This window comes from Streptomyces sp. NPDC051104, assembly GCF_040682835.1.
Classification (GTDB): Bacteria; Actinomycetota; Actinomycetes; order Streptomycetales; family Streptomycetaceae; genus Streptomyces; species Streptomyces cynarae.
Map to the genome: position 1 here is coordinate 1 of NZ_JBFBBS010000043.1, position 50,425 is coordinate 50,425.

Annotated in this window: 52 protein-coding genes and 5 pseudogenes; 36 read left to right on the top strand and 21 right to left on the bottom strand. The window is 72.0% G+C overall.

What is annotated here, in order from left to right:
* Together AB0N14_RS33670 and AB0N14_RS33675 are read left to right on the top strand one after the other, a co-directional pair.
* Positions 1-881, top strand: an 881-nt coding sequence (locus AB0N14_RS33670) for an alpha amylase C-terminal domain-containing protein (RefSeq protein WP_366029499.1), incomplete at its 5' end; no start/stop codon positions are given.
* Between the two features lie 193 nt (positions 882-1,074).
* Positions 1,075-1,869 (top strand): SigB/SigF/SigG family RNA polymerase sigma factor, encoded by a 795-nt coding sequence (locus AB0N14_RS33675; protein ID WP_263228348.1) that lies wholly within the window; start codon positions 1,075-1,077, stop codon positions 1,867-1,869.
* A 203-nt stretch (positions 1,870-2,072) separates the two neighbouring features.
* Here AB0N14_RS33675 and AB0N14_RS33680 read toward each other — a convergent pair whose 3' ends face one another.
* Positions 2,073-2,426, bottom strand: coding sequence for an ANTAR domain-containing protein (locus tag AB0N14_RS33680; protein ID WP_366029500.1), 354 nt, complete (start codon positions 2,424-2,426; stop codon positions 2,073-2,075).
* Between the two features lie 139 nt (positions 2,427-2,565).
* On the opposite strand from AB0N14_RS33680, the gene AB0N14_RS33685 reads away from it, so the two are divergent.
* From AB0N14_RS33685 to AB0N14_RS33710, 6 genes are all read left to right on the top strand, one after another.
* Positions 2,566-3,231, top strand: a complete 666-nt coding sequence (locus AB0N14_RS33685) for a UdgX family uracil-DNA binding protein (protein WP_366029501.1) — start codon at positions 2,566-2,568, stop codon at positions 3,229-3,231.
* 85 nt (positions 3,232-3,316) lie between these two features.
* On the top strand, positions 3,317-3,526 hold the full coding sequence (locus AB0N14_RS33690) for a hypothetical protein (protein WP_366029502.1): 210 nt from the start codon (positions 3,317-3,319) through the stop codon (positions 3,524-3,526).
* Positions 3,527-3,555: 29 nt separating this feature from the next.
* Positions 3,556-5,016, top strand: coding sequence for an aminotransferase class I/II-fold pyridoxal phosphate-dependent enzyme (locus AB0N14_RS33695; protein ID WP_366029503.1), 1,461 nt, complete (start codon positions 3,556-3,558; stop codon positions 5,014-5,016).
* A 191-nt stretch (positions 5,017-5,207) separates the two neighbouring features.
* The gene (locus AB0N14_RS33700) at positions 5,208-5,888 is read left to right on the top strand and encodes an ABC transporter permease (RefSeq protein WP_366029504.1); all 681 of its coding nucleotides are present in this window, start codon (positions 5,208-5,210) and stop codon (positions 5,886-5,888) included.
* Positions 5,885-6,556 carry an ABC transporter permease gene (locus AB0N14_RS33705; protein ID WP_366029505.1) on the top strand — a complete coding sequence of 224 codons (672 nt, stop codon included), beginning with the start codon at positions 5,885-5,887 and terminating at the stop codon, positions 6,554-6,556. The genes AB0N14_RS33700 and AB0N14_RS33705 overlap by 4 nt, the downstream gene beginning before the upstream one ends.
* Positions 6,553-7,488 (top strand): ABC transporter substrate-binding protein, encoded by a 936-nt coding sequence (locus AB0N14_RS33710; RefSeq protein WP_366029506.1) that lies wholly within the window; start codon positions 6,553-6,555, stop codon positions 7,486-7,488. Before AB0N14_RS33705 ends, AB0N14_RS33710 begins: the two co-directional genes overlap by 4 nt.
* Positions 7,489-7,647: 159 nt before the next feature.
* Here AB0N14_RS33710 and AB0N14_RS33715 read toward each other — a convergent pair whose 3' ends face one another.
* Complete coding sequence (locus AB0N14_RS33715) at positions 7,648-8,103, bottom strand: MarR family transcriptional regulator (protein ID WP_366029507.1); 456 nt, start codon at positions 8,101-8,103, stop codon at positions 7,648-7,650.
* A 68-nt stretch (positions 8,104-8,171) separates the two neighbouring features.
* On the opposite strand from AB0N14_RS33715, the gene AB0N14_RS33720 reads away from it, so the two are divergent.
* Positions 8,172-8,636, top strand: coding sequence for a hypothetical protein (locus AB0N14_RS33720; protein WP_366029508.1), 465 nt, complete (start codon positions 8,172-8,174; stop codon positions 8,634-8,636).
* On the top strand, positions 8,633-10,237 hold the full coding sequence (locus tag AB0N14_RS33725; protein WP_366029509.1) for a multicopper oxidase domain-containing protein: 1,605 nt from the start codon (positions 8,633-8,635) through the stop codon (positions 10,235-10,237). The genes AB0N14_RS33720 and AB0N14_RS33725 overlap by 4 nt, the downstream gene beginning before the upstream one ends.
* Here the strand turns inward: AB0N14_RS33725 and AB0N14_RS33730 are convergent.
* The 7 genes from AB0N14_RS33730 to rhaI all read right to left on the bottom strand — a co-directional run bounded on the left by AB0N14_RS33730 (position 10,227) and on the right by rhaI (position 19,136).
* Complete coding sequence (locus AB0N14_RS33730) at positions 10,227-11,336, bottom strand: ATP-binding cassette domain-containing protein (protein WP_366029510.1); 1,110 nt, start codon at positions 11,334-11,336, stop codon at positions 10,227-10,229. The two genes, AB0N14_RS33725 and AB0N14_RS33730, sit on opposite strands and share 11 nt — an antisense overlap.
* A 22-nt stretch (positions 11,337-11,358) precedes the next feature.
* Positions 11,359-12,000 (bottom strand): lactate utilization protein C, encoded by a 642-nt coding sequence (locus AB0N14_RS33735; RefSeq protein ID WP_366029511.1) that lies wholly within the window; start codon positions 11,998-12,000, stop codon positions 11,359-11,361.
* On the bottom strand, positions 11,997-13,481 hold the full coding sequence (locus AB0N14_RS33740; RefSeq protein WP_366029512.1) for a LutB/LldF family L-lactate oxidation iron-sulfur protein: 1,485 nt from the start codon (positions 13,479-13,481) through the stop codon (positions 11,997-11,999). Before AB0N14_RS33740 ends, AB0N14_RS33735 begins: the two co-directional genes overlap by 4 nt.
* Positions 13,478-14,233, bottom strand: a complete 756-nt coding sequence (locus tag AB0N14_RS33745) for a (Fe-S)-binding protein (RefSeq protein ID WP_366029513.1) — start codon at positions 14,231-14,233, stop codon at positions 13,478-13,480. Before AB0N14_RS33745 ends, AB0N14_RS33740 begins: the two co-directional genes overlap by 4 nt.
* A gap of 71 nt (positions 14,234-14,304) precedes the next feature.
* Positions 14,305-15,741, bottom strand: coding sequence for a rhamnulokinase family protein (locus tag AB0N14_RS33750; protein ID WP_366029549.1), 1,437 nt, complete (start codon positions 15,739-15,741; stop codon positions 14,305-14,307).
* A gap of 5 nt (positions 15,742-15,746) precedes the next feature.
* The gene (locus AB0N14_RS33755; protein ID WP_366029514.1) at positions 15,747-17,786 is read right to left on the bottom strand and encodes a bifunctional aldolase/short-chain dehydrogenase; all 2,040 of its coding nucleotides are present in this window, start codon (positions 17,784-17,786) and stop codon (positions 15,747-15,749) included.
* 189 nt (positions 17,787-17,975) lie between these two features.
* On the bottom strand, positions 17,976-19,136 hold the full coding sequence (rhaI, locus tag AB0N14_RS33760) for an L-rhamnose isomerase (protein WP_366029515.1): 1,161 nt from the start codon (positions 19,134-19,136) through the stop codon (positions 17,976-17,978).
* Positions 19,137-19,394: 258 nt separating this feature from the next.
* On the opposite strand from rhaI, the gene AB0N14_RS33765 reads away from it, so the two are divergent.
* The 8 genes and pseudogenes from AB0N14_RS33765 to AB0N14_RS33800 all read left to right on the top strand — a co-directional run bounded on the left by AB0N14_RS33765 (position 19,395) and on the right by AB0N14_RS33800 (position 27,569).
* Positions 19,395-20,912 carry a sugar ABC transporter ATP-binding protein gene (locus AB0N14_RS33765; RefSeq protein ID WP_366029516.1) on the top strand — a complete coding sequence of 506 codons (1,518 nt, stop codon included), beginning with the start codon at positions 19,395-19,397 and terminating at the stop codon, positions 20,910-20,912.
* Positions 20,909-21,979, top strand: a complete 1,071-nt coding sequence (locus AB0N14_RS33770) for an ABC transporter permease (RefSeq protein ID WP_366029517.1) — start codon at positions 20,909-20,911, stop codon at positions 21,977-21,979. The genes AB0N14_RS33765 and AB0N14_RS33770 overlap by 4 nt, the downstream gene beginning before the upstream one ends.
* Positions 21,972-22,946, top strand: a complete 975-nt coding sequence (locus AB0N14_RS33775; RefSeq protein WP_366029518.1) for an ABC transporter permease — start codon at positions 21,972-21,974, stop codon at positions 22,944-22,946. Before AB0N14_RS33770 ends, AB0N14_RS33775 begins: the two co-directional genes overlap by 8 nt.
* Before the next feature lie 175 nt (positions 22,947-23,121).
* On the top strand, positions 23,122-24,204 hold the full coding sequence (rhaS, locus tag AB0N14_RS33780; RefSeq protein ID WP_366029519.1) for a rhamnose ABC transporter substrate-binding protein: 1,083 nt from the start codon (positions 23,122-23,124) through the stop codon (positions 24,202-24,204).
* An 18-nt stretch (positions 24,205-24,222) separates the two neighbouring features.
* Positions 24,223-24,333 (top strand): annotated as a pseudogene (locus tag AB0N14_RS33785) (L-rhamnose mutarotase); the annotation flags it as partial.
* A 9-nt stretch (positions 24,334-24,342) separates the two neighbouring features.
* A pseudogene (locus AB0N14_RS33790) lies at positions 24,343-25,020 on the top strand (BNR-4 repeat-containing protein); the annotation flags it as partial.
* 79 nt (positions 25,021-25,099) lie between these two features.
* A complete protein-coding gene (locus AB0N14_RS33795; RefSeq protein ID WP_366029520.1) occupies positions 25,100-26,134 on the top strand; it encodes a LacI family DNA-binding transcriptional regulator in 1,035 nt (344 codons plus the stop codon).
* A gap of 133 nt (positions 26,135-26,267) precedes the next feature.
* Positions 26,268-27,569, top strand: a complete 1,302-nt coding sequence (locus tag AB0N14_RS33800; protein WP_366029521.1) for an alpha/beta fold hydrolase — start codon at positions 26,268-26,270, stop codon at positions 27,567-27,569.
* A 29-nt stretch (positions 27,570-27,598) separates the two neighbouring features.
* On the opposite strand, the gene AB0N14_RS33805 is transcribed toward AB0N14_RS33800, so the two are convergent.
* Positions 27,599-28,822, bottom strand: a complete 1,224-nt coding sequence (locus AB0N14_RS33805) for an amidohydrolase family protein (RefSeq protein ID WP_366029522.1) — start codon at positions 28,820-28,822, stop codon at positions 27,599-27,601.
* Between the two features lie 35 nt (positions 28,823-28,857).
* Positions 28,858-29,181, bottom strand: a complete 324-nt coding sequence (locus AB0N14_RS33810; protein ID WP_366029523.1) for a hypothetical protein — start codon at positions 29,179-29,181, stop codon at positions 28,858-28,860.
* A gap of 91 nt (positions 29,182-29,272) precedes the next feature.
* Between AB0N14_RS33810 and AB0N14_RS33815 the strand changes: the two genes are divergently transcribed.
* Positions 29,273-29,491, top strand: coding sequence for a hypothetical protein (locus AB0N14_RS33815; protein WP_366029525.1), 219 nt, complete (start codon positions 29,273-29,275; stop codon positions 29,489-29,491).
* 34 nt (positions 29,492-29,525) lie between these two features.
* Positions 29,526-30,269 (top strand): PIG-L deacetylase family protein, encoded by a 744-nt coding sequence (locus AB0N14_RS33820; RefSeq protein WP_366029526.1) that lies wholly within the window; start codon positions 29,526-29,528, stop codon positions 30,267-30,269.
* A gap of 62 nt (positions 30,270-30,331) precedes the next feature.
* On the opposite strand, the gene AB0N14_RS33825 is transcribed toward AB0N14_RS33820, so the two are convergent.
* Positions 30,332-30,535 carry a DUF5999 family protein gene (locus tag AB0N14_RS33825; RefSeq protein ID WP_366029527.1) on the bottom strand — a complete coding sequence of 68 codons (204 nt, stop codon included), beginning with the start codon at positions 30,533-30,535 and terminating at the stop codon, positions 30,332-30,334.
* Between the two features lie 235 nt (positions 30,536-30,770).
* Here AB0N14_RS33825 and AB0N14_RS33830 point away from each other — a divergent pair, with 235 nt between their 5' ends.
* Positions 30,771-31,601 (top strand): pentapeptide repeat-containing protein, encoded by an 831-nt coding sequence (locus AB0N14_RS33830; RefSeq protein ID WP_366029528.1) that lies wholly within the window; start codon positions 30,771-30,773, stop codon positions 31,599-31,601.
* Between the two features lie 84 nt (positions 31,602-31,685).
* A pseudogene (locus AB0N14_RS33835) lies at positions 31,686-32,407 on the top strand (DUF2470 domain-containing protein).
* Positions 32,408-32,609: 202 nt separating this feature from the next.
* Here the strand turns inward: AB0N14_RS33835 and AB0N14_RS33840 are convergent.
* From AB0N14_RS33840 to AB0N14_RS33850, 3 genes are all read right to left on the bottom strand, one after another.
* Complete coding sequence (locus AB0N14_RS33840) at positions 32,610-33,668, bottom strand: hypothetical protein (protein WP_366029529.1); 1,059 nt, start codon at positions 33,666-33,668, stop codon at positions 32,610-32,612.
* Between the two features lie 34 nt (positions 33,669-33,702).
* A complete protein-coding gene (locus AB0N14_RS33845; protein WP_366029530.1) occupies positions 33,703-34,980 on the bottom strand; it encodes an FUSC family protein in 1,278 nt (425 codons plus the stop codon).
* A gap of 85 nt (positions 34,981-35,065) precedes the next feature.
* Entirely contained in the window at positions 35,066-35,560 is a 495-nt protein-coding gene (locus tag AB0N14_RS33850) for an FBP domain-containing protein (protein ID WP_366029531.1), read from the bottom strand.
* Positions 35,561-35,647: 87 nt separating this feature from the next.
* Here AB0N14_RS33850 and AB0N14_RS33855 point away from each other — a divergent pair.
* Positions 35,648-35,968: pseudogene (locus AB0N14_RS33855) on the top strand (DUF3626 domain-containing protein); the annotation flags it as partial.
* 243 nt (positions 35,969-36,211) lie between these two features.
* Positions 36,212-36,724 (top strand): GNAT family protein, encoded by a 513-nt coding sequence (locus tag AB0N14_RS33860; protein WP_366029532.1) that lies wholly within the window; start codon positions 36,212-36,214, stop codon positions 36,722-36,724.
* A gap of 22 nt (positions 36,725-36,746) precedes the next feature.
* Here the strand turns inward: AB0N14_RS33860 and AB0N14_RS33865 are convergent, their stop codons facing one another.
* Positions 36,747-37,025, bottom strand: coding sequence for a hypothetical protein (locus tag AB0N14_RS33865; RefSeq protein ID WP_366029533.1), 279 nt, complete (start codon positions 37,023-37,025; stop codon positions 36,747-36,749).
* Between the two features lie 202 nt (positions 37,026-37,227).
* On the opposite strand from AB0N14_RS33865, the gene AB0N14_RS33870 reads away from it, so the two are divergent.
* The 4 genes and pseudogenes from AB0N14_RS33870 to AB0N14_RS33885 all read left to right on the top strand — a co-directional run bounded on the left by AB0N14_RS33870 (position 37,228) and on the right by AB0N14_RS33885 (position 39,156).
* Positions 37,228-37,380 (top strand): hypothetical protein, encoded by a 153-nt coding sequence (locus AB0N14_RS33870; RefSeq protein WP_366029534.1) that lies wholly within the window; start codon positions 37,228-37,230, stop codon positions 37,378-37,380.
* A gap of 102 nt (positions 37,381-37,482) precedes the next feature.
* On the top strand, positions 37,483-37,686 hold the full coding sequence (locus tag AB0N14_RS33875; protein WP_366029550.1) for a hypothetical protein: 204 nt from the start codon (positions 37,483-37,485) through the stop codon (positions 37,684-37,686).
* Positions 37,629-38,682 (top strand): annotated as a pseudogene (locus tag AB0N14_RS33880) (reductase); the annotation flags it as partial. The gene AB0N14_RS33875 and the pseudogene AB0N14_RS33880, both read left to right, overlap by 58 nt.
* Positions 38,683-38,922: 240 nt before the next feature.
* Positions 38,923-39,156 carry a hypothetical protein gene (locus AB0N14_RS33885; RefSeq protein WP_366029535.1) on the top strand — a complete coding sequence of 78 codons (234 nt, stop codon included), beginning with the start codon at positions 38,923-38,925 and terminating at the stop codon, positions 39,154-39,156.
* Positions 39,157-39,268: 112 nt separating this feature from the next.
* On the opposite strand, the gene AB0N14_RS33890 is transcribed toward AB0N14_RS33885, so the two are convergent.
* From AB0N14_RS33890 to AB0N14_RS33900, 3 genes are all read right to left on the bottom strand, one after another.
* Positions 39,269-40,237 carry an SDR family NAD(P)-dependent oxidoreductase gene (locus AB0N14_RS33890; RefSeq protein WP_366029536.1) on the bottom strand — a complete coding sequence of 323 codons (969 nt, stop codon included), beginning with the start codon at positions 40,235-40,237 and terminating at the stop codon, positions 39,269-39,271.
* A 401-nt stretch (positions 40,238-40,638) separates the two neighbouring features.
* Positions 40,639-41,301: an HAD family hydrolase gene (locus AB0N14_RS33895; RefSeq protein ID WP_366029537.1), complete on the bottom strand. Its 663-nt coding sequence runs from the start codon at positions 41,299-41,301 to the stop codon at positions 40,639-40,641.
* A gap of 18 nt (positions 41,302-41,319) precedes the next feature.
* On the bottom strand, positions 41,320-42,381 hold the full coding sequence (locus tag AB0N14_RS33900; protein WP_366029538.1) for a PHP domain-containing protein: 1,062 nt from the start codon (positions 42,379-42,381) through the stop codon (positions 41,320-41,322).
* 97 nt (positions 42,382-42,478) lie between these two features.
* Between AB0N14_RS33900 and AB0N14_RS33905 the strand changes: the two genes are divergently transcribed.
* Positions 42,479-42,715 carry a hypothetical protein gene (locus AB0N14_RS33905; protein WP_366029539.1) on the top strand — a complete coding sequence of 79 codons (237 nt, stop codon included), beginning with the start codon at positions 42,479-42,481 and terminating at the stop codon, positions 42,713-42,715.
* A 45-nt stretch (positions 42,716-42,760) separates the two neighbouring features.
* Here AB0N14_RS33905 and AB0N14_RS33910 read toward each other — a convergent pair whose 3' ends face one another.
* Entirely contained in the window at positions 42,761-43,309 is a 549-nt protein-coding gene (locus AB0N14_RS33910; protein ID WP_366029540.1) for a VanZ family protein, read from the bottom strand.
* A gap of 254 nt (positions 43,310-43,563) precedes the next feature.
* Between AB0N14_RS33910 and AB0N14_RS33915 the strand changes: the two genes are divergently transcribed.
* Genes AB0N14_RS33915 through AB0N14_RS33940 form a run of 6 tightly spaced genes read left to right on the top strand, consistent with a single transcriptional unit; the run spans position 43,564 to position 47,289 of the window.
* Entirely contained in the window at positions 43,564-43,746 is a 183-nt protein-coding gene (locus AB0N14_RS33915) for a hypothetical protein (RefSeq protein WP_366029541.1), read from the top strand.
* The gene (locus AB0N14_RS33920; RefSeq protein WP_200423065.1) at positions 43,743-44,192 is read left to right on the top strand and encodes an MrpF/PhaF family protein; all 450 of its coding nucleotides are present in this window, start codon (positions 43,743-43,745) and stop codon (positions 44,190-44,192) included. The genes AB0N14_RS33915 and AB0N14_RS33920 overlap by 4 nt, the downstream gene beginning before the upstream one ends.
* On the top strand, positions 44,185-44,448 hold the full coding sequence (locus tag AB0N14_RS33925) for a hydrogenase subunit MbhD domain-containing protein (RefSeq protein WP_366029542.1): 264 nt from the start codon (positions 44,185-44,187) through the stop codon (positions 44,446-44,448). Before AB0N14_RS33920 ends, AB0N14_RS33925 begins: the two co-directional genes overlap by 8 nt.
* Positions 44,445-45,188, top strand: coding sequence for an MnhB domain-containing protein (locus AB0N14_RS33930; protein ID WP_366029544.1), 744 nt, complete (start codon positions 44,445-44,447; stop codon positions 45,186-45,188). The genes AB0N14_RS33925 and AB0N14_RS33930 overlap by 4 nt, the downstream gene beginning before the upstream one ends.
* On the top strand, positions 45,185-45,532 hold the full coding sequence (locus AB0N14_RS33935) for a sodium:proton antiporter (RefSeq protein WP_366029545.1): 348 nt from the start codon (positions 45,185-45,187) through the stop codon (positions 45,530-45,532). Before AB0N14_RS33930 ends, AB0N14_RS33935 begins: the two co-directional genes overlap by 4 nt.
* Positions 45,532-47,289 (top strand): complex I subunit 5 family protein, encoded by a 1,758-nt coding sequence (locus AB0N14_RS33940; RefSeq protein ID WP_366029546.1) that lies wholly within the window; start codon positions 45,532-45,534, stop codon positions 47,287-47,289. The genes AB0N14_RS33935 and AB0N14_RS33940 overlap by 1 nt, the downstream gene beginning before the upstream one ends.
* 23 nt (positions 47,290-47,312) lie before the next feature.
* On the opposite strand, the gene AB0N14_RS33945 is transcribed toward AB0N14_RS33940, so the two are convergent.
* Positions 47,313-47,993 (bottom strand): DUF4230 domain-containing protein, encoded by a 681-nt coding sequence (locus AB0N14_RS33945; protein ID WP_366029547.1) that lies wholly within the window; start codon positions 47,991-47,993, stop codon positions 47,313-47,315.
* A gap of 198 nt (positions 47,994-48,191) precedes the next feature.
* Between AB0N14_RS33945 and AB0N14_RS33950 the strand changes: the two genes are divergently transcribed.
* Complete coding sequence (locus AB0N14_RS33950) at positions 48,192-50,300, top strand: DUF1996 domain-containing protein (RefSeq protein ID WP_366029548.1); 2,109 nt, start codon at positions 48,192-48,194, stop codon at positions 50,298-50,300.
* The last annotated feature ends 125 nt before the right edge of the window (positions 50,301-50,425 follow it).

The window sequence follows — 50,425 nt, forward strand, 5'->3', positions numbered from 1 at the left end:
TCGCGTTCCTGCAGGAGATGAACGCCACCGTCTACCGCCGCTGCCCGGGCGTGGTGACGATCGCGGAGGAGTCCACCGCCTGGGACGGCGTCACCAGACCCACCGATCAGGGCGGCCTCGGCTTCGGCCTGAAGTGGAACATGGGCTGGATGCACGACTCCCTCGTCTATGTGTCCAAGGACCCGATCCACCGCAGGTACCACCACAACGAGATGACGTTCTCGATGGTGTACGCCTACAGCGAGAACTACGTCCTGCCGATCTCGCACGACGAGGTGGTGCACGGAAAGCAGGCCCTGGTTTCCAAGATGCCGGGGGACTGGTGGCAGCGGCGCGCCAACCACCGCGCCTACCTGGGCTTCATGTGGGCGCACCCGGGCAAGCAACTCCTCTTCATGGGACAGGAGTTCGCGCAGGGCGGCGAGTGGTCACAGGCCCAAGGCCTCGACTGGTGGCTGCTGGATCCGGAGTACGGGGCGGCACCCGACCACCGGGGCGTGCGGGACCTGGTCCGCGACCTCAACACCGTGTACCGCGGCACGCCGGCGCTGTGGCAGCGCGACACCGACCCGTCCGGGTTCCGCTGGGTCGTCTCGGACGCCGCCGACGACAACGTGTTCGCGTTCCTGCGCCACGACGCGGACGGCAGACCCCTGCTGGCCGTGTCGAACTTCTCGCCGGTCGTCCGCCACGACTACCGCCTGGGCGTCCCGGGCGACGTCCCCGCCTGGCAGGAGGTGCTGAACACGGACGCGGCGGCGTACGGTGGCAGCGACGTCCGTAACCCGGATCCCCTCGCCCCCGAACAGGGTCCCGGACACGGCGTCCGTCTGACCCTTCCGCCCCTGGCCACCGTATGGCTGCTTCCCGCAGTCGGGTGAGCGCCGACCGTCACTCTGTCCGAGAAATTGTTTGTCGTCCAGAAAGTCGGGAATGGGCTGATTAGTGCTTCGGACAGGAGGCACGTCCGTGGGAGCTGGCTCACCAGCCCCGGGTGTGTTCCCCGTGCTGCTCCGTGAGTGCGCCCTCCCATGGTGACTGTCCAATCAGCCCCTCGAGGGAGTTGAAAAGCACATGCGCATCACGGTCAAGGCCAAGCAACACCCGCACGACGACGCCCCTGACACCACCGACGCCTTCGCACAGCTGCGGGGGCTGCCAGACGGCCCCGAGCGGCAGGCGCTGCGCGATGAGATCGTCCGGTCGTGGCTGCCGATGGCCGAGCGCATCGCCCGGCGCTACAGAGGCAGGGGCGAGTCCGTCGAGGATCTGTGCCAGGTGGCCGCCCTCGGGCTGGTCAAGGCGGTCGACCGCTATGAGCCGGCGCGCGGCTACGCGTTCGAGAGTTATGCCATTCCCACCATCACCGGTGAGATCAAGCGACACTTCCGGGACCACATGTGGGTCCTGCACGTACCGCGGCGTGTTCAGGACCTGCGCAACCGGGTGCGGGCGGCCGTCAAGGAGATCGGACAGGAGACCCCGGGGCACGGCCCGACCGTCGCCGAGATCGCCGAGCACGCGCACCTCAGCGAGGACGACGTGCGGGTGGGACTGGAAGCCATGGACAGCTTCACCGCGCTCTCCCTGGACGCGGAGGTCGCCGGCAGCGACGACGGCTACGCGCTCGGCGACGCCCTCGGCGACTCCGACGCCGGCTACGACCTGATCGTCGACCGGGAGGCCGTCAAGCCGTGTCTGCGCTCCCTGCCCGAGCGCGAGCGCACCATCCTCTATCTGCGCTACTTCCGGGGGATGACCCAGAGCCGCATCGCGAGCCAGCTCGGCATCTCCCAGATGCACGTCTCGCGCCTGCTGAGCGGATGCTGTGCGCGTGTGCGCGAGGAAGCCCTTTCCGACAGCGCCTGATGCCCGGACCCGGCCGATCCGCCCTGCCGTCCGCCGCGGCATCGGTTCGCATCGCATCCGGCCGCCCGAGCCGCTTGTCGACCGGACGGCCGTTTGCGGTGGGCTCACTGCCGAACCCTCCCGGGAACGGTTGGCCAGTGCGCCGACACCTTCCGGACTATCCGCGAGAGGGTGTTTGAAACACGACGCCGGCACACGCGGCGTCAGTGCTGCGGCGGGCCCTCCGGCAACTGCGTGGGGCCGTAGCGGTCGAGCGTGTCCTCCAGAAGGACGCGCAGGTCGTCCGGCAGATCCCCGGCGCGGCCCCAGATCAGTATCATCTCCGCGACATTGCGCAGTTTGATGTTCGCGTGCTGCGAGACCTCCCGGAGCACCTCCCACCCCTGGCCGGGCGTCACATGGCCGAGGGCGACGAGCATGCCGATGGCCTGGTCCACCGTCGCGTGCGAGGTGACGGCCTCCTTCAGCTGGCAGATCTCCTCCTCCAGCTGGAAGATCCGTTCCGCTTGGGAGGTGGTGTCCGGCTTGTGCTCTCCCCGACGGGCTCTCGAGGTCATCGTCCCCTCCGGGGTGCTGTGGTCTTCGCCGATGTCGGGCTTCCTCCATCGTCCCCACCGCGCCAGGGGTGTGCGAGCCGGGAGAAGGGGTACTGCGGGGACCGGGTCAGGACCGTGGGCCGGGGAGGTGAAGAAAGTCATGAGCCGTTCCGAGGACGCCCGGGCGAGTGCGTACGACGCGACCCCGTTCCTGCCGGACGGCGGCGACCTCGCCGCATACCGGCGGGCCGCCGCCGACTGCCACGGCTGCCCCCTGTACGAGAACGCCACCCAGACCGTGTTCGGCCGGGGGGACACCTCGGCGCGGGTCGTGCTGGTCGGCGAGCAGCCGGGCGACCAGGAGGACCGGCAGGGCGAACCCTTCGTGGGCCCGGCCGGACGCCTGCTGGACAAGGCGCTGACCGAGGCCGGCATCGACCGCGGCGCCGCGTACGTCACCAACGCGGTCAAGCACTTCAAGTTCACCGTCGTCCCCGAACGCGGCAAGCGGCGCATCCACAAGGCGCCCAGCCTCCGCGAGATGAGCGCCTGCAAGCCCTGGTTGCGCGCCGAACTGGACCTGATCCGGCCCGACGTCGTGGTGGCCCTGGGCGCGACCGCCGCCAAGTCCCTGCTGGGCGGCTCCTTCCGGGTGAGCAAGGACCGCGGGAGCCTGCTCCCGCTGCCCGGCTCCGAGGACGAGCGGTACGTCGTCGCGACGGTGCATCCCTCGGCGATCCTGCGCGCCGACGACCGGGAGGCGGCGTACGCCGGGCTCGTGTCCGACCTGAAGGTGGCGGCGCGGGCGCTGGACGGGCGCGCCTGACCTGAAGGCGGCGGCGCGGGCGCTGAACGTGTGAGCGGCGGCTCCGGTGCGCCTGATCCAGAGATCCGCGGGTACCCGGCCCGCCATGAACACGATCCTGTCGCGCCTGCCGTGGCGCAAGAAGCCGACCCGTACCGCCACCGAGGAGGTTCTGGAGGAGGTGAAGGAGCAGGGCCACGAGGACGACACCGACACCGGCGGGGGCACCGGGGGCGGCGCGGGTGACCCGATCACCCCGAGCCTCCAGGCCAACCGGAAGACCGCCGGGGGACGCCCCTCCGACCGAGAGCCGTGACCGACCGCTCGACGAAGGAGGGAACACCCGTGGACCAGACCCGAGTGCCGATTCTCGAAGCCCTGCGCCGCTACCACGAGCGCGGGGAGCTCGCTTTCACCCCGCCCGGGCACAAACAGGCCCGCGGCGCCGACCCGGAAGCCAGAGAGCTGCTGAGCGACGTCTTCCGCTCCGATGTGCTCGCCTCGGGCGGTCTCGACGATCGCCGCATGACCGGTGACGTCCTGGTGCGGGCCGAGGAGCTGATGGCGGACGCCGTCCACGCCGAGCACACCTTCTTCACCACCTGCGGCAGCTCGCTGTCCGTGAAGGCCGCGATGCTCGCGGTGGCGGGCCCGCACGAGCAGCTCGTCGTGGGCCGCGACGCCCACAAGTCGGTGGTCTCCGGACTGATCCTGGCCGGCATCGAGCCCGTCTGGGTCGACCCCCGGTGGGACGAGCGGCAGCGCTTCGCGCACGCACCCTCACCGGAGGCCTTCGCCGAGGCCCTCGACCGCCATCCCGAGGCGCGCGGCGCCCTGGTCACCAGCCCGACCCCGTACGGCGGCTGCGCGGACCTGGCCGCGATCGCCGAGGTCTGCCACGCGCGCGGAGTGCCGCTCATCGTCGATGAGGCGTGGGGCGCGCACCTGCCCTTCCACCCGGATCTGCCGTCCTGGGCGATGGACGCCGGCGCGGACGTCTGCGTGACCAGCATCCACAAGATGGGCAGCGGCTTCGAACAGGGCTCTGTCTTCCATCTGCAGGGGTCTTTGATCGATCCCACGACCCTGAAGTCACGTGCGGACCTGTTGGGCACCACCAGCCCCTCCGTCCTCATCTTCGCCGGACTCGACGCCTGGCGCCGCCAGATGGCCCTGCGCGGCAAGGACCTGCTGGACGACGCCCTGCACCTGGCCGAGCAGGTCCGGGCCGCCGTCGAGGAGATCCCGGGCCTGGAGGTCCTCGGGCGCGACGACCTGGTGGGCCCGGGCCTGTCCGCGGACTACGACCCGCTGCCCGTCACGATCGACGTCAGCGGCCTCGGCACGAGCGGCTACCGCGCCGCCGACTGGCTGCGCGCCGAACACCACATCGACATGCACCTCTCCGACCACCGCCGGATCAGCGCGCAGCTCACCTTCGCCGACTCGCCCGACACCACCCGGCCCCTGCTCCAGGCCCTGCGCGACCTTGCCGGGCACGCCGATGAGCTGGCGGCCGGTCTGCCGCACCCCGAGGTGCCGACGGGAGCCGAGATGCGCCTCGAACAGGTGCGCCTGCCGCGTGACGCCTACTTCGGGCCCAAGGAGTCCGTGCCCCTGGAGCAGGCGGCAGGCCGGATCTCCGCCGAGATGATCACGCCCTATCCGCCGGGCATCCCGGCCGTCCTGCCGGGCGAACGCCTCACCGAGCCGGTGCTGCGCTACCTGCGGACGGGCCTGGAGTCGGGCATGAACCTCCCCGACGCCGACGACCCCCAGCTGCACACCATCAGCGTGAGCCGCTGAGCCGTCCCGCACGCGCACGAGGGGCGGCCCCGCCATGGGGCCGCCCCTCGGGTCGTACGCACCTCACGCGGGCCACGGTTCCGCCCGCCCCGCACGGACAACGCCGCCGTCGCCACCGCGGTGCGGACGGCGACACCCCGACGGGCCACCACAACGAGCGCGGCCCCTCGCCCGCCCGGTCCCATGGACGTGTGACCACGGCCCCGGACGACTGCCTCGCCCGCAACGAGTGGATCTGCGGCGCCTACCTGCGCACCCGCCGCCACATCCTCCTCGACGCGGTGCTCCAGCACCTGCAGCTGGTCACGGCCTCCGTCGTCATCGGCCTGCTCGTCGCGGTCCCGCTCGCGGTCCTGGCGCGCCGCATGCGCCGGGCCGCCGCACCCGTCCTCGGCGTCACCACGGTCCTCTACACGATTCCGTCGCTGGCCATGTTCTCGCTGCTCCTGCCCCTGTACGGGCTGTCGGCGACCCTGGTCGTCACCGGGCTCGTCCTGTACTCGCTCACCCTGCTCGTCCGGAACATCCTCGCCGGGCTGCGCGCCGTCCCCGAGGAGACCCGGCAGGCCGCCCTCGGCATGGGCTACGGACCGATCCGGCTGCTGCTCACCGTGGAACTCCCGCTCGCCCTGCCCGCTGCCATGGCCGGCCTGCGCATCGCCACCGTCTCCGCGGTGTCCCTGGTCACGGTCGGGGCGATCGTCGGCTTCGGCGGTCTCGGCAACCTCATCTACGCGGGCATGAACACCTACTTCAAGGCACAGGTGCTGACCGCGTCCGTGCTGTGCGTGCTGATCGCGGTGGCCGCCGACGTGCTGCTGCTCGCTGTGCAACGGCTCGCCACCCCCTGGGCGAGGGCGAGAAGCCGATGAGGACCCTCGGCGACACCTGGAACTGGCTCACCGACCCGGCGCACTGGGCGGGCGACGACGGCATCGGGCACCGGCTGCAGCAGCACCTCGTCCTGACCGCCGTCTGTCTCCTCATCAGCTGCCTGATCGCACTGCCCGTCGCCCTCGTCCTGGGTCACCTCGGCAAGGGCGGCGCACTCGCCGTCAACCTCTCCAACGTCGGCCGCGCCGTCCCCACCTTCGCCGTGCTGGTGCTCCTGCTGCTCACCCCGATCGGCGCTTGGGGCGACGGCCCCACCGTCGTCGCTCTCGTGCTGTTCGCGGTGCCGCCGCTGCTGACCAACGCGTACGTCGGCATGCGGGGGGTCGACCCCGACGTGGTACGAGCGGCGCGGGGGATGGGCATGACCGGCCGGCAGCTGCTCCTTCGCGTGGAACTGCCGTTGTCGCTCCCCATGGTGATGGGCGGGGTGCGCATCGCCGCCGTCCAGCTCGTCGCCACCGCCACGATCGCCGCGCTGGCCGGCGGCGGCGGACTCGGCCGCATCATCACCGCGGGCTTCAACCTGGCCAGTACGCCGCAGGTCGTCGCCGGGGCCGTCCTGGTGGCCGCGTTCGCACTGGTGGTCGAGGGGATCTTCGAGACCGTCGAGCGGCTGACGCCGCGCCGGGCGGGGGACCGGCGATGAGACGGTACGCGGCGCTCGCGTCCGTCCTGCTGGTCGCCGGCTGTACGACGGGCCCCTCCCTGGAGACCCGGAGCCGGGTCACCGCGCCGCCCGGCGACAGCAGGCACCTGACCGTCGGCTCGGCCGGCTTCACCGAGAGCGACCTCCTCGCCCACATGTACGCCCTGCTGCTGAACCGGGCCGGCTACACGACCTCCCTCATCACGGTCGCCAACCGCGAACTGTACGAACCGGCGCTGGAGTCCGGGCAGATCGACGTGATCCCGGAGTACGCGGCCACCTTCGCGGACTGGCTCCAGGCGAGGACCCACGGCGCCGGGGCCGCGCCCGTCGGCTCGCCGGACCTCGCCGCCACCATGAGCGCGCTGCGGAGACTGACCGCGCCCCGCGGACTGACGGTGCTCGACCCGGGCCGCGCGGTCGACCGGAACGCCTTCGCGGTGACCCGCGCCTACGCGCGCGACCACCACCTGAGGACCCTGAGCGACCTCGGCCGCTCCGGCCTGAAGGTGCGGCTCGCGGCCGGGGACGAATGCGTGCGCCGGCCGTACTGCGCACCGGGGTTGAGGAAGACCTACGGCATCGACATCACCGGTGTCGACCCCAAGGGTGTCGGCACCACGCAGGCCAAGCGGGCCGTCCGGGACGGGCGGGACCAGATGGTGCTGACCACCACGACGGACGCCACCCTCGACGCGTTCGGGCTCGTCCTGCTCGCCGACGACAGACAGCTGCAGAACGCGGACTACGTCGTCCCGGTCGTCAACCGCGCCCGGGCGGGCGGCGTCCGTGTCACCAACGCCCTGGGCGCTCTCAACTCGGTCCTGACGACAGAAGACCTGGCGTCCCTGAACCAGCGGGTGGACAGCTGGCGGCGGCTGCCGCAGGACGTGGCCCGCGCCTACCTCAAGGACAAGGGGCTCCTTGAGTGACGCCGCGGGTGGGCCTCCTGTCCGCCCCGGAAGCCGATGAGCGACACCCAGTACGCCCGCCGCGCCCAGCAGGACGACACGACGCCCGACCGGGCGCCTCCTGTGGCTGTCGGGTCATGCCCTCCGGTGTCCGCCGCCCGGTTGTGACGCGCACACGCCCTACGTTTCGGGCGCTCTGCCGAAGCGTTCCAATAGTGCGCACAGCAGTTCCTGGTCGTCCTCCTCCAGGCAGTCCAGGAGCCGGGCGCCCACCTCGTCGGCGATCCGCGAGGCCTCGGCGAACAGGGCCCTGCCCTGTTCGGTCAGCTCCACCGCGTGGGCGCGCCGGTCGGCGGGCGAGGGCCGCCGCACGGCCAGACCACGGGCCTCCAGATCGTCGACCGTGCGCACCATCGAGGACTTGTCGCTGCCGGTGAGGTCGATGAGCCGGCGCTGGCTGAGCGCCCCGTGCCTGGCGAGGTTGAGCAGCACCCCGTAGTGCCGGCCCTCGATGCCGAGCGGACGCAGCGCCTCGGCGAACGTCCGTGCGGCCCGTCGCTGGGCGAGACGGAGCAGGGGGCCGATGCGGGCGGGACCGGCACCGGGCGCGGAGGAGGCGGAGCGGGGGGCGTTCATGGCCGCTCAGCATAGGGCAGGTCGAGATTGGTTCCCAAGAGATAGTCTCGTCTGGCACTATCTCATTCATGCCCAATCGGATCGTTCCTTCCCCGCGCCCGGTGGCGGATCCGCCCGCACCCGCCGACGGTGGCCGCCACTCGGTGCGGCCCTGGACCCTCGTGCTCTTCCGGACCGTGGTCACCTGCGAGGCCGTCCTGGCCGTCGGGCAGGCGGTACTGGCCGGGAGCTTCCTGTCCGGTCACTACGGAGCCCTCGACCTGCACGCCCTCAACGCGACCGCCACCGGGCTCACCGCCGTGGCCCAGATCGTGGCCTCGGTGCTGCTGTGGCGGCCCGGTGGCGGGCCCGGCTGGCCGGCCCTGGCGGGCGTCGCGCTGTTCGGGGCGGAGGCGGGGCAGATCGCCATGGGGTACGCGCGGGTGCTCGCCGTTCATGTCCCGCTGGGCGTGGCGATCATCGCCTGCACCTTGCTGATGCTGGTCCGGGCCTGGCGCCCGGACCGTTCCCGCCGTGCGGAGCGGCGCGCATGACCGGGGGCATCGGCCGCCGCCGACTGCTCACCGCGGCGGCCCTCGGCGGCGGCGCGCTCACCGTCGGCGGATGGGCCATGGCCTCGGGCTCGCTGACGCCCGGTCAGCCGGGGCTGCTGCTGCGCAGCCAGGCCCCCCTGCCGCCGCCGTACGCGGTGCCGCTGCCCGTGCCGTCCGTGCTCGCGCCGGTCCGCTCCGACGGCACGACGGACGTGTACGAGATCACCCAGCGGACGGCGCGCCTGCGCATCCTGCCCGGTCTGGACACCACCGCCTGGACCTACGGCGGCACCTTCCCCGGGCCCACGCTGGTCTCGCGCTCGGGGCGCCGCACGGTGGTGCGGCACCGCAACGAACTGCCGCATCCGACCGTCGTCCACCTGCACGGCGGCCACACCCCGTACGGCAGCGACGGCTACCCGACCGCGCTGATCCTGCCGCGCGGCGGCACGGCGTCCGGGGCGGGCGGCATGGCGGCGATGCCGGGGATGGCGGGGATGCCGGGCTTGGACCGGACGGCCGGTTCCCAGGACGGTGCCGCGGTCCTGCGGACGTACACGTATCCGATGGAGCAACGGGCCGCCACCCTCTGGTACCACGACCACCGCATGGGCTTCACCGGCCCGAACGTCTGGCACGGCCTCGCCGGGTTCCACCTCGTCCACGACGACGAGGAAGAGGCGCTGCCGCTGCCCAGCGGCGACCGCGACATCCCCCTGATGATCACCGACCGGTCCTTCGCGGCCGACGGCTCCTTCCGGTACCCGGCCCTGGACGCGGCACAGCACACGCCAGGCGTCAGTGCGCGCTACATGGACGGCGTCCTGGGCGACGTCATCCTCGTCAACGGGGCACCCTGGCCGGTGCTTCCGACCCGGCGGCTGCGCTACCGGCTGCGCCTGCTCAACGCCTCCAACGCCCGCCGCTACCGCCTGGCGCTCGACCCTCCGCCCCCGGGTGGCGGCGGTCTGGTGCAGATCGGCGGCGACGGTGGCCTGCTTCGGACGCCGCTCGCGCACGACACGCTGGACATCGCCCCGGCCGAACGCTTCGACGTGATCGTCGACTTCTCCCGCTACCGGCCCGGCACCCGCGTACGGCTGGTCAACCAGCTGGGCAGCGGGAGCACGGCGGCCGTGATGCGGTTCGACGTCTCCACCGGCCGGCCACCGGCCGACGACTCACGCATACCGGCACGGCTGTCCGCGATACCCACGCCGCGTCCAGACCGGGCCACGGCGGTGCGGACGTTCCACTTCCAGCGGCGCGCCGGATCCACCGGCTGGACCATCAACGGCCGCCCCTACGAGCCCGGCAGGCCCCTGGCCACCGTCCGGCTCGGCACCACCGAGGTGTGGCGGTTCGTCACCGACTTCCACCACCCCGTCCATCTCCATCTCGACCACTTCCGGGTGACCGCCCGCAACGGCCGCTCACCAGGGCCGTACGACGCGGGCTGGAAGGACACGGTCGACCTGCGCCCCGCCGAATCCGTGGAGATCGTCACCCACTTCACCGACTACCCGGGCCGCTACATGCTGCACTGCCACAACCTGGAACACGAGGACATGGCGATGATGGCCGACTTCGTCACGGAGTGAACGCGTCCGCCGAGCGGCGCAGCGTCTCGTGCAGTCCGGCCGGGGTGAGGACACCGAGGAAACACCCCCCGTCCAGGACCGCCACCCACCCGGCGTCGTGCCGGAGCATCACCTCGAACGCCTGCTTGAGTGAAGAGCCCACCGGCACCCAGCAGTCCATCCGGTGGGCGTGGTCGCGGACGAGGCCGCCGCCGGCGAGTTCCTCGGTGCCGACCCAGCCGTGCAGATGACCCTCAGGGTCGAGGACGACCGCCCGGAGTGCGCCCTCGGCGCGCAACCGGGCCTCGGCGCGCCGGGCGGGCTCGTCGAGGCGTGCGACCGGCGGCTGTTCGAGGCCGCCCGGCTGGACCTCCGTCACCGACAGGCGCTTCAGCCCACGGTCCGCGCCCACGAACGCGGCGACATACGGCGTGGCCGGCCTGCCCAGCACCGCCCCCGGCGTGTCGAACTGCTCGACGCGCCCCTGCCCGTACACCGCCATCCGGTCGCCCAGCCGCACCGCTTCCTCGATGTCGTGCGTGACCAGCAGCACCGTCTTGCGCACCGCCGCCTGCATCCGCAGGAACTCGTCCTGCAACTGCTCCCGCACCACCGGGTCGACCGCCCCGAACGGCTCGTCCATCAGCAGCACGGGCGGATCCGCGGCGAGCGCCCGCGCCACCCCCACCCGCTGCCGTTGACCGCCCGACAACTGGTCGGGATAGCGCGGCCCGTACGTCCTGGGGTCCAGGCCCACCAGCTCCAGCAGCTCGGCGGCCCGCGCCCGCGCCTTCGCCCTCTTCCAGCCCAGCAGCAGCGGGACGGTCGCCGTGTTGTCGAGCACGGTGCGATGCGGGAACAGCCCCACCTGCTGGATTACGTAGCCGATCCGGCGCCGCAATCGCACCGGATCGACGCCCGCGATGTCGTCACCGCCCACGAGCACCCGCCCGGAGGTCGGTTCCACCAGCCGGTTGACCAGCATCATCGTGGTCGTCTTGCCGCAGCCGGACGGCCCGACGAGCGTGACCAGTTCACCCTCGGCGACCTCGAAGGACAGGTCGCGCACGGCGGTCGTGCCGTCCGGATACCGCTTGGTGACCTGCTCGAACCGGATCATTCCCTCACGCTAACCGTGCCGGTCACTCACCGCTCACCAGCACCACCTCCAGGGTGCGCGGACCGTGCACCCCCTCGACCCGGTCCAGTTCGATGTCGCTCGTCGCGGACGGCCCGGAGATCCACGTCAGCGGGCGCGTCGGGTCGAGCCGTTCCAGGGCCTGGGGGACGGAGGAGACCACCTGGTCGGGGACGCGCACCACACAGATGTGGTGGTCGGGGACCAGGGTGATACGGCGGCGGCCCTGGTCCGGTGCGCCGTCCAGCACGATGGTGCCGGTCTCGGCGATGGCGACGGCGCATCCGGTGACCACGCTGTCGACGCGGTCCAGCTCGTGCGGGGTGCTCTCCGCCCGGTCGGGGACCTGCTCCACGCCCGTCAGCCAGTGCGACGGCAGTCCGGGCGGCACCAGGACGGTGCGCGCGCCGTGCGCGGCGAGCAGACCGGCCAGCACCGACGGCAGCGCGGCGGCATCGGTGCGGTGCACGATCGCCCGGTAGTCCGCCAGGTTCTCCGCCAGCAGATCGACCGCCTCCTCGACGGTGCGCTCGCCGTGCTGCCGCAGATAGTCCCGCGAAACGGCCTGATCGTACGCCGTGTCGTCCTTCGGTACGTCCGCCAGCGCGCGCCGCACCCGGCCCAGGATCTGCTCTCTGGTGTTCACTTTCCGTCGCCTCCGTCCTTGCCGCCCCGGGTCCGCTGCCACCAGTCGCGGAACGGCTCCGCCGGCACCTGCGGCAGGTCCCGGCTCGCGCTCCACGCCCGGCCCGGGCCCGGCAGCGTCCGGGGAAGGAAGCGGCGCGACCGCGACGCCAGCCGCTGACCCGTCCGCAGCGCCCCGGGGTGGCCGAACGTCCAGCGTGCCGCCCGCATCGCCGCCCGTTCGGCGGCATGTCCCTTCGCGGGCCTCAGCACGACCTTGTTGCCGCCCCGTGTCACCGGCCCGCCCTGCACGACCCGTTCCCGCAGGTGCACCAGCACCTCGGGAATGTCGATGGCGACCGGGCACACCTCGTAGCAGGCGCCGCACAGCGAGGACGCGTACGGCAGCGAGGCGTCGATCTCGCTCTGCGTGCCCCTCAGCTGGGGACTGAGGATCGCGCCGATGGGGCCCGGGTACACCGAGCCGTAGGCGTGTCCACCCGCCCGCTCGTACACCGGGCAGACGTTGAGACACGCCGAGCAGCGGATGCAGCGCAGCGCCTGGCGGCCCACCTGGTCGGCGAGCGTGTCGGCGCGCCCGTTGTCGAGCAGGACCAGGTGGAAGGTCTTCGGTCCGTCCTCGTCGGTCGTGCCGGTCCACGTGCTGGTGTACGGGTTCATGCGTTCGGCCGTGGAGGAGCGCGGCAGGGTCTGCAGGAACACCTCCAGGTCCCGCCAGGTCGGCACGATCTTCTCGATGCCGACGACCGAGATCAGCGTCTCGGGGAGGGTGACGCACATCCGACCGTTGCCCTCGGACTCCACCACGACCAGCGTGCCGGTCTCCGCGACCAGGAAGTTCGCGCCGGAGATCCCGACCTTGGCGCGCAGGAACTTCTCCCGCAGGTGCAGCCGGGCCGCCTCGGCGAGTTCGGCGGGCGTGTCGGTCAGCCCCTCGGGCGCAGGGCGGCCCCATTCGGCCATCTCCGAGCGGAAGATGTCCCGGATCTCGCCGCGGTTGCGGTGGATCGCCGGGACGAGAATGTGGGAGGGCCGGTCCTTGCCCAACTGGACGATCAGCTCGGCGAGATCGGTCTCGTAGGCGCGGATGCCCTCCGCCTCCAGGGCCTCGTTGAGGCCGATCTCCTGGGTGGCCATGGACTTGACCTTGACCACTTCGGACTCGCCGGTCGCCCTGACCAGTTCGGCCACGATCCGGTTGGCCTCGTCCGCGTCGGCGGCCCAGTGCACCACGCCGCCCGCCGCGGTGACCGACTCCTCCAACTGGAGCAGATACCGGTCGAGATGGCGCAGCGTGTGGTCCTTGATCTGCCGGCCCGCCTCCCGCAGTGCCGCCCAGTCGGACACCTCCGCGACCGCCTTGGCGCGCTTGGCGCGGATGGTGTGGGTGGCGTGGCGCAGATTGCCGCGCAGGGTCCGGTCGCGCACCGCCTCGTGCGCCGCCGCCGGGAAGGCGGGCATACCGAGATACGTTCCGCTCATACCAGCGGCTCCTCTTCCGTGCTCGCCAGGATCTCCGCGATGTGCACCGGCCGCATCCCGACCCTCATGCGCGCCATCGTCCCGCCGATGTGCATCAGGCAGGAGTTGTCGGCCGCGCACAGCACCGCCGCGCCCGTCGACTCGGCGTTGCGCACCTTGTCGACGCCCATCGCCGCCGAGACATCGGGGTTCTTCAGGGCGAAGGTGCCGCCGAAGCCGCAGCACTCCTCGGCCCCCGGCAGCTCGACCAACTCCAGCCCCTTCACCGCCTGGAGCAGCCGCCCGGGACGGTCGCCGAGGGCCAGGCCCCGCAGACCGTGGCAGGTCGGGTGGTAGGTCACCTTGTGCGGGTAGTACGCGCCGACATCGGTCACTCCCAGCACGTCCACCAGGAATTCCGTCAGCTCGTATGTCTTCGGGACCACGGGCGCCAGCGTGTCCGCGAGGGTGTCCCCGCGGCCCTCCGCCCGTGCCCGCTCGCCCATCCGCGGATACAGCTCCCGCACCATCGCCCCACAGGACCCCGACGGCGTCACGATCGCCTCATAGTCCCGGAAGACATCGGAGAACTTCACGGCGAGCGGCTCGGCCTCATGCCGGTATCCGGTGTTGTAGTGGGCCTGCCCGCAGCACGTCTGCGCCATCGGGAAGTCGACCTCGACGCCCAGTCTGGTCAGCAGTTTCACCACCGCGCGGCCGGTGTCCGGATAGAGCGTGTCGTTGACGCAGGTCAGGAACAGGGCGACACGCATCGCGGCTCCTCGGGTCGATCATCGGATGAGTGCAGGGTAGTCGGCGGGCGCGGCCTGCGGGAGACCCCGGCTCAGGGCGTGGCGAGCCGGGACTCCGCCGCGCGCCACATGGCCGTGTCGCCGCGCGGTTCGTACCGTGTGAGCGGCTGGGTGGCGGCGAGCAGCCGGCGCATCTCGGCCCGGTCGCCGGCGAGCCCGTGGGCGCGGGCCTGGACGAGTACGTTCCCGAGGGCCGCCGCCTCCGTCGGACCGGCCACCACCGGCAGCCCGCAGGCGTCTGCGGTGAGCTGGCACAGCAGGGCGTTGCGGGTGCCGCCCCCGACGATGTGCACCACGTCCACCGGGTGGTCGGCGAGCCGCTGGGCCTCGGACACGGCCCGGCGGTGGGCGAGCGCGAGGGAGTCGAGGATGCACCGCGTGACCTCGGCGGGGGAGTCCGGCACCGGCTGCCCCGAGGCCCGGCACGCCTCGGCGATGCGCGCCGGCATCCGCCGGGGCGCCAGGAACGCCGCATCGCCCGCGTCCACCACGGACCGCAGCGCCGGGACCTCGGCGGCGGCCGACAGCAGTCCGGGCAGGTCCGGGTCGCCCCATTCCCGTACGCACTCCTGGAGCAGCCACAGTCCCATGATGTTCCGCAGATAGCGGATCGTGCCGTCCAGGCCGAGCTCGTTGGTGAAGTTGGCGGCCCGGCTCCCCTCGGTCAGCACGGGCGCCTGGAGCTCAAGGCCGGCCAGCGACCACGTGCCGGTGCAGATGTAGGCGAACCGCTCACCTGCGGCCGGTACGGCGGCCACCGCGGACGCCGTGTCGTGCGAACCCACGGTGGTCACCGGCACGGGACCCTTCAGACCCGTCTCGTCCAGCACCTCGGGCCGCAGCACACCGGCCGGGTCGCCGGGCCGGCGCAGCGGTGCGAACAGGCTCAGGTCGATGTCCAGCCGGGCCGCGACGCCGTACGCCCAGTCGCGCGTGCGGGGGTCGATGAGCTGGGTGGTGGAGGCGTTGGTCAGCTCGGTGCCCTGCTCGCCCGTCAGCCAGTACGTCAGCAGGTCCGGGATGAGCAACAGGCGCTCGCCCTGGGCGAGTTGGGCGGTGGAGCGGGCCGCGGTCAGCTGGTACAGCGTGTTGAAGGGCGCGTACTGCAAGCCGGTCGCGGCGTACAGCTCGTCCGCGGGGACGGTCGCCCAGACCTTCTCCGCGATCCCCTCCGTGCGCGCGTCCCGGTAGTGCACCGGGTTGCCGAGCAGGGCTCCGTCCGCGTCCAGCAGGCCGTAGTCCACGGCCCAGCTGTCGATGCCGACCGAGTCGACCCGGCCGGCCGCGCGCAACCCTTCGAGGACGCCCGCGTACAGCGACAGGATGTCCCAGCGCAGCCCCTCGGGGACCCGTACGGGCCGGTTCGGGAAGCGGTGCGCCTCGGTCAGCTCCAGGGTGCCGGGGCCCACGCGGCCGACCATGACGCGCCCGCTGGACGCCCCGAGGTCGACCGCGGCGTACGACTGCACGGCGCTCACCGCAGGAAGGCGGCCGCGACGCCGGCGTCGACCGGGATGTGCAGTCCCGTGGTGTGGGTGAGGTACCCGCCGGTCAGCGCGAACACGGCGTTCGCGGCGTGCTCCGGCAGCACCTCCCGCTTGAGGATGGTCCGCTGGGCGTAGAACTCGCCGAGCTTCTCCTCCGGCACCCCGTACACGGCCGCGCGCTGCGCGCCCCAGCCGCCCGCGAAGATGCCCGAGCCGCGCACCACCCCGTCCGGGTTGACCCCGTTCACGCGGATGCCGTGCTCCCCCAGCTCGGCGGCCAGCAGCCGCACCTGGTGCGCCTGGTCGGCCTTGGTCGCGGAGTAGGCGATGTTGTTGGGCCCGGCGAAGACGGCGTTCTTGGAGGCGATGTAGACGATGTCGCCGCCCAGCTCCTGGGCGATCATCACGCGGGCGGCCTCGCGGGAGACGAGGAAGGAGCCGCGGGCCATGATGTCGTGCTGGAGGTCCCAGTCCCTCGCCGAGGTCTCCAGCAGCGGCTTGGAGATGGAGATGCCGGCGTTGTTGACCACGAGGTCGACGCCGCCGAAGGCCAGCACGGCGGCCTTGAAGGCGTCCGCGATCTGCTCCTCGGAGGTGACGTCGACCGTCACGGCGACGGCCTTGTCCGGCCCGCCCAGCTCCTCGGTCACGGCGGCGGCGTTCTCGGCGTTCAGGTCGGCGACGACGACGCAGGCGCCCTCGGCCACCAGCCGCTGCGCGATCGCCTTGCCGATCCCGCTGCCGGCCCCCGTCACCAGCGCCACCCGCGTGGCGAGCGGCTTGGGCTTCGGCATCCGCTGGAGCTTGGCCTCCTCCAGCGCCCAGTACTCGATGCGGAACTTCTCGGACTCCTCGATCGGTGCGTACGTCGACACGGCCTCGGCGCCGCGCATCACCTTGATCGCGTTGACGTAGAACTCGCCGGCCACGCGGGCGGTCTGCTTGTCCTTGCCGAAGGAGAACATGCCGACGCCGGGCACGAGCACGATCGCCGGGTCGGCCCCCCGCATGGCGGGGGAGTCGGGCAGAGCATGCCTCTTGTAGTAGGCGGCGTACTCCTCGCGGTAGGCGGCGTGCAGTTCCTTCAGCCGGGCGACGGCCTCGTCCAGCGGCGCCGTCGGCGGCAGGTCGAGGACCAGCGGACGGACCTTGGTGCGCAGGAAGTGGTCCGGGCAGGAGGTGCCGAGCGCGGCGAGCCGAGGGTGCTCGGCCCGCGCCACGAAGTCGAGGACGACCTCGGAGTCGGTGAAGTGCCCGACCTGCGGCTTGTCCTGTGAGGCGATCGCCCGGACGTGCGGCGCGAGGGCCGCGGCCCGCTCCCGGCGCTCGGCCTCGGGCGGGGCCTCGTACCCCTCGATCACCGGCCCGAACGGCTCGGGCTTGCCCCGCTCGGCGAGGAAGGCCTCGGCGGTGCGGATGATGTGCAGCGAGTTGCGCTCGCACTCCTGCGAGGTGGCTCCCCAGGCAGTGATCCCGTGCCCGCCCAGGACGCAGCCGATGGCCTGCGGGTTGGCCTCCTTGATGGCGGCGATGTCCAGCCCGAGCTGGAACCCGGGCCGCCGCCACGGCACCCACACCACGGTGTCGCCGAAGCACTCCGCGGTCAGCTTCTCCCCGTCGGCCGCGCAGGCGAGCGCGATCCCGGAGTCGGGGTGGAGGTGGTCGACGTGGGCCGCGTCCACGAGACCGTGCATGGCGGTGTCGATGGAGGGGGCGGCCCCGCCCTTGCCGTGCAGACAGTAGTCGAACGCGGCGACCATCTCGTCCTCGCGCTCGACACCGGGGTAGACGTCGACGAGGGCCCGCAGCCGGTCCAGCCGCAACACGGCCAGCCCGGCCTCGGTCAGGGTCCCGAGATCACCCCCGGACCCCTTGACCCACATCAGCTCGACGTCGCCCCCGGTCACGGGATCGGTGTCGGTGCCCTTGGCGGAAGCGTTGCCGCCGGCGTAGTTGGTGTTACGGGGATCGGAACCGAGCCGATGGGAACGGGCGAGGAGAGCGGCGGCTTCGGAGTGGGTTGCCATGAGGATTCAGTCCTTAACCGAAAGAGAGTGGTGGAGCGCCCCATCAGGGGCGCGGGGCTGTATCTATGTGCGGCTCCGGCGCGATGGGGGTCCCCCCTTTTCGAGCGAAGCCGAGAACTTGGGGGAGCGACAAGCCACATACGGCCCGCGGCCCGGAACCGGGCGCACCCGGCAGACGCAACCCGGCGCCTACGCCCCCCAACCGGCCTGCTGACCGCCCACCCGCTCCTCAACGATCTTCTGAGCCCATCCGGACCGGGCATACGCACCCACGGGGTCGGGGTCCAGCCCCATCTCCTCCCGCACCTCCGCCAGCAGCGGACGAACGTCCGTGTTGTACGCGTCCATCAGCACGGCATTGGCCCCGAGCACATCCCCGACCCGCTGCGCAGCAGCCAGCGCGTCCCGGTCCACCAGGAGCCCCTTGGCCGTGGCCTCCTGCACGTTCATCACCGAGCGGATGATCGCCGGGATCTTGGCTTCGATGTTGTGGCACTGGTCGAGCATGAAGGCGACCTCGGAGGTGAGCCCGCCCCCGCGCACCACCTCGTACATGATCCGGAACAGCTGGAACGGATCCGCAGCCCCGACCATCAGGTCGTCGTCCGCGTAGAACCGCGAGTTGAAGTCGAACCCCCCGAGCTTGCCCTCCCGCAGCAGCGTCGCCACGATGAACTCGATGTTGGTGCCCGGTGCGTGATGCCCGGTGTCCACCACGACCTGCGCCTTCGGCCCCAGCTTCAGGCAGTGCGCGTACGCCGTCCCCCAGTCCGGTACGTCCGTCGTGTAGAAGGCCGGCTCGAAGAACTTGTACTCCAGCAGCATCCGCTGCCCCTCGCCCAGCCGCTCGTACACCTCGGCCAGGCCCTCCGCGAGCCGGTCCTGCCGCTCACGGATGTCGTCCTGCCCGGGGTAGTTCGTCCCGTCCGCGAACCACAGCTTCAGGTGCGTCGACCCGGTGGCGTCCATGATGTCGACGCACTCCAGCAGATGATCGACGGCCTTGCGCCGTACCGCCGCGTCCGGATGGCAGATGCTGCCGAGCTTGTAGTCGTCGTCCTGGAAGGTGTTGGAGTTGATCACGCCGAGCCTCACGCCGCGCTCCTGCGCGTACTTGGCGAGCGCCGCGTAGTCGTCCACCTTGTCCCACGGGATGTGCAGCGCCACGGTGGGCGCGACGCCCGTGAACTCGTGCACCTTCGCCGCGTCGTCCAGCTTCTCGCGCGGATCGCGGGGGACCCCGGCTTGCGCGAACACCTTGAAGCGCGTGCCCGAGTTCCCGTACGCCCATGACGGCGTCTCGACGGCCTGGGTCTTCAGAGCGGCCTTCACCGCGGCGAGCTCGGTCACTTGGGGGCTCCTGTGGCATCGGTGGGCATCGGTGGGGGACACCGTGCGTGAAACGATTCAGAATGGGAAGCTAAGAGGCTCCACCTGGGGTGTCAAGGCTTACGGCGAGCCGATCTCGCCGTGACCACGGTCCATCAAAATTTTTTCGAGGCGACCCCATTGACGTGACATGGCTGGCCCGCCTAACGTCCCGGCAACCACGTTGAAACCTTTCACGACGCCGTGAGGACGACCTGCCGGCGTCGTCGAGGAGCCCCCATGACCCACCCGTCCGACACGGGTCCGGCCCCGGTGCTGGCGCTCAGGGACATCTCCAAGTCCTTCGGCGCGGTGCGCGCCCTGAGAGACGTGTCCCTGGAACTGTTCCCCGGCGAGGTGCACGCCCTCGCCGGCGAGAACGGCGCGGGCAAGTCGACCCTCATCAAGACGCTCGCCGGTGTGCACCGACCGGATGCCGGTCAGGTGCTGCTCGACGGTGAGCCGACCGTCTTCCACGGCCCGGCCGACGCCCGGGACGCCGGTATCGCCGTGATCTACCAGGAACCGACCCTCTTCCCCGACCTGTCGATCGCCGAGAACATCTTCATGGGCCGCCAGCCCCGCAAGGCGCTCGGCCGGATCGACCACAAGGCCACGAACGCGGCCACCGCGGCCCTGATGCGGCGCCTGGGCGTCGACCTCGACCCCGAGCGCCCGGCGCGCGGCCTGTCCATCGCGGACCAGCAGATCGTGGAGATCGCCAAGGCGCTCTCCTTCGACGCCCGCGTCCTGATCATGGACGAGCCGACCGCGGCCCTCACCGGCAGCGAGGTGGCCCGGCTCTTCGGCGTCGTGCGCACCCTGCGTGAGCAGGGCGCGGCGGTGCTGTTCATCTCCCACCGGCTGGAGGAGATCTTCGAGATCTGCCAGCGGGTGACCACCCTGCGCGACGGCGCCTGGATCGCCGGCGAACCGCTGGAGGGGATGACCGAGGACGACCTCGTCCGCCGCATGGTCGGCCGCGACCTCGACGAGCTGTACCCCAAGCAGGACGTGGAGCCGGGGGAGGTCGCCCTGAGCGTACGGCGGCTGACCCGGGAGGGCGTCTTCACCGACGTGTCGTTCGACGTGCGGCGCGGTGAGATCGTCGGTCTCGCCGGGCTCGTCGGCGCCGGCCGGACCGAGGTCGCGCGCGCCGTCTTCGGCATCGACCGCTGGGACGCGGGCGAGGTCGAGGTCGACGGCAGGACCCTCACCAACGGCGCGCCCTCCATCGCGATGGCCGCCGGGCTCGCCCTGGTCCCCGAGGACCGGCGCGCCCAGGGCCTGGTGATGGACATGTCCATCGAACGCAACATCGGTCTGACCGGTCTGCGCACGACCGTGAAGGCCGGGCTCGTGGACCGCGGCGCCGAACGCAGCCGCTCCCTCGACTGGGCCGTCAAGCTCCGGGTCAAGTACGCCCGGATCGCGGACGCCGTCTCCACGCTGTCCGGCGGCAACCAGCAGAAGGTGGTCCTCGCCAAGTGGCTCGCCACCGGCCCGAAGGTGCTGATCGTCGACGAGCCGACCCGCGGCATCGACGTCGGCACGAAGGCAGAGGTGCACCGGCTGCTCAGCGAGCTGGCCGCGGACGGCGTGGCCGTCCTGATGATCTCCTCCGACCTGCCCGAGATCCTCGGCATGGCCGACCGCGTGCTCGTGATGCACGAGGGCCGGCTCACCGCCGAGATCCCGCGCTCCGAAGCCACCGAGGAAACCGTGATGGCCGCAGCCACCGGGAGGGTTGCCGCATGACGGTGACCGCACCCGACGAGGCCCCCGTGACCGATATGCAGAAGTCCAGCGGCACCCGGCTGGTCGACCGCGTGTTCAAGATGCGTGAACTCGCCATCCTGGTCGTCTTCCTGGTGATGATCATCGTCACCCAGCTCGGCAACAGGGACTTCCTCTCCGAGCAGGGCATCAAGGACCTGCTGCTGAACGCGACCATCCTGGTGCTGGTCGCGACCGGCCAGTCCCTGGTCGTCATCACCCGCAACGTCGACCTGTCGGTCGGCTCCACCCTCGGCATCAGCGCCTTCGCGACCGGCACGTATCTGCACGGGGGTGGCAACCCCGTCGTGGGGGTGGTGCTGGCGATCCTGCTCGGCGTCGGCTTCGGTCTGCTCAACGGGCTGCTCGTCAGCCTCGGCCAGGTGCCCGCCCTCGTCGTCACCCTCGGCACCCTCTACATCATCCGCGGCATCGACTCCATCTGGGTCGGCTCGCGGCAGATCACGGCGGCCGACCTGCCCGGCGGGTTCGTCGACTTCGGGTCCGGAGGCATCTTTGCCGTCCCCTGGCTGGCCCTCATCGCCCTGGTCGTCCTGGTCGCGACCGCCTACTACCTCAAGCACTTCGGCAGCGGACGCGAACTGTACGCGCTCGGCTCCAACCCGGAGGCCGCCCGCCTCGCCGGCATCCCCGTGCGCAAGCGGATCCTGACCGCGTACACCTTCTGCGGCGGCCTGGCCGGGCTCGCGGGCGCCCTGTACCTGGCCCGGTTCGGCAACGTCGACTCCGGCACCGGCAACGGCTACGAACTCACCGTCGTCAGCGCCGTCGTGGTCGGCGGCGTGGTCTTCACCGGCGGCTCCGGCAGCGTCTACGGCGCGGCCCTCGGCGCCCTGCTGCTGACCTCCATCAACAGCGTGCTGCCCGCCCTCGGTGTCAGCTCCGTCTGGGTGCTCGCCATCAACGGCGTCCTGCTCCTGCTCGCCATCGCGGTCGACCGGATCGTCGCGCTGCGGGTGGCCTCCGCCCTGAAGAAGACGACCGCGAAGAAGACGGCCCTGAAGAAGGAGAACGCCCGCCATGCCTGACTCCTTGACGCGCGCGATCCGCTGGGACACGGTCGTCGTCGCCCTCCTCGTCGTCCTCCTGCTGCTGTCGTTCGGTTTCGTCGACGGCTTCGGCAATGCCCTCAACCTGTCGTTCCTCATCGGCAACACCCTGCCGATCGCGCTGATCGCGCTGCCCATGACCCTGCTCGTGGTCGCGGGTGAGATCGACCTGTCCGTCGCCTCCACGGCCGGGCTGGCGGGCGCGGTGATGGGCAAACTGTGGAACGACGGCATGGCGATCGAGACGATCATCCCGCTCTGCCTCCTGCTGGGCGTGGTGTGCGGGCTGGTCAACGGCCTGCTGGTGACCCGGCTCGGGCTGCCCTCCCTGGCCGTCACCATCGGCACCCTCGCCGCCTACCGGGGTATCGCACAGATCGTGCTCGGCGCCGACGCGGTGACCGACTTCCCCACCCCGTACCTGAACTTCGCTGCCGGACGCATCGGCGAGAGCTTCCTCCCGCAGGCGTTCCTGCCCTTCCTGGTGCTGCTCGCGATCGCCGTGGTCATCCTGCACGCCACCCCGTTCGGCCGCTCGCTGTTCGCCGTCGGAGCCAGCGAGGAGGCGGCGCGGTTCGCCGGCATCCGGGTCAGGCGCGCCAAGCTGATCCTGTTCACCGCGACCGGCTTCATGGCCTCCCTCACCGGCGTCTTCTGGGCGCTGCACTACGCCAGCGCCCGCTACGACAACGCCACCGGTCTCGAACTCTCCGTCGTCGCGGCCGTCCTGCTCGGCGGCATCGACTTCGACGGCGGCAAGGGCACACTCGGCGGCGCCATCGCGGGAGTGTTCCTGCTGGGCGCTCTGCAGAACGTGATGAGCCTCGTCAACGTCTCCGCACAGTCGCAGATCGTCGTCACCGGCGTCCTGCTCGTCGTCTCCGTGCTCGGCCCCCGCGTCGCGCGCCAGATCTCCGTAGCGAGGGCGGGCCGTCGAGCCGCGTAAGCGGTCCGCTGGATCGGCCGTTCGAAAAAGCTGCCGGCCGTCCGTGGCTGGTCGCTCCCCCAAGTTCTCGGCTTCGCTCGAACAGCGGGGACCCCCATCGCGGCGGAGCCGCATATCGATACCGCCCCGCGCCCCTTTGGGGCGCTCCCACTCACCCGCGTAAAAAGGACCCGTCATGCGCAAGTCATCCCTCCGCCGCACCTGCGCGGCCCTCGCCGCCGTCACCTCCCTCGCGCTCGCCGCGACCGCCTGCGGCGGCACCACCAAGAAGGACGTCGCGAGCGAGAGCGCCGCCCCCGCCGACTCGGGTGCCAAGGCGAACCCGAACGCCGCCACCAAGAAGGGCCTGACCGTCGGCTTCCTGCCCAAGCAGGTCAACAACCCGTACTTCACCTCCGCCGACAACGGCGGCAAGAAGGCCCTTGAGGAACTGGGCTCGAAGTACAAGGAGGTCGGCCCGTCCAGCGCCACCGACACCAGCGGCCAGGTCTCCTACGTCAACACGCTCACCCAGCAGCAGGTCAACGCGATGGCCGTGTCCGCGCAGGACCCGGGCGCCCTGTGCACCGCGCTCAAGCAGGCCATGAGCAACGGCATCAAGGTCGTCACCTACGACTCCGACACCAAGCCCGACTGCCGCAACGCCTTCCTCTCGCAGGCCTCCGCCGAGGACCTGGGCCGCACCGAGGTGCAGCTGCTCGCCCAGCAGATCGGTTACAAGGGCGAGATCGCGATCCTGTCCGCCGCGCAGACCGCGACGAACCAGAACACCTGGATCGGCTACATGAAGGACGAGCTGAAGGATCCCAAGTACAAGGACATCAAGCTCGTCAAGATCGCCTACGGCAACGACGACGCCCAGCAGTCCTTCCAGCAGACCCAGGGCCTGCTCCAGCAGTACCCGAACCTGAAGGGGATCATCTCCCCGACCACCGTCGGCATCAAGGCTGCCGCTCAGTACCTGTCCGGCTCCAAGTACAAGGGCAAGGTCAAGCTGACCGGCCTCGGCACCCCGAACGACATGCGCCAGTACGTCAAGAACGGCACCGTCGAGGCGTTCGAGCTGTGGGACCCGGCCAAGCTCGGCGATCTGGCCGCCCGCACCGCGGTCGCCCTGGCGTCCGGGCAGATCACCGGCAAGGGGGGCGAGACCTTCAAGGCCGGTGACACCACGTACACCATCGGCAAGGACGGCGTGATCAACCTCGGCAAGCCGACCGTGTTCGACAGCAAGAACATCGACCGGTTCAACTTCTGACACCGGGAGCGGTACTTCATGCAGCGCGTCTGTTTCCTGCTCAAGGTCCGCGAGGACCGGATCGCCCAGTACCGCGAACGCCACGCCGCCGTGTGGCCGGAGAATGCTCGAAGCGCTCTCGGCCACCGGCTGGCACCCCTGCACTCCTTCTTCACCTGGCGCGAGCAGAACGCCGCCGTGATGTGCTCCGGCGGCGGCATCACCAACCACGACACCGGCTACGTCTACTCCACCGACCGCGGCCGCACCTGGCGCAACGACGCCGGCGCCCTCGTCGCCGCCACCGGCACCTCCGACACGGTCGCCGTCACGGACGCGGGGCTCGTCGTGGACCCGCTCAACCCCGACCACTCCCTGATGAACCAGGAGAGCCAGTTCACCGACTCGGCCGGTCTGCCGCACGCGATCATCTCTTACGTCCCCGGCCGCTTCGGCCAGTGCACCACGGACCACGTCGCCGACCGCACCGCGAACGGCCGCGCCTTCCACGTCCGCAAGAACTCCTCCGGAACCTGGCAGAAGACCGAGATCCCGGTCCCCCTGAACTCCAGCCAGCGCACCAAGCTGGTACTCGACAAGTACGACAACGCCTACGCCGTCCTCCCCTACGGGCGCATCGCCGGCGCGTCGAAGTCCTCCGGCCACTCGGACTGGACGCTGCTGTACGACGGCAGCGGCCTGAACGCCTTCGGCGAGGTCGTGATCGACGAGATGCGGGTGAAGGCGGACACCACCCTGTCCTTCATGTGCCAGGAGAAGTCCAGCGGTACGACACCCTCGGCGCTCCACGTCGTCGACTTCGCCCTGCCCTCGTGACCGGATCCGCCGTGCGGGGCGGTGGCGATAGTGTGAAGCCCGCCCCGCCGCCCCTCGTCTCCCTGGAGGTCCCCGCCTGATGGCCCAGTCGGTGGGTATCAAGGACGTCGCCCGCGCCGCCGGAGTCTCCGTCGGCACGGTCTCGAACGTCATCAACCGGCCGGAGACGGTCGCCTCCGAGACCCGTGCCCGTGTGCTGTCCGCGATCGACCGGCTCGGCTACGTCCGCAGCGAGTCGGCGCGGCAGCTGCGGGCCGGGCGCAGCCGGATCATGGGCCTGCTCGTCCTCGACATGGGCAACCCGTTCTTCGTGGACGTGGCCCGTGGCGCCGAGCGGGCCGCCCGGGACGCCGGGCTCGGCGTGATGGTCTGCAACAGCGCGCAGAGCGCCGCCGAGGAGGCCGAGTACCTGGCGCTCTTCGCCGAGCAACGTGTGCGCGGCGTGCTGCTCACCCCCGCCGACGCGACCGGACGCAACATCGAGACGTTCCGTCGCCACGGCATCCCGTTCGTGCTCGTGGACCGGGTCGCCGAGGGCACCACCGAGTGCTCGGTGTCGGTCGACGACGTGGCGGGCGGCGCCCTGGCCGTGCGGCACCTCGTGGACGCCGGGCACCGCTTCATCGCCTACGTCAGCGGGCCGCCCGGCCTCAACCAGGTCAGGGACCGCCGCACCGGCGCCCTGAACGCGCTGGCCGAGGCCGGGCTCGGCCCCGAGGCGCTGCGGGAACTGCCGACCGAGCGGCTCGACGTCGCCGCGGGCCGGGACGCCGGTGCCCGGCTCCTCGGACTCGCCGACCGCCCGACCGCCGTCTTCTGCGCCAACGACCTGCTCGCCCTCGGTGTCCTGCAGGCCATGTTCGCGGCCGGCGTCAGCGTCCCCGACGACCTCGCCATCGTCGGCTACGACGACATCGAGTTCGCCGCGGCCGCCGCCGTGCCGCTCACCTCCGTACGGCAGCCCGCCGTCACCATGGGCGCCCTCGCCGCCGAACTCCTCCTGGAGGAGACCGAGGCCGAGGCGGCCGAGTCGGGAACTCGCCCGCACGAACACCGGCGGGTCGTGCTCCAGCCGGAGCTGGTGGTGCGCAACTCCAGCCTGTCCGCGCGCTGACCGGCACCCGGCGCCCCGGGGAACCGGCTGAACGACCGGTCAGTACGGATTCCTTGATCCCGGGCGCCCGCGCCCCGCGACCATGTGCTGGACTGGGACGCGGCCTGGAATCCGTCCGTCCCGGGGAGTTCCGTTGACCCACAGCTACCGCCAGCCCGGCGTCGTCCTCACCGACCGCCGCTTCACCGTCCCCCTGGACCACGACGACCCCGACGGCGAGACCGTCGAGCTGTACGCGCGGGAGGTCGTGGCGAGCGACAAGGCGGACGACGACCTGCCCTGGCTGCTCTACCTCCAGGGCGGACCCGGCTTCGGCGCGCACCGCTTCATCGGCAAGCAGGCCTGGCTCGGCCGCGCCCTTCAGGAGTTCCGCGTTCTCCTGCTCGACCAGCGCGGCACCGGCGCCTCCACGCCCGCCAACCGGCAGACCCTCCCGCTGCGCGGCGGCCCCCGCGTACAGGCCGACTACCTCACCCACTTCCGCGCCGACTCCATCGTCCGCGACTGCGAGACCATCCGCCCCCAGGTCACCGGCGGCGCCCCCTGGACGGTCCTCGGGCAGAGCTTCGGCGGCTTCTGCACCGTCACCTACCTGTCGACGGCCCCGGAAGGCCTGCGCGCCGCACTGATCACCGGCGGCCTGCCCGCCCTCGACGCGCACGCCGACGACGTCTACCGGGCCGCCTACCCGCGCATCGAACGCAAGGTCGCCGCCCACTACGCCCGCTACCCGCAGGACGTCGAGCGCGTCCGCCGCATCACCGAGTACCTGCTGCGGCACGAGCCGGTCCTGAACGGCGGCTACCGGCTCACCGTGGAGGCGTTCCAGTCACTCGGCATCCTGCTCGGCGGCAGTGAGGGCAGCCACCGCCTGCACTTCCTCCTCGAGGACGCCTTCGTCCGCACCCCCCAGGGACTTGAGCTATCCGACGCCTTCCAGGAGGAGGTGCACCACTTGCTGTCGTTCGCGGGCCACCCCCTGTACGCGCTGGTCCACGAGGCGATCTACGGCCAGGACGAGCGCCCCACCGCCTGGTCGGCGGAGCGGGTGCGGGCCGAGTTCCCGCAGTTCGACGCGGCGAAGACGCTCACGGGCGACGGGCCGGTGCTGTTCACGGGCGAGTCCGTGCACCCGTGGATGTTCGACACCGACCCGGCGCTGCGCCCGCTGCGCGAGACCGCTCACCTGCTCGCCGAACGCGCCGACTGGACACCGCTGTACGACCGCGCCCGCCTCGCCGCCAACGAGGTGCCCGTGGCCGCGGCGATCTACCACGACGACATGTACGTCGACACCGCCCACGCGCTGGACACCGCCCGCGCGATCCGCGGCCTGCGCACCTGGGTGACGGACGAGTTCGAACATGACGGTGTCCGTGCGGGCGGCCCGCGCGTCCTGGACCGCCTGCTGGCGCTGGCGCGGGACGGGGTCTGACGCCCCCTGGGCGTCGGCGGCCGCACCGGTCACGGATGCCCGCCGCATCCGCACGCCCGCGTGGCGGACGCCGCGCCCTCCTGGGGCGGCTCGGCCTGCGAGGCCGCCTCACGGACGGCGGCCAGCAGGCGTTCCCGCTCCGGGCGGTCGATCCACCGGCCGTCCACGACCACGCCGTGGATCCGCGGCGTGTTGCGGATGTCGCGCAGCGGGTCGGCGTCCAGCACCACGAGGTCGGCGGCCTTTCCCCGCTCCACGGCGCCGACCGAGTCGAGGCCGAGCGTGCGGGCAGCGTCCCGTGTGGCCGACCGCAGGACCTGCCCCGGGGTCAGGCCCGCCTCGACGAGCAACGCCAGTTCGTCATGGAGGGCGAACCCCGGCACCCGATAGCCGGTTCCGGTGTCCGTGCCGGCCGGCAGTGGCACACCCGCCGCGTGCAGTTCCCTCACCAGCCGCTGCCGATGGGCGTAGATCGCCCGGATGCGGCGGGCCTCCTCGGGCGTCCGCCCGCCGGTCAGGGCCCGCAACTGCTCGGGCCACGACTCCACCTGCCAGGCCGGAAGGTACTTCCAGTCCCCGCCCCTGTCCGGCACCTGGTCGGGCAGCTCCAGCGTGTGGTGCACGCTCAGCGTCGGGACGACCGCCGTCCCGCCCGCCGCCAGCCGCCGGAAGACCGCGTCCGCCCTGCGCGGGCCGTATCCGCGGACCGCCTTCCACTGGAGCGGATGCACCTGCTGGAACCAGCTGTGGTAGCGGGACGGGCTGCTGGGATCGCTCGCGTCGACATGGACGGCGGCCAGCCCGCGCCGGACCTCCGCCTCGTGCGCCGAGGTCGACAGCAGCAGGGCGTGCAGATGCTCGATGCTGTGCTGACCGGCGTCGCCGGCCTCGGTGATGCGTACGACGTCGGGGCAGTGGCCGAGGAACGGGATGCTCTGGCGCCTGGCCTCGTGGGCGATGGCCCAGTAGGACTCCCGGGACAGCCGGGAGTACACCTTGACGAAGTCCGCGCCCTCCCGCTTGACCCGGCGCACGGCACGACGGGCGTCGGCCGCGTTCGTCACCTCGATGTGCTCGCCCACGTCCTGGGCCCACAGCGACGGCTGCCCGTCGACGATCGGGCTGCCGATGAGCCACCTGGGGCCGAGCAGCGTGCCGTTCAGGATCTGTTGCCGCCACGCGTGGTGGACGGGCTTGCCCCACATCTCGCGCACCGTGGTCACCCCCGCGAGCGGGTACAGCGGGGGGATCACCGCGTCCGGGCCGTCGCTGTGGGTGTGCGCCTCGATCAGTCCCGGATCAGGTACTTGCCGGTCAGGTCGACGGTCCGGACGCCGGGCCGGGGCCTTGTGCGCGCGCTGGGCGCCAGCCCGGTGATCCGGCCGGCCTCGACGACGACCGTCATGTCGGGCGCGGCGGACCCGCCGGAACCGTCGATGACGGTGACGTGGATGAAGGCGATCGCGGTGTCCGCGGCCCCCGACGTTCCGCGGGCCGCGGGACGGCTGCCGGGCGCGGCGGTCGCCGTGCCGCTGAGCGCGGCCCCCGCCACCGCCGCCGCCCCGGCCACGAAACTCCTTCGCCCCAGACCCGGTTGGTTCTTCTCGGTCATGTCCTTCGCCCCCTCGTGCTCTCGTGTTCGCTACGACTCTGGAGCGGACGGGGCGGCAGCACAGTGGGCCGAGCCGGTGGATCAGGGGGTGGTGTCGGCACCACCCCTGTGGTGCAGGTCAGCGGCCGCCGCGCGGGCGGGTCAGGGTGAACCGGTCGACGGGCAGCGGGCAGCATCGCCGCGTTCGCCGCCGGACCTCGCGGTGGCCTTCCTGACCAGGTATTTCGAGACCCACTCCCTGACTCCCTTCGCCGTCTACTGCGCCCTCGCCGGCCTGGGCGGCCGCGCGTACTTCATCACCCTCGCCTGACGGGCGGAGAGGAGCGCGGCGCTACCCTGCGGCCATGACCGAGCCACGGAACGAGCCGCTCAAGTCCATGCCGGACGACTGGCGCCGCGCCCTCGCCGTCGTCGCCCACCCCGACGACCTCGAGTACGGCTGCGCGGCGGCCATTGCCGGGTGGACCGACGGCGGCCGCGAGGTCGCGTATCTCCTCGCCACCCGCGGTGAGGCCGGGATCGACTCGCTGGAGCCGTCCGTGTGCGGACCGCTGCGGGAGCGGGAGCAGCGGGCGAGCGCCGCGGTGGTCGGCGTGTCCACGGTGGAGTTCCTGGACCACCGGGACGGGGTCATCGAGTACGGGGTCGCGCTGCGCCGGGACATCGCGGCGGCGATCCGCCGTCACCGCCCCGAGCTGGTGATCACCATCAACCACCGCGACACCTGGGGCGGCGTCGCCTGGAACACCCCGGACCACGTGGCCGTGGGACGCGCCACCCTGGACGCGGCCGCGGACGCCGGCAACCGGTGGATCTTCCCCGAGCTCACCGAGCGCGGACCGGAGCCCTGGGACGGCGTCCGCTGGGTCGCCGTCGCCGGTTCCGCGCAGCCCACCCACGCCGTGGACGCGGCGGCGGGGCTCGAACGCGCGGTGCGGTCACTCCTCCGACACCGCACCTACCTCGAGGCGTTGACCGACGAGGACCCAGAGACCTATGCCCGGTCCTTCCTCACCGCCCAGACCCAGGCCGCGGGGGAGCGGTTCGGCGGGACACCGGCCGTGGCTTTCGAGCTGTTCGGCCGCTAGCCCGGCCGCTCAGCCGCCCGCTCAGCCGCCCGCTCGGCCGCTGAGCAGGCGGCTGCGGCCACTCAGACGTTCGCCCCGTCCACTCGGCCGGTCGTGCGCAGCGGTGCCACCGCCCGTCCGTCCGGCAGCAGTTCGCCGGTGTCGTCGAAGACGATGGTGCCGTTGCACAGCCGGTACCACCCCTGTTCGGGGTGGCCGGAGACGATGACCGCCGCGTCGTGGTCGGGGCGGTCGGCCGATGGGCAATCGGGCCGGTGCGTGCACATGACGTCTCTCCAGGGGTCGTACGAGGTCTGCCTCTGTGGTAGCGGAGTTTGTTTTCGTACGAGTGAGAGGACCCCCACGGTCCAGGAAACTCAACGGTGAGCTTTCCCGGTCCCGCGGTGCTCCGTTGCTGTGCTGTCCATGAGGCGACCGTACGTGCGCCGTGTTCCCACGGCCACCCACCGGCCACCGGGCGGGTGCCGTCCCGGCATGCGAACGCCCGATTAGGGTGACGTCATGCACGCACCCTCCACCGACCGTTCCGACCTGCGCGGCGACTGCGGATCCTGCTTCGCCCTGTGCTGTGTCGCGCTGCCCTTCGCCCGCTCCGCCGACTTCGCGGTCGACAAGGACGCCGGAACGCCGTGCCGCAACCTCCAGGGCGACTTCCGCTGCGGTGTCCACTCCGAGCTGCGGCAGCGCGGCTTCTCCGGCTGCACGGTCTACGACTGCTTCGGTGCGGGGCAGAAGGTCTCGCAGATCACCTTCGGCGGGCGGGACTGGCGCTCGGGCGACCGGGAGCACGCCCGGCGGATGTTCGGCGTGTTCCCCGTCGTGCGGCAACTCCACGAGCTGCTCCGGTACCTGACCGAGGCGCTCACCCTCCCCGCGGCCCGCCCGGTCCACGCCGAGGTGCGCCGCATGCTGGAGGAGACCGAGCGGCTGACCCTCCTGACCCCCGAGGAGCTCGGCGAGTTGGATGTGGGCGCGCACCGGCAGGAGGTCAATGTGCTGCTGCTGCGCACCAGTGAGCTGGTTCGGGCCGGGACCGGCCGCCGTACGAAGGACCGGCGGGGCGCGGATCTCATCGGCGCGCGTCTGAAGGGAGCCGACCTGCGCGGTGCCAGTCTGCGGGGCGCCTGTCTGATAGCCGCCGACCTCACGGGCGCCGACCTGCGCCACGCGGATCTGATCGGCGCCGATCTGCGCGACGCGGACCTCACGGACGCCGATCTGACCGGCGCCTTCTTTCTGACCCAGCCGCAGATCAACGCGGCGCGGGGGAGCGTGGGCACCAGGCTCCCGGCGTCCCTCACGCGCCCCGCCCACTGGATGGCGCACCTCTGACGGTTCCGTGAGGAACCCGGGGCCTGGTTGGCGCACACCCCGATCTCCGATAAGTTAGGCAAGGCTTACCTAAGGAGGTTGGGGATGGGTCACCGTCACGCCTGGACGGCCGCGCCGGTCGCGGCGGAGCGTGCCCGCTCGGTGCTCGCCGCCGCATGGTCCTGCGCCGTGACCGCGCGGGACGGACGGGAGGAGTTCACCGGCGCACACTCCGTCGCCGCCGGCGGCCGGGTGCTGCTGCGCCCGCCCGAGGGCAGCGCACTGCTCACGGCCGCCCCGTGCGCTCCCCGGGGAGAGCCGTCCGTGGTGCTGGAGTTCGCCGATGTCGCGCCCGTTCCCGTACGGTCCCGGATCCGCGCCCGGCTGTGGCTCGCGGGCGAGGTCGAGCCCGAGGGAGACCGGCTCGCGCTGCGGCCGACGCGCATCGCGCTGCGCCGGGCGAACGGCGTGGTCGTCGTCGACCTCGACGAGTACGCGAGCGCCGAGCCCGATCCGCTCGTCGCCGCCGAGGCCCGGCTGCTCACCCATCTCGCCGACGCCCACCCGGACGCCGTCCAGCGGCTGACCCGGCTCGTCGATCCAGGCAGCCTGCCGGCGCCGTACGCGTCCAGCCGCTCGCCGTCGACCGGCACGGCCTGACACTGCGCATCGAACGGGCCCGCGACCACGGCGACGTACGCCTGCCGTTCCCCGAGCCCGCGGACACGGTCCCGCAGCTCGCCGAACGCATGCACGCCCTGCTCGCGCAGGCCGCCCGGACCTGCCCGCGCGCACTGCTGCGGCAGCGCACGGACGGAGACCGCTGAGGCGAACGGCTCGTCGGCAGACCGAAGTTCACCCCTTACGCCGTCGACGGGGAAGACCCCGGCCTCGGGGTGCGCTCGCCGAGCGTGCACTCGGCAGCGCACCGATCCGGTCCCGCACGCCACCCGCCGCCCGGACCGGGAAGGACCGAGTGGCAAGCGCGCCGATCCGGTTGTGCACCACCCGCCGCCCGGACCGGGACAGTCACCAGTCGCCGTCCTGCACCGGCTTCCCCGGCGCGTCACCGAGCGGCTTCACCTGGTGCGGCGAGGGCTGCTGCCACGGCGTGTGGTCGTCGCCGAGCCAGTCGCCGACCGGCTTGATGCCGCCCAGGGTGTCCGCGGGCGCGAGATCCTCGCCGTCCTGGTCGTAGTAGTCGAACCACGGCAGACCGGCCTCCGTGTACGCCGCGCGGTCCACCGGGGACGGCGGAGGCGCCTCGCCCGTGATACGACGCCACTCCGGAGGCGTGACCAGATGCACGAACGCCCGCCCGGCCGGCTCCTCGGCCCAGCTCCCGGCGGGCCGGTCGTCCCGGTAGACCTCCTGGCGCATCGAACCGCCGACGCCGAGGCCCATCGACGGGGCGCTGCGCGGAGGCCCGCCCGGAGCGGCGGCCATGGCCGGCGGGAAGGCGGCACGCGGGGCCCCCGGGGCGGGCAAGGCGCCACCGCAAGGACCTGCGGCCGCCCTGGCGCGCTCGATCTGCCGGGCCGACTCCCGCCTGCGCCGCTCCTCCTCCCGCCACGCGGCCAGGGGCCCCTCCTTGAGCGGGAACACCTGCAGCTGTATCCCGCCCCACACTTCCTCCCCGGTGACCTGGCCCTCGACCGTGGCGCCGAGCCCGAGCGGCACCGCCACGAACTGGCGCACCGTCCCCCGGCCGGAATTGATCCCGTCCAGCCACGGCTGACGCGGAAGCACCACGTAGTTCTGCGGATCCCGGTCGAGACGCGCACTCCAGGGCCTGCCGGAGACCGCGCACACCTTGCCCGCGCCCACCTGCAGGGCGGCGGGATCGGACGCGGTGAAGTTCAGCCACATGGCCTCTCGCAGATACACCGGCAGCATCACGCCGCCGCGCGCCCGCCACTCGGCGGGCACCGTCTCCGCGTAGTCCTCCACCCGGCGTACGGGAAACTCGCCCAGCCCCGGCGGCAGCGGATGCGTGCCCGTCTCCGGCAGCCGCAGCGTCCGCATGAAGCGGACCCGCACACCCCCCGGCAGCAGCAGCCGGTTCCCGTCGATCCGCACCGCGCCCATGCGCCCCGCCCCTTTCCCCGTCCGGTGGCTCGTCCTACCTGGAACGCCGGGGCGGCCCCGTGCGGTTCCGGTGCCGACGAAGATCACGCATCCGGGTGAACCGGGGATCGCGCACCAGGTCCCACAGCGTGGCCAGACGTGGGTTGCGCTCGCGCTGCTCCCGGGTGCCGCGGTCCAGCTCCTCCAGCAGGCGCCGGGTGCGGTGCTCGATGTCCAGCTCGTCCAGGATGCGGTTGACCTCGGTCAGCACCGCGCCGTGGAACTGCCACTGACGGCTGTCGCGTTGCACCTCCTCCAGCAGCAGCTGGGCCAGCTTGTCGCGGGTCGCGCCCGCCGTGACCAGCTCCTCGGCGAGCCGGGCCTCCGCGGACTCGGCGCTCCGGCTGACATCGGTGGTGACGAGCACCGCGAAGCTGACCACGGCGTCGCCGATCTCCGACAGCAGCCGGTCAAGCGTCGCCCCGATCTCCGACTCGAACAGCGGCTCGGGTTCCCGCTCCTTCGCCAGGTCGGCGAGGGTGCGGGAGATCACCCGCAGCACCACCGTGACGATCTCCAGCGTGTCGAGTCCGGTGCGCAGCACGATCCGGTGCAGCAGGCCCTCGCGGACCCGCGGGTTGAGCTTCAGACTGTCCTCGGCCTGCCGCAGTGCGGCGTCCACCAGGACGATGTCATGGTCCAGCCGGCGCGCCTCGTGCAGCCGTGCGGCCGCCTGCGCGGCCGGCAGGTGCCCTGCGGCCTCCTCGCCGACGCGCAGCATCAGCTGGCGGACCCGGCGCGCGAGCCCCTCGATGGACTCTTCGGCGGCCCCGAGCCACACCGGGGGCGCGACGAACAGATTGGTGGCGAGGCCGACCACCGCGCCGATGAGCGTCTCCACGACCCGGGCCCAGGCGGTGCTGCCGACCTGGGTCACGCCGAGGACCAGCATGCCGCTGATCGCGACTTCCTGCACGAACTCTCTGACCCGTACGAGATGCCCCACGGCCAGCGAGGCCAGGATGATCAGGGCGAGGCTCCACCAGGTCAGGCCCACCAGGATGCTGAAGGCGATCGCGATGACGACTCCGGCCACCACGGAGTTCACCCGGCGCACACCGGTGGTGAGCGTCGCGTACAGCGTCACCTGCACGACGAGGAGCGCGGTCAGGGGCGCGGTCAGGGGGGCAGGCTCAGGGCTCAGGCGCAGGGCGACGACATACGCGACGGTCGCGGCCGCGGTCGAACGCACCGCCTGGACGACCTCGGGCTCCTGTCGCCACCTGGCGATCCGGGCGGCGGCCTGCGCCCAGGCATCATGGACATCTCGCATCCCCAACGCCTTTCCCTTGGCACCCAGGCATCGAACGTACACAACAGGCACCGCGGGCGTCGCCCGGGGGCGACCCAGCGCGCGCTCAGGTGCCCAGTTTCTCCAGGAAGGCGGAGAGGTTGGCCATCATCCGGGCGATCTGCTCCTCCGCCGTGAGGCTCTCCTGGAAGCGGCCCCCGGCCTCGGGCACCTTCTTTCCACGCACATACAGGGAACACGCGAGATCGGTACACATGTACACGCCGACCGAGTTGCCGTCGCGGCCGGCCGCGCCCGCCTTCCGGGCCGTCATCAGGGACACGCCGTTGCCCGGATGGGTGGTCAGGCACAGCGAACACATGCTGCGGTGCAGGAAACCGCGCTGCGAGGACGGGAAGCGCAGCGCGACGCCGACGAGCCGGTCGGCGCGTTCGACGACCAGATGGCTGCGATCCGGTGCCCCCGGATCCCGCCAGCCCAGGAAGTCCAGGTCGTCCCAGGGGCGTTCGCCGAGGTCGCGGGGTATCGCCAGGCGTTTCGCCTCTCCCTTCGAGCAGTTGATAAAGGAGTTGCGGATGTCCTGCTCGGTGAGCGATCTCATGAGGAGTCCTTGCTCGGGTACGGAAGCCTGGCAGCCTAGGGGTCCTAGGTTTCCGCCTAAAGTAGTCGGTTCCATCGGGGGTGGCCAATGGATTTCAGGGGAGACGAGCGAACCGGATCCGGTGCCGGTACGGCGGCCGAACGGGCGCTGCGGCACGTCGCGGCTCTCTCCTCGGGTCCCCCGGTACCACGGGGCCTGCGGCTGACCCTCAACTTCCATCCCGACCGGCTCGTACGCGGCGGCCGGCCGATCCTGCGGGCGCTGGCCGCGGACGGCGCGTACCGCTCGCAGTTCGTCACGGGCACCAGCAACGGCGGGCTCACCGCCCACCCCGGCGGTGACCGCTGGTGCTGGGAGAGCCGGATCTTCGGCGGCGCCTACGACACCCGGCCCGCGCACCGGCGGCCACTCGGTGGCCATCGCCGGATCGGCCGGCACGATCGCCCCGTGCACGTCGCACACCGCGACCGGCATCGGGATCCGGTCGAAGAGCGTCAGCGCCCGGTTCCGCCACACGACCCCGGCCCGAGGTTCCGAGTCGGTCACGCCCCTCTCACCACGTTCCGCGATCAACGATAGACGCCCAGGTCAGAGGCGTGACCCTGGGCAGGTGCGGGGCCGTTGTCAGACCCCGGCCCTAGGGTGAGCGCCATGGACACCACGGACGCGCGAGAGGTGCGGCTCGAGCCCTGGGCCGAGGACGACTTCTGGCTGCTGTGCAGGACCAACAGCCCGGAGATGACGGAGCACTTGGGCGGTCCCGAGACCGAGGAGCGACTCGCCGCGCGGCACCGGCGGTATCTCGCTCTCGAAGCGGGCCGGATGTACCGGATCACGCTGGCGGACAGCGGCGAGACGGTGGGGTCGATCGGCTTCTGGGAGCGGTCGTGGCGTGACGCGACGGTGTGGGAGACCGGGTGGGGTGTGCTGCCCGAGTTCCAGGGACGGGGCCTCGCCGCCCGGGCGGCCCGCGCGGTCGTCGAGGCGGCGCGAGCCACCGGGACCCACCGGTATCTGCACGCGTTCCCGAGCGTGGACCACCCCGCCTCCAACGCGGTCTGCCGCAAGGCCGGCTTCGAACTGCTCGGACAGGTCGACTTCGAGTACCCCAAGGGGCACTGGACCAGATCCCACGACTGGCGGATCGACCTCGTTCGCACATGACGGCAGCACGGGCCACTGCCCCCTAGGCACTCTCCGGAGGTTCCTCCGCCTGTGCCAGGACCTCCGCCTCGACATCGGCGCGCGTCCGGCCGTGGGACTTCGCGTACTCGGTGAGCTCGGCCTGAAGGTCCCGGTCGAGGTCGCGCCAGGCGCGCCATGCGGTCTCGTACGTGTCGGTCTGCTGCTTGGTCCACGGCGTGGCGGTGGGCGGGCCGTACCTCTCGCGCAGTTCGGCGGTCCGCACCTGGGCCTCTTTCGCCGCGCGCCGCATCTCCACGATTTCTTCAAATGTCTTCGCCACGGCCCCGGATCCTAGGCGCGCGCACCAGGGGCCGGGTCCCGCGACCCGCATGAGAGGACCGAGATCGACCGGTCGGCCCTAGGTGGTGTCCGGCAACGCCGTCTTGCGCACCACGGCCGGCTTGGCAAGGCCCGGCCGGCCCTTTCCACTGCGGATTCATGTACTCGCACGGCACGGGCCCCGGCAACCGGCGACCGAGTTGGTGGCAGGAGTTCCGTACCGCGAAAGGCAGTTGTCGCTCCATGCCCCCACCGCGCACCCGCAGACCATCGTCGGCACCCCGCACGGCGACCCCGAGGCCGACATCTCCGGCATCGGCCCGGCCGCACCCCGATCCAGCAGGCCATGGAGCTGATGCGCCGGCACGGCCCCGTGCCGGCGCGTCGGCTGCACGGGCGCGACGTCCTGTTCGCGGCCGACCTCGACCTGGTCACCGGGCCTCGCCGACGAGGCGCGCTTGGCCAAGGCCGTCGGCCCCGCCCTGGAGAACGTCCGCGAGTTCGCCGGGGACGGCCTGTTCACCGCGTACAACGACGAGCCCAACCGGGCCAGGGCCCACGACATCCTGATGCCCGCCTTCGCCCTGGGCTGGATGCGCACCACCTGGACACGGTCCTGGACGTCCGCGCGGCCCGCCCACGCCGTGACGGCCTGGCCGTGAACCGGATCCTGACGGCACGTCAGCTTCTTACTCACCATGTCGAATTGCTGGAGCGCCCGAACGCCGACCAGCTGGCCGTGCTCGCCGCCGCCGACCCGTGCCCTCCCGAACGTGCCGCGCCGGCGGCCCTCACCGACGACCCGCGCACACTCGTGGAGGTCATCGAGGCGTATCCGGCCCTGCGCGGTGCCCTCGACTGGCCGACGCTGCTGGACCTGCTCAAGCCGATGCGCCCGCGGCACTACTCGGTGTCCTCCTCGCCCGCGGCCGACCCCGGCCACATCGACCTCATGGTCTCGCTCCTTCAGGCCCCGGTCCGTTCCGGGAACGGCACCTACCGGGGCGTCGGCTCCGGGTACCTGGCCACGGTCGAGCCCGGCGACATCGTCCTGGCACGCATTCGGCCCTGCCGTGAGGCCTTCCGCGTCGACCACTCGGGTCCGGTCCTCATGGTCGCGGCCGGTACCGGACTCCCCCCGTTCCGCGGCGCGATCGCGGACCGGGTGCGGGCGCTGACCAAGGGCGCCCGCTCGGGCCGGGGCCCCGCGGTCGGCGGTGCCGGTCGCCGCCGTGCTGCGCTCGCCCCGGCCGTCTGCCACTTCGGCTGTGGCGCGCCGGACGCGGACTTTCTGCACGCCGAGGAGTTGCGGGCCGCCGAGGCCGCCGAGGCCGCCGAGGCCGCCGAAGCCGCCGAGGCCGCCGAGGCCGCCGAGGCCGCCGGTGCGGTCTCGCTGCGCCCCGCGTTCAGCGCGACGCCCGTCGACGGGGGTGCCCTTCGTGCAGCACCGCATCGCCGCCGAGGCCGACGAGGTGTGGCGGCTGCTCGATGCCAGGGTGGGCGTCAATGTGTGCGAGGACGGCTTCCGTAGGGCTCCAGGCGTGCGCGAGGCGTTCCGGGCGCTGCACGCCGAGCGGATGCCGGGCGGGGACTCCGGACGGTGGCTGGAGCTGATCGCGTCGGAGCGCTATGTCGAGGACGTGTACGCGGCCGGGTGACGGCACCGAAGGGCGGCCGCCGCGGGGCTGCCGTGGCGCCGCCCGGAGGGGTGCCCGTCGGTCACGGCCACTCCCACCCCTGAGTCACCTGCCGGTATCCCTGGTCAACCCCGCACCGCCGGTTTCGGAAACCCTCCCCGCGGTACTCGGCGCCTCGCCCGGAAGGGCCCTGCTCCGTGCGGGGCCCGCCGTGCCGGCAATGAGAGGGATGCCGGCAATGAGAGGAATGGAGTGATCGCCGTGACCGAGCACCGGCATGAGGGTCCCGGCGAGACCGTGGATCCGGTTCCGCGGGACCTGCCGGACCAGCAGGCCCACGAGGGCGAGGACCGGTGGGACGCCCGCCCCGCGCAGGGCGGCACCGATGCCCCTGATGTCCCCGACACGGACGAGGCGGGCACCGGCAGGCAAGGAGCCCCGCACACGGGTTCCGTCCACCCCGAGGGCCCCGTACCGGACGAGTCCCCAGGGTGACCGCCTCGTCCCCGATCTACCGGCTGCACCGCCGGCCCGGTGGAGTGCGAGGGCTCCACGGGCCGGCGGCGCGGTCAGGTCCGCGGACACCGAGCGGCCGAGCCACCCACTCTCAGGAGCCGGACGCGAACGCGTTGACGCCCGTCAGGTCTGCGGACACCTCCCACAGGCGCGCCGCCTGGTTCGCATCGATCGCCCAGTCCTTCACCCCGCTGCGGCCGCCGTCCGCCGGTGCGGGCTCGGCGATGTCGCAGTCCTCGCAATACAGCCCGCCCATGCCGTCCAGTCGGGGCGAGGTCGCCGCCCACACCTGGGTGGCCGCACCCTGCTCGGGTGTCTTGAAGGCGTCCGGGTCCACCAGGGCGCCGGTCTCGTCGATCCAGCCGCGCTCGACCATCTCCTCCTTGGCGAGGTGACGCTGGAGCGGGGTGAGGATCCCGCCGGGGTGAAGGGAGAAGGCGCGGACCCCGTCCTTGCGGCCCAGCCGGTCCAGATGCACGGCGAACAGGACGTTCGCGGTCTTCGCCTGGCCGTAAGCCTCCCACTTGTCGTACCCCTGCTTGAAGTGCGGGTCGTCCCAGCGGATCCCGGACCTGTGGTGGCCGGTCGACGACACGGACACCACTCGCGCCCCGCCCGGTGCGATCGCCGGCCACAACCGGTTCACGAGCGCGTAGTGGCCGAGGTGGTTCGTGGCGAACTGCGCCTCCCAGCCGGGTCCCACCCGTGTCTCCGGGGTGGCCATGATCCCGGCGTTGTTGATCATGATGTCGATGGACCGGCCCGACGCGAGGAACCGCTCGGCGAACCCGCGCACGCTTTGAAGGTCACCGAGGTCGAGCTCGTCCACCTCCACCCGGTCGAGCCCCGCCAGAGCCTCCTGAGCCACGTTCCGGCGCCGCGCCGGGACCACCACCCGGGCACCCGCATTGACGAGCGCCCGCGTCGTCTTCAGGCCGAGCCCGGAGTAGCCGCCCGTCACCACCGCGAGCTTGCCGCTGAGGTCGATTCCACGAAGTACGTCGTCGGCCGTGCTCTTGGCGTCGAAACCCGACCCGATCCTGTGCTGTGCAGTGCTCATGCGAGGACGCTACGAATTGGAGCGCGCTCGAAGTCAAGCCGGGGCCGTCCGGGGCCACCAGGACGTATGGCGTGGGGTGTGCGGCCCGGGTGGCGGGCGTCAGGCCGCGCGCCAAACCGGGGCGTGTGCGGGCAAGGAAAAGCCCCGACCGGACGGGGGAATGCCGGTCGGGGCAGTCTGTGGTGGGCGCGCACGGCGGTCGCCTCTCGGCGAAAGGCTCCACAGGGCTTCAGCCGAACGATCGTCCCTGCGGGCGGAAGGTGAGGCCCGGGGACGCCCGGGGACACTGTCCCGTGCGCTCCCACGGCTTGTTCAACGGGAAACTACCGGTCGGTGTTCCGGAAAATCCAGCCGCCCGAGGTGATCTGCATCACTGTGCGACGCGGCGCGGTCCCGCACGTCTACGTATCCGCGGCCAGCGGACTGTCCCCCAGCATGGCCAGCAGATGCGCCGGATCCCGGTAGATCGCGCGCGCCCCGGCCTCCTGGAGATCCGCGCTGGGAATGCCCCCGGACAACAGGCCGACGCACGTCACTCCGGCCCGTGTCCCCGCCCGCATGTCCCATACCGTGTCGCCGACGAACACCGCCTGCTCGGGCGGCACGCCGGCCAGCTCCAGGGCATGCTCCACGGGCTCCGGCGCGGGCTTGCCCGCCTCCACGTCGTCCGCGCTCGCCGTCGCCGCGATCGCGTCGTCCGCCCCGATCGCCCGCCTCAGCGCCGACAGCTCGCGCCCGCTCGCCGAGGTGGCGAGCACGACGTTCCAGCCGTCGTGGTCGAGCCGGCGCAGCAGCCGTCCGGCGTCCTTGAGCGGCGGCAGGCGGTCGAAGTACGTGCCGTACAGGGTCGTGTGCGCGGCCACCAGCATGTCGACCTCGTCCCGGTCCCGCCCGCCCAGCAGATGGGCGATCAGGTCCTTGGAGCCGAGTCCCACCGCCCGGTGGATGGCGTGCATCGGCACCTGGTGACCCGCCTGCCGGAACGCCTCCCACCACGTCGTGACATGCAGATGATTCGTGTCGACGAGGGTTCCGTCCACGTCGAACACGGCCGCCCGTCCCATGCTCAGTCCTCTCCTCCCTCAGGTACCGGGCCGGGTACCACGCGCCGCGCCGGCCACACGCGCGGGAACCCGCCGCTCACGGGTCCAGGCCAGCAACTCCTCGGCGGTCCAGGTCGTGACCACACGGTCCGCGGGCACCTGGCACTCCTCGGCCCGGGCGCAGCCGTTGATCTGCCAGTCCAGTTGCCCGGGCGCGTGGGCGTCGGTGTCGATCGCGAACAGCACCCCCGCCTCGACCGCCCGGCGCAGCAGTCGCCGCGGCGGGTCCAGCCGCTCGGGCCGGCTGTTGATCTCCACGGCCGTACCGGACTCGGCGCACGCGGCGAACACCGCGTCCGCGTCGAACTCCGACTCCGGGCGGCCGCGCCCGGTGATCAGCCTTCCGGTGCAGTGGCCGAGCACGTCGGCCAGCGGATTGCGGACGGCCGCGATCATGCGGCGGGTCATCGAGCGCGCGTCCATGCGCAGCTTGGAGTGCACCGACACGACCACGACGTCGAGCCGGTCCAGCAGTTCCGGGTCCTGGTCCAGTGAGCCGTCCTCGAGGATGTCGCACTCGATGCCGGTCAGCAGCTGGAAGGGCGCCCACTCCTCGTTGAGCGCGGCGACCACGTCCAACTGCTCGCGCAGTCGCTCCGCGGACAGCCCGCGGGCGACGGTGAGCCTGGGGGAGTGGTCGGTGAGCGCCGCCCAATCGTGTCCGAGCAGCGCAGCCGTGCGGCCCATCTCCTCGATCGGGCTGCCGCCGTCCGACCAGTCCGAGTGCAGATGGCAGTCGCCGCGCAACAGTGCCCGCAGCCGCTCACCGCCCTGCTTCGGCGCGGTTCCGCCCTCCTGCTCCAGCTTCTCCAGGTAGCCGGGGATCTGCCCGGCCACCGCCTCCCGCACCACCTGGGCGGTGGTGGGACCGATGCCCTTGAGCGACTCCAGGGTCCCGGCGGCCGCACGCTCGGCGACCTCGTCCCCGGGCAGAGCGGCCACCACGGCGGCCGCGGTGCGGAAGGCCCGTACGCGGTAGGTAGGGGCCTGGGCCCGCTCCAGCAGGAACGCGATCCGGTCCAGCGCTGTGACGGGGTCCATCGGCACCTCCCTCCTCAAGCGTTGCCCAGCCGGGTGCGGCCCGCACGACGGGCGCGTCCGGCCGCCCCGGAGCGCGGACCGCTCTACCCTCGATTGCATGACCGAAATCGCGAGTCCCCACATCTCCCGTCCGCGGGTCGTGGTGCTCGGGGTCCAGCCGGGCGACCCGCCGTTCAGGATCGTGGAGGTCGACGGCGAGGTGGTCGGCGCGGCGCGCTCGCTCACCGACGTGCTGGCGCTTGCCGCGGAGGCGGGCGTCCTGGTCCACGACTGCGACGACCCGGACCTGGTCCGCTGGGTGGGCGGCGGCAAGTTCCACTGGACGCCGCGCTAGCCGGTACGAGTAGCTGGTGCGACGACTCGGCGCGAAACCGTTGCCTCAGGCCTTGCGCGGCTTGCGCCGCTTGCGCGCGTGCACGGCCCGCCCCAGCCGGCGCCCCACCAGCAGATGGCCGAGCAGCGCGCCCGCGGTGTTGAGGATGACGTCGTCGATGTCGAAGGCCCGCCCCGTGACGACCGCGCCCTGCACCAGTTCGACCAGCAGCATCACGCACGCGGTGATGAAGCCCACGCGCAGGATGCCCCGCGCCCCGGGCGCCAGTACCGGCAGCAGGATCCCGAACGGAACACCGAGCAGTACGTTCCCGCCGATCTGCCGCACGGCGTCGCGCGCCCCGGGCTGGCCCAGATAGGCGTGCAGGGAGCGCCCCGGATGCAGATTGCTGTGGACCAGCGCCCGCGACGCGGGCGACGGCTCCAGCGTCAGCCGGGCCAGCGCGGCGGCGAACGCCACCATCGCCACGAAGGCCAGGGCCATGGCCAGCAACCGCAGCGGAAGCGGCAGCGGCCGCCGTTCCCGCTCAGGGGCCCTCCGTGCCCGGCGGAGACCGGACCTGGCGGCCAGTGCGCGCAACGCCGGATGTGCCATCGCGTCCTCCCGGTGTCAACTTCCCTCCAAGCGAAGCTGGTTACCCGCTGTCGCGACATCGAAGCCCGGAGATGCGCAAGCCGGGACAGCCGTTCACCACTGATGACCCTGAGGCATACCGCCGTCGGTTTCCCCGCCCGTACGCGGGGCACTCCGAGCAGCAGCCACTCGCGCGCGCCGCCACCCCCCACGGCCCGCGCGGTGCTTGGATGACATTCCGGACATTCCACGGCGACGGTGGACGGAGGCGGTGCATGAACGCGCGTACGACATTCCGGGCCGCCCTCGAGATCGTCCTCTGGTGGGGCGGGCTCACCGTGCTCTGGATCGTTCTCATCAGCTCCGTCGACACCCTGGAGTGGGCCGTCGGCACGTCGGCCGCACTCGTGGGCGCCGTCGCGGCACGCGCCGCACGACGGGCGGTGGGCGCCCGGTGAACGGCTGGACGCTCACGGCCACGATCGCACTCGGCGCGGGCGTCGGCGCCACGGTGTGGGGTGTCTCGACCGGACCGCTGCGCCGCCGGGTCGTCGCCCAGAACCTGTCCAGCGCGGTCGCCTGCCCCGGACTGCTGCTGCTGTCCCAGGGGTTCGGGCGCACGTCGTACGTCGACCTCGCCCTCCTGCTGGCCCTGCTGGGGCCGGTCGGCACCCTCGTCTTCGCCCGGCTGCTCGCCGACGAACTGGCCGAGGACCCGCCGCAGGCCTGGGGCATCACCCTCGCCGTCGCGGGATACGGGGCCGTGGTGGTGCTGGTGCTGTGCGCTGTCACCGGACCCGGGCGGGCGATGGTCAAGCTGCTGGTCGTCGGGGCACTGCTGATCAGCGGCAACCTCATCGCCTCCCGGGCGCTCGCGGGCGGATTCGGGAGCCACCGTGGATGACCCGCTGATCGTCGTCGCCCTGCTGCTCGTCGCCGCCTCGGCGACCGCGGCCGTCGCCACCCGCGACCCCGCCCGCCAGGCCCTCGTCCTCGCCCTGCTCGGCCTGTGTCTGGCCGTGCTGTTCACGGTGGTGCAGGCCCCCGACGTGGGCCTGTCGCAGCTCGCGGTGGGGTCCGCGGTCACCCCGCTGCTGATCATGCTCTCGGTGCGCAAGGTCAGGAGGAAACCCAAGGACGGGAAGGGGGAGGAGCGATGACGCGGCGCGTCCGGGTGGTCGTGCTGGCTCTCGGCGGCGCCTGCCTCGCGGCCCTCCTCGTCGCCGCCTGCCTCGGCCTGCCCTCCTTCGGCGGCTCCCGGCACCCTTACGGAGACCGGGCCGTCCACGCGTCCCTGTCCCGGCAGACCGCCAACACCATCGCCTCCGTCAACTTCGACCTGCGCGCCTTCGACACGCTCGGCGAGATGAGCATCCTGTTCGCGTCCGTCCTCGGCACGGTCGTCCTGCTCCGCCAGACCCGCGACGAGAAGCGTGCCACGCCGGAACCGGAGGCGGTCGCGCCACCCGTCCGCCGTTACACGCTGATCGTGCTGCCCGTCGCCGTCCTCACCGGCCTGTACGTCATCGCGCACGGCCAACTCAGCCCCGGCGGCGGGTTCCAGGGCGGAGTCGTCGCCGCGACCGGCCTGCACCTGCTCTACCTCGGCGCCGACTACCGCGCCCTGGAACGCATCCGGCCGATCGACGTGTACGAGATCGGCGACGCGCTCTCCGCCTCCGGCTACCTCGTCATGGGGCTCGCGGGCGTACTCGCAGGCACGGCGTTCCTCGCCAACACGCTCCTGCCGTACGGCACGTTCAACACGCTGTCGTCCGGCGGCACCGTGCCGGTGCTGAACGCCGCCATCGGTATGGAGGTGACCTGCGCGATCGTCGTCCTGCTCGCACGCTTCCTGGACCAGGCCGTCGAAATCGAGGAGGAGGACGGGAACCGATGAGCGTACTGCCGTACCTCGTGGCCGTCTGGATCTTTCTGACCGGCTGCTACGGCCTCGCGACCAGCCGCAACCTGATCCACGCGGTCGGCTGCCTCGCCGTCTGCCAGTCCGCCACCTACGTCCTGCTGCTCGCCGTCGGCTACCGCGACGGCGGCACCGCGCCCGTCTTCTCCGACCTCAAGCCCGGCTCACGGCCCGTCGTGGACCCGGTCGTACAGGCGCTCACCCTCACCGACATCGTCGTCGGCGCCACCGTCACCGCCCTGCTGCTCGCCCTCGTCATGCAGGTCGTCAAGCGCCACGGCACCGTCGACCCCGACGAACTGCGGGAGTTGCGCGGCTGATGAACCACCTCCTGCCGCTGCTCGTCGCCGTTCCGCTGCTCGGTGCCGGAGCGCTGGCCGCCTGCGGACGCCGGCTGCCCCGCGTCGTCGCCGAGAGCGCCGGGTGCGCCCTGTCGGCCGGCACCGCCGGACTGGCGGTCTGGCTGCTCCTCAACTCCTCGCAGCCGCTGACCGAATGGGTCGGTGCCTGGACACCCGTGGGCGGCGAGAGCGTCGGCATCGTCCTCGTCGGGGACGGCCCCGGGCTCGGGATGGCCGCTCTCGCCTCCGTGCTGACGCTGGCCGCCCTCGTGTACTCCTGGCGCTACTTCGAGGAGCCGCCCCGTGGGCACGCCGGTTCCTTCCCCGCCCTCATGCTGCTGTTCCAGGGCGGTATGTGCGGCTTCGCGATCACCGGCGACCTGTTCAACGCGTTCGTGTTCTTCGAGTTGATGGGCACCGCGGCCTACGCCCTGACCGGCTACCGGGTCGAGGAGGCCAAGGCCGTCCAGGGCGGCCTGACCTTCGGCATCGTCAACTCCCTCGGTGCCTACGCCATGCTCATGGGCATCGGACTGCTCTACGCGCGCACCGGCGAACTCGCCATGACCAAGCTGGGACGCGGGCTCGACGCCCACGGTGGACCCGACGCGCTGACCCTCGCCGCCTTCGTCCTCGTCCTGACGGGGCTGCTGGTCAAGGCCGCCGCGGTGCCGTTCCACTTCTGGCTGCCCGACGCGCACGCCGTCGCACCCACTCCGGTGTGCATGCTGCTGTCCGGCGTCATGGTCGAACTCGGCCTGTACGGGGTCTGGCGCGTCTGCACCACCGTCTTCTCGGGGCCCGGCGGGATTCCGGCGGCCGACCTGGAGCGGGCCCTGGTCGTCCTCGGCATCCTGACCGGCGTCGTCGGCGCCCTCATGTGCTGGCAGCAACGGCACATCAAACGGCTCCTCGCGTGCTCGACCATCGCCCACATGGGGCTGTTCCTCGTCGGTGTCGGCACGCTCGTGCCGGAGGCGGACGACGGGGTCGCCCTGTACATCCTGGGCCACGCCGGAGCCAAGGCCGCGCTGTTCGCCTGCACCGGCCTCCTGCTCGACCGGTTCGGCTGCGTCGACGAGGCGGCGCTGCACGGCAGCGGCCGTCCGCTGCGCGGCGTCGCGGTGATGTTCGTGCTCGGCGGACTCGCGCTCGCCGGACTGCCCCCGTTCGGCACCTCCCTCGGCAAGGCGGTCCTCGAGGAGGCGGGCGGGCCGCTGACCGTGCTCTACGTCGTCGTGTCCGCGGTGACGGGCGGCGCGGTCCTGCGGGTCGCGGCGCGCGTCTTCTACGGGCTCGGGCCTCAGCCGCAGGTCGATTCGTCGTACGAGACCACCGGCACCGGAGAGGAACCCGAGACCCGGCACCGGCTGCGTCGCATCCCGGACACCATGACGGCCGTGCCCGCCGTGCTGCTCGCCGCGTCGCTCGCGGTGGGCGTCGTCCCCGGCTTCGCGCAGACGGTGGCGCGCTCCGTGAACGAGGCCGGCTCGGGCGGTGCGGCCGTCTCGGTCCACTGGACCGCGTCCGGCGTCCTGCTGGGGCTCGCCTCCACGGTCCTCGCCCTCGCCCTGGCCGCACTCGCCGTCACCCGCCCCGGACTGCTCGCCCTCCGGGCGTGGACGCTGCCCCTGCGCCGGCTGCAGTCCGGGCACATCGGGGACTACGTGGCATGGGTCCTGGCGGGCGCGGCCCTGCTCGGGGTGCTCGCCCTGCCGGCCGTCCTGACCGGCTGAGAGCCCCGAACAGAGGGCGGGGCTCAGGTGCCGTAGGAGACCTTCACCTCCTTGAAGCCGAGGGACTTCAGCAGCCCGTCGAGCATGCTGGTGGTGTTCGTCTCGGCGCGGCCGGTCAGTTCGCTCTCCTTCGCGGCCTCGGCGATGTGCTGGACGGCCAGTTCCTGCACGGCCTGCTCACTGCCCGGGTTGTCCGAGAAGAAGTCGCCGATGCGGTCGAGCAGGCCGCGCTGTTTGGAGACGGCGTACGAGCGATCGGGGTCGAGCGCGGGCTTGCCCAGGGCGGCGTGGGGGAGCCGGATGGTGGCGGACGTGCGGTCGCCGTTGACCTCGACGTCCTGCTCGCCGACCTTGCCGAGGTCGACGTAGGCGTCGACGGTGCCCGCGCCGACGTACAGGGTGCGGGTGCCGCGGATCGCCGAGGGCAGGAACCTGGAGTCCTTCTCCAGGTCCACGACCACCTGGAAGTTGCCTGAGGCGGCCTGGTAACGGCTCATGTCCTGGATGGACTTCAGCAGTACGGGTCCGGACCGGTCGTGCGTGTCCGTGCCGAACAGGTCACGCAGCCCGGGCAACACGCTCAGCCGCAACCCGGCGAAGAACACCGCGAGCAGGGCGACGAGCGCGACGACGGCCTTGCCCCAGCCGGGCATCCGCCGCCTCGCGGCCACCGATGAGGGTGCCTGCTTCGTGGACGTCGTCATCTCGACAGTCCTCCCTTCTGACAAGCGGTTGCCCGCCAGGTGCCTTGCTCGAACGCGGTGTTGGGGAGCTGGGGAAGCGGAGGGCGTGGCCATGAGGTCACTGTGAATCTCCGGTGCGGTTGAACACGGGCGGGTTCCGCCACGTACATGGAGGGAGGCTTTCATGCCGAGCCGGTCAAGACCTGTAGGAGCACTGCCTTGAGACGCAATTCGCGTAGACGTCCAACGGGCGTACGGCGCGCGACCTTTGCAGCGGTCGCGCTGATATTGGGCGGAGGAGGGCTGGTAGCGGCGAACGTCTACGCCTCGGCGACCGAGGGCGGCTGGGGCGGCTCGGAACAGGGCGGCGGCGACCGGGTCCTTGCGGCCGGAACCGTCACGATCGACTGCCCGGACGTCGGCCAGAAGCTGACCGACGTGCCGGGCGTGGCGAAGCCGCAGGTGGACACGGATCTGGCGACCCTGGACCAGCAGATCACCGAGGCCTACGACCGGCTGGCGTCGACGCGCCAGGCCCAGGCGGGCGACACGAGCTACGTCCAGAACTCCATCCTCGGCCCGCTCAAGGACCGGCGCGCCGCGGTGATCGACCGGATCAAGACCGACTACCAGCGGGCGGGAGGCACCGCCCCCGGCGCGATCGACGGCATGGCAGCGTGCACGGGGATACCGGCCGACCAGGCGCAGCCCTCAGCCGGTGGCCAGAGCGACAACGGACAGCAGAGCAACGGCGGCGACGCTCAGAACAGCGGCGGGCAGCAGAGCGGCAACGGTCAGAACAACGGCGGGCAGCAGGGCGACGGCGGTCGGACGGGCACGAGCGGGCCCGTCGCCTCCGACTTCGTGGACATCCGGACCGTGCAGCCGAACGTCGTCGAGCCCGGCCGGCAGGCCGGCGGCTCCACCGGTTCGTTCGAGACCAAGTGCGGTGTCAACGAGAACAAGAACCACAACACCGACAACGTGATCGTGGCGCCCGGCGTGAAGAACGGCGCCCACCACCTGCACGACTACGTCGGCAACCAGTCGAACGACGCCTTCGCCACCAACGACACCTTCGCAGCGGCGCAGACCAGCTGCCAGAACCAGCAGGACAAGTCGTCGTACTACTGGCCGGTGCTCCGTGTGCAGGACGGCACCCAGGACTTCGACCAGAACGCCGACGGCGGCGGCAAGGAAGGCAACGTCGGCCGGATCCTGGTGGCCCGGCAGGCCGAGATCAGGTTCGCCGGCAGCCCGACGAGCAAGGTCGTGGCCATGCCTCGGTTCCTGCGGATCATCACCGGTGACGCCAAGGCCTTCACCAACGGCCCCAAGAACGCCAACGCGCACTGGAGCTGCACCGGCTTCGAGGACAAGGTGCAGCTGACGGACAAGTACCCGATCTGCCCGCAGGGCAGCGAGGTGGTGCGGTCGTTCGCCTTCCAGAGCTGCTGGGACGGCCAGAACATCGACAGCGCCAACCACCGTACGCATGTGGCCTTCGCCGACGGGAGCGGCACCTGCCCGAACGGCTTCCAGGCGATCCCGCAGCTGACGATGCGTCTGGTGTACGACGTGCCGCAGCCGGTCGTCGAGAACGGCCAGGTGAGGAACGCCTACGCGGTGGACGGTTTCCCCGAGCAGTTGCACAAGCCGATCACCGACCACGACGACTTCATCAACGTCATGACCGACGAGCTGATGAACCAGGTGGTCGACTGCGTCAACACCGGCAAGCGGTGCGGTGGCGACGCCGGCGACCAGCCGCAGAACACGCCGTCACCGTCCGCCGACGCCCCCTCCGGCGGCGGCAACGCCGGGTCCGGCTCGACCACCGCGCCCGGCGGCGGGACGGGATCCGCCCCGGCCGCCACACCCGGTGGCGGCGCCGGAGACGGCTCTGCCACCCCCGGCCCGCAGTCGGCGCAGCCCTCGACGGCCGCACCGGCCACCATGGCGCCGGCCGGGGGCGCGGGTGACGGCCGCGGCGGGGCGACGCCCGGGGTCCCCGCGACCCCGGGCGCAGCGGGCGGCGGCGCGGTCGCCGAGCCGCGCAGCGCCTCGGAAGGGCACCACACCGGCGCGGCCACGCCTCCCGCCGAGACCTCGCCCGCCATCGGGGAGGCGACCTCCGCCGCTCCGTCCGCCGTCTCCTCCACGGCGCAGGCCGTTGCTCCCTCCACCGCGCCGGGGACCGCGCCTCAGTCGGTCGGGGGTGGCGGTCTCGCGGAGACCGGTGCCCACCTGTGGCCGGCCGCGGCCGGAGCGGTCCTGGTGATCGCGGGTCTGGTGGTGCTGCGCCGGAACGCACGCAGGTCCTTCTGACACGCGTTCGTGCCACAGGGACGAGCGGCGGGGGCCGGGCGGCGGGGGGGGGGGGCCGCCCCCAGCCCTTTAACCCCCGCCCCCCACGGCGACACGGGGTACGGCGGCGACACCCACGCCCCCGA

Coding starts and splice junctions, on each gene's coding strand:
- AB0N14_RS33675 (WP_263228348.1), top strand. CDS start 1,075: ATGCGCATCACGGTCAAGGCCAAGCAACACCCGCACGACGACGCCCCT.
- AB0N14_RS33680 (WP_366029500.1), bottom strand. CDS start 2,426: ATGACCTCGAGAGCCCGTCGGGGAGAGCACAAGCCGGACACCACCTCC.
- AB0N14_RS33685 (WP_366029501.1), top strand. CDS start 2,566: ATGAGCCGTTCCGAGGACGCCCGGGCGAGTGCGTACGACGCGACCCCG.
- AB0N14_RS33690 (WP_366029502.1), top strand. CDS start 3,317: ATGAACACGATCCTGTCGCGCCTGCCGTGGCGCAAGAAGCCGACCCGT.
- AB0N14_RS33705 (WP_366029505.1), top strand. CDS start 5,885: ATGAGGACCCTCGGCGACACCTGGAACTGGCTCACCGACCCGGCGCAC.
- AB0N14_RS33710 (WP_366029506.1), top strand. CDS start 6,553: ATGAGACGGTACGCGGCGCTCGCGTCCGTCCTGCTGGTCGCCGGCTGT.
- AB0N14_RS33715 (WP_366029507.1), bottom strand. CDS start 8,103: ATGAACGCCCCCCGCTCCGCCTCCTCCGCGCCCGGTGCCGGTCCCGCC.
- AB0N14_RS33720 (WP_366029508.1), top strand. CDS start 8,172: ATGCCCAATCGGATCGTTCCTTCCCCGCGCCCGGTGGCGGATCCGCCC.
- AB0N14_RS33725 (WP_366029509.1), top strand. CDS start 8,633: ATGACCGGGGGCATCGGCCGCCGCCGACTGCTCACCGCGGCGGCCCTC.
- AB0N14_RS33730 (WP_366029510.1), bottom strand. CDS start 11,336: ATGATCCGGTTCGAGCAGGTCACCAAGCGGTATCCGGACGGCACGACC.
- AB0N14_RS33740 (WP_366029512.1), bottom strand. CDS start 13,481: ATGAGCGGAACGTATCTCGGTATGCCCGCCTTCCCGGCGGCGGCGCAC.
- AB0N14_RS33745 (WP_366029513.1), bottom strand. CDS start 14,233: ATGCGTGTCGCCCTGTTCCTGACCTGCGTCAACGACACGCTCTATCCG.
- AB0N14_RS33755 (WP_366029514.1), bottom strand. CDS start 17,786: ATGGCAACCCACTCCGAAGCCGCCGCTCTCCTCGCCCGTTCCCATCGG.
- AB0N14_RS33765 (WP_366029516.1), top strand. CDS start 19,395: ATGACCCACCCGTCCGACACGGGTCCGGCCCCGGTGCTGGCGCTCAGG.
- AB0N14_RS33770 (WP_366029517.1), top strand. CDS start 20,909: ATGACGGTGACCGCACCCGACGAGGCCCCCGTGACCGATATGCAGAAG.
- AB0N14_RS33775 (WP_366029518.1), top strand. CDS start 21,972: ATGCCTGACTCCTTGACGCGCGCGATCCGCTGGGACACGGTCGTCGTC.
- rhaS (WP_366029519.1), top strand. CDS start 23,122: ATGCGCAAGTCATCCCTCCGCCGCACCTGCGCGGCCCTCGCCGCCGTC.
- AB0N14_RS33795 (WP_366029520.1), top strand. CDS start 25,100: ATGGCCCAGTCGGTGGGTATCAAGGACGTCGCCCGCGCCGCCGGAGTC.
- AB0N14_RS33810 (WP_366029523.1), bottom strand. CDS start 29,181: ATGACCGAGAAGAACCAACCGGGTCTGGGGCGAAGGAGTTTCGTGGCC.
- AB0N14_RS33820 (WP_366029526.1), top strand. CDS start 29,526: ATGACCGAGCCACGGAACGAGCCGCTCAAGTCCATGCCGGACGACTGG.
- AB0N14_RS33825 (WP_366029527.1), bottom strand. CDS start 30,535: ATGTGCACGCACCGGCCCGATTGCCCATCGGCCGACCGCCCCGACCAC.
- AB0N14_RS33830 (WP_366029528.1), top strand. CDS start 30,771: ATGCACGCACCCTCCACCGACCGTTCCGACCTGCGCGGCGACTGCGGA.
- AB0N14_RS33840 (WP_366029529.1), bottom strand. CDS start 33,668: ATGGGCGCGGTGCGGATCGACGGGAACCGGCTGCTGCTGCCGGGGGGT.
- AB0N14_RS33845 (WP_366029530.1), bottom strand. CDS start 34,980: ATGCGAGATGTCCATGATGCCTGGGCGCAGGCCGCCGCCCGGATCGCC.
- AB0N14_RS33850 (WP_366029531.1), bottom strand. CDS start 35,560: ATGAGATCGCTCACCGAGCAGGACATCCGCAACTCCTTTATCAACTGC.
- AB0N14_RS33860 (WP_366029532.1), top strand. CDS start 36,212: ATGGACACCACGGACGCGCGAGAGGTGCGGCTCGAGCCCTGGGCCGAG.
- AB0N14_RS33890 (WP_366029536.1), bottom strand. CDS start 40,237: ATGAGCACTGCACAGCACAGGATCGGGTCGGGTTTCGACGCCAAGAGC.
- AB0N14_RS33895 (WP_366029537.1), bottom strand. CDS start 41,301: ATGGGACGGGCGGCCGTGTTCGACGTGGACGGAACCCTCGTCGACACG.
- AB0N14_RS33900 (WP_366029538.1), bottom strand. CDS start 42,381: ATGGACCCCGTCACAGCGCTGGACCGGATCGCGTTCCTGCTGGAGCGG.
- AB0N14_RS33905 (WP_366029539.1), top strand. CDS start 42,479: ATGACCGAAATCGCGAGTCCCCACATCTCCCGTCCGCGGGTCGTGGTG.
- AB0N14_RS33910 (WP_366029540.1), bottom strand. CDS start 43,309: ATGGCACATCCGGCGTTGCGCGCACTGGCCGCCAGGTCCGGTCTCCGC.
- AB0N14_RS33915 (WP_366029541.1), top strand. CDS start 43,564: ATGAACGCGCGTACGACATTCCGGGCCGCCCTCGAGATCGTCCTCTGG.
- AB0N14_RS33930 (WP_366029544.1), top strand. CDS start 44,445: ATGACGCGGCGCGTCCGGGTGGTCGTGCTGGCTCTCGGCGGCGCCTGC.
- AB0N14_RS33935 (WP_366029545.1), top strand. CDS start 45,185: ATGAGCGTACTGCCGTACCTCGTGGCCGTCTGGATCTTTCTGACCGGC.
- AB0N14_RS33940 (WP_366029546.1), top strand. CDS start 45,532: ATGAACCACCTCCTGCCGCTGCTCGTCGCCGTTCCGCTGCTCGGTGCC.
- AB0N14_RS33945 (WP_366029547.1), bottom strand. CDS start 47,993: ATGACGACGTCCACGAAGCAGGCACCCTCATCGGTGGCCGCGAGGCGG.